Consider the following 57,671-nt stretch of genomic DNA (forward strand, 5'->3'; position numbering starts at 1 on the left):
AACAGCACGCCGCTGATCACGATCAGAATCAGTTGCCCTTCAACCGACGGTACAAAATACAGAATCGGCAGGCCGACCAGAATCCCGGCCAGCGTACCAACGATGCGTAATGCCAGGCGGCGGCGGGTAGCATTATAGTTGGGCTGGCAGACAAACAGGCTGGTGAGCAGGATCCAGTAGCCGTGCTGCATGCCGGTCAACTGGATAAACGCATAGCCGACGCACAGCACTACAGACATGCGGATTGCATGGCGGAACAGCGCCGACTGCGGGGTCAAGTGGCGACTGATGCGCAGGCGGATGTCACTCCAACCGGTAAGACGATCGTCTGACAGGCTGTTTTCTTCCGCCTGGCCATTGGCGAGTGCCTGTTCCGATTCGATATTGGCCAATTGGGCATCAATGGCGCGCAAATTGGTCAACAGATGCGACAGTGCTTTAGTCAGTTCGCGGTTCTCCGTGACGAGCGTCAGGTGCGAGAGGGCCTCTTCAATGCGGTGAAACGCCGGTTCGAAGCGATTATTGTGCTGATATTTCTGCCGTAGCAGGATCGACTGCGCCAGTTGCTGGCAGGCACGCGCCTGCATGCTGAGCAAACGTTGGAAGCGGAACAGAATATCGCTGTGGCGAAACTGCTTGCTCAGCGCCTGATATTGCACATGGGACGAGCTGGCGCGCTCGTGAATATCTTGCGCGACGAAGTAATAGTGCAGAGTACGGCGGGTACCACGCTGGCCGCGGTCGCCTTTCAGACGGGTAAGTAGAGAAACCTTGGTTTGATTCAGGGTGCTGACCAGTGCGCTGTTGGCCATCGCCACATCCATCCACGGCAGATCGGCGTCCTGTTCGGCGTCGGGGTCGAACAGATTGGCCTTGGCATCGAGATAATTCGCCAACTGTTGATAGCAACGCGCCAGGTTTTCCTGTAACGGGCGGATCGGGAACACCAGATGACCGATCAGCGTCAGCAGGTTGTACCATAGCGCGCCGAAAATCAGCAGCATGGGTTGTTGATACCAGGCTTCATACATCGAGGCGCCGAGCATGGTGTATACCGCAATCAGCAATGCGCCAAAGGCGATGGTGGCGTAGCGTTGCCCCAGAGCGCCCAGCAGAATGAATGCGCAGGTTGAGCTGGTCAGCCCAAGGGCGAACAGCCAGGGGTGGGGAAACAACAGTTCAATTGACGCCGAGGCGACGAAAAAACACACCAAGGTAATCAGCAAGTTGCGCAGCCTGCCGGCCAGCCGATCGTCCAGGTCGGTCAAGGCGGCGGCCACCACGCCGAGCGTCAGTGGAATGGTGAGTTTTTCCATGCCCAGCCACCATGGCACAGCCGCCGTGCCGGTGAGCGCAATCAATATGCGTAGGTTATAAAGCAGATTACTGTTATAGGCATAGCGGCGTATGGCCGGTGCAAAAGCGCGCACAAAAAATCCTCGGGCGTAGAGACAATTAGCGTTGCTGGTAGTGGCGACGCGCGTTTTCGCTGCGCGCCTGCTGCGCCATTTCGACCGACACAACGCGGCGCCCGACCGGCCACAGCGCGATGGCGGCGATTTTAAAGTTGGCGATGCCAACCGGAATGCCGATAATGGAAATGCACTGCGCGATGCCTGCGGCGATATGCGACAGACACAGCCACCAGCCGAACAGGATCAGCCAAACGATATTCAGCAGTGAACCGCCGGCGGAAATCAGCGCGTTGCTTTTCTCCGGGTACAGCTCGTTCACGTGGATAGCTTCATTGCCGTAGGGCAGAAACGACAGCTTGGTGATTTCCCAGCAGGAGCGGGTGAGCGGCAGGGTGAAAATCAGTACGATGCTGACCAGGGTGGCAAACAGCCAGGCGAGGGTGGTAAAAAAGCCCCCTAACACAAAATTAAGAATATTCAGTACAGTACGCATAGTCGTCAATCTGCTCTAATGATGGCCAAACCGCCAGGCGGTTGCGTTTGCTATCAAAACGCAGAATCTATTCTACCCTTTTTTTAGCGCTAGAGTGCCACTGCTTATCGCAGGTAAACTGGCAAACATCCAATCTCAACATAGTCATGGCGCGCCAATATGGAACTTAAAGCGACATCGCTGGGGAAACACCTGGCTCAGCATCCTTACAACCGTGTGCGGTTGTTGCATGCCGGGGTTGAGGTGAGCGGTGAAAAACACCAATACTTGATCCCTTTCAATCAGTTGATCGAAGTCAGATGCAAGCGTGGCATCGTCTGGGGTGAACTGGAGTTCGAACTGCCGGATGAGAAAGTGGTGCGTTTGCACGGTACCGAATGGCAGGAAACGCAGCGTTTCTATCACTATCTGCAGCAGGCCTGGCAAAGCTGGAGCGCTGAAATGAGCGACGTCAGCGCCGGTGTTTTGCAGCAGCAGGTGCAGAGTATTCAGCGCATCGAACAGCAGGACCACTGGTTCAAACGTTCGCAATTGGGCAAGCTGCAACAGCAGATCCGCCAGGCGTTTGAGGCATTGCCGATGCCGGTGGACCGACTGGAGGCCTTTGACAATTGCCGTGCCGACTACCATTTGTGCCTGCAATGGTTGCAACAGGGGGCGCGTAGCGTTGCCGAACGCAACCAAAACTGGACCGAGCGCATGCTGGAACAGCACGCGGATTTCTTCCAGACGGTGGAAAGCTCGCCGCTGAATGCATCGCAGAGCCGGGCGGTGGTCAACGGCGAAGACGCGGTACTGGTGCTGGCCGGCGCCGGCAGCGGCAAAACCTCGGTGCTGGTGGCCCGCGCTGGTTGGTTGTTGCGGCGTCAGGAGGCGGAACCCGGGCAGATTCTGTTACTGGCGTTTGGCCGGCAGGCGGCGCAAGAGATGAATCAGCGTATCAGCGAGCGGCTGGGGAACAGCGACATTCAGGCGAAGACGTTTCATGCGCTGGCGCTGCACATCATTCAGCAGGGGAGTCGCAAGGCGCCGGCGATCAGCAAACTCGAAACCGACAGTAAGGCGCGACGCGAACTGTTGGTGAAAACCTGGCAGCAGCAATGTGGCGAGAAAAAAGCGCAGGCCAAAGGCTGGCGACAATGGCTGATCGACGAATTGGCATGGGAAGTGCCAGACGGCGATTTTTGGCAGGACAAGCGGCTGGCGGAACGGCTGGCCGGTCGGCTTGAACGCTGGCTGGGACTGATGCGCATGCACGGAGGCAGTCAGGCGGAAATGATTGAACAAGCCAATGAGGAAGTGCGCGATCTGTTTTCCAAACGCATTCGCCTGATGGCTCCGCTGTTGAAAGCCTGGAAAAGTGCGCTGAAAGATGAGGGGGCGGTGGACTTCTCCGGGTTGATTCACCAGGCGGTGAACATTTTGGCCAAGGGGCGGTTTGTCAGCCCATGGAAACATATCCTGGTGGATGAGTTTCAGGATATCTCGCCACAGCGCGCGCAACTGTTGGCTGCATTGCGTAAACAGAATAAGCAGACCTGCCTGTTTGCGGTGGGCGACGACTGGCAGGCGATATACCGTTTTAGCGGTGCCGAAATGGCGCTGACCACCGCCTTTGCCGATAACTTTGGTGAAGGCGCGCAGTGTGCCCTGGACACCACTTACCGCTTTAATGAGCGCATTGGCGAAATCGCCAACCGTTTTGTGCAGCAGAACCCGCATCAGTTAAAGAAACCACTGAACAGCCTGAGCAAGGGCAATAAAAAATCGGTGGCGATCCTGCCGCAGGATCAGATCGAGTCCCTGCTGGACAAGCTCAGCGGCTACGCCAAGCCGGATGAGCGTATTCTGCTGTTGGCGCGTTACCATCATTTGAAACCGGAGGCGTTACAAAAAGCGGCTACCCGCTGGCCAAAGCTTAATCTGGAATTTATGACCATTCACGCCAGCAAGGGGCAGCAGGCTGAATATGTGATTATTGTCGGCCTGCATCAGGGACATGACGGTTTCCCGGCGCTGGCGCGTGAATCGATTGTGGAGGATGTGCTGTTGCCACAGCCGGAGGATTTTCCCGATGCCGAAGAGCGACGGCTGCTGTACGTTGCATTGACCCGGGCGAAGCACCAGGTTTGGCTATTGCAGGATCGTGAGCGCCCGTCGGTGTTTGTGGAGCAACTGCACGATCTTGGCGTGCCGATACAGAAGAAACCCTAGAGCAGGGCCTGATAACGTATCAGGCCGTCCGGCTTAGTTGAGGCGATCTTGCAGGTAACGCTGGTAGTCGGGAATGGCTATCTCCACTTCGCTGTCAAACAGCGAGGAGCCGATCAGGAAATCGGCGGTAGAACGGTTGGTGGCCACCGGGATGTTCCATACCGTCGCCAGGCGCAGCAAGGCCTTGACGTCCGGGTCGTGCGGTACCGCGTTGAGCGGATCCCAGAAGAAAATCATCATGTCTATCTTGCCTTCGGCGATCATGGCGCCAACCTGCTGGTCGCCGCCCATAGGCCCACTCATCATGCTTTGTACTGCAATGCCGCTGGCGCGCTGGATAAGATTGCCAGTAGTGCCGGTGGCATACAGCTGATGCTGCGCCAATAGCGTTTTATGAGTTTCTACCCATTGCAGCAGCGCCTGTTTACAGTGATCGTGTGCGACCAGGGCGATGTGCTTACGTTTCGCGATGGTGCGGGTGGTCATTTCCATGTTGAGATCCTTGATCTACGCAGAAGATGCGTAACAGATTACTGAAACTGTTTTTCACTGCCTAGCGTTTATCAACAAATTAGCCGTAAAGCTAATCGCGTCGGCAGTTCAGTTTGCATGTTGGTTGGCCCACTGCAAAAAGCGTCGCTGAGTTTCGCCGTCGGCCTGTTGGAACCAGTAGTGCAGCATGCGTTCCGAGACGTCTGACTCTTTAAGCGGGGCAAGTTGCTGCGGCACGCTCTGGGCGGCGGGGAGCGCCTGTTTACTGGTGCGTAAATGGACAAAGGCCGGCACCGATGCCGGACGACGCTGCGCGTTATAATCGGCGACGGTTTTTTCCAGCCGTTCATCGGAGATCTGCTCGTCGAGGCGCAATACATCCTTTCTTATCACCAAGGGTTTGCCGTTATTGTCGACCACCTGGTAGTTATGCAGCTTTTCGAAACGCTGTCCGTCACGCTGGTTGTCGATGCGTGGCAATTGAAATTCAACCGCGCTGACGTTTTGCGTACTGAACGCCACAATCAAGGGAGGAGAAGTGTAGAGCGCCTGGGGATGTGAACCATCGGTCAGCAGTCTGGTCACCTGGAACAGCAACTGATGCTGTCCGCCGTCCAGTTCCAGGCTGTCTGCGCCCTTCAGCAGTGAGCCGGTCATTTTTTTGCCGTCAACAACCAGCAGATCGATATCCGGAGAGAGTTTCAGGGTCGTAGCTACGGCGGACAGGCTCAGACAGGCGCTGAGTAGCCCCGTAACCATCAGACCAAATTTCATTGTTATCTCCTTATAATCAGTCATAGCTAATATTGTTGAGGAGCTGGCACAGTGTGTCAAAGTTTTTCCGTTCGGCGGCTGTATTTACATTTGGACATCTGTTTGCCGCTTTCGTCATGATCGGCGATTGCGTCGACAGGTGTTAAGACCACGATAATGCGGGTATCTTGCATTAACGCGCGTTTTGGCTGTTCGGTTACACTTGTCGTAGGGGTTTTATGGCGACTAACAGGAGGGTTTTATGCAAGATCGTGAAATAGCCGCGTTATTACAGCAGGTAAAAACCATCGCGTTGGTAGGCGCCAGCGACAAGCCGTCGCGGCCAAGCTACGGCGTAATGGCCTATTTGCTGTCGCAGGGGTATCAGGTTACGCCGGTCAGCCCAAAGCTGGCGGGACAAACCCTGCTGGGGCAGCCGGTGTACGCCAGTCTGGCGGATATTCCGCACGCTATCGATATGGTTGACGTGTTCCGCAATTCCGAGGCGGCCTATGGCGTCGCGCAGGAGGCCATTGCCATCGGCGCTAAAGCGCTGTGGTTGCAAATTGGCGTGATTAATCAGCAGGCGGCGGAGTTGGCGAACCAGGCCGGATTGACGGTGGTGATGGACCGTTGCCCGAAAATTGATATTCCACGCCTGGGGCTAGAAAAATAAAACAGGGCCTGGCGTAATATCAGGCCCTGATGCCGTTTCTCAGGTTTACTGTCAATTGCGCAGGCGAGGGGCCTGCAACTGATGGCGGATGGATTCCGCCAGCTCGTCCAACGAAGGTTGTTCAGGATGGGCGTCCTGCTCTTCGCCTGCCAGCTGTGCTTCCGCCAGATAGGTGTGAACCGGTTGTCCTTCTTCGTCCTCCATCACCACGTGATACCACGGAGCGAAGCGCAGCTCGTCATTCGCTGCTATCTCGTCGGCTTTAGGTTGTTCCAAAGAATATTCCGGGTCGATATCGATAACGACGCCCAAATACCCCAGCAGCTTATGACGAACCTGTTGCCCGATACCGAATTTGCTGGCAATCATGATGACCTCCTGAGAAACCGCGTTTTGCCCAATCTTTATCAAGATATGAGGGCAAAACCGCGTATTTCAAGTTACATCACCCGGCACGCAAACCCTTTCAGATACAGCCCCTCAGGGTAGGTGGCAATGACCGGATGATCGGCAGCCTGCCGGTACTGCTCTATAAATTGTACATCACAACCGGCGTCGACAGCGGCATCGGCCAGGATTTTCTGGAACAAATCGGTAGGCATCAGCCCCGAGCATGAGAAGCTCAGCAAGATGCCACCAGGGTTCAACAGCTGCAGTGCCAACATATTGATGTCTTTATAGCCACGGCAGGCGCTGGCCAACTGGTTTTTGTTTTCAACGAATTTCGGTGGATCCATTACGATCAGGTCGAATTTCTCGCCTTGCGCGCGGTAGTTGCGCAGCAGCTGGAATACGTCATCGCGGACAAATTCGGCTTTGCTGACGTCGAGCTTGTTCAGCTCCACGTTCTGTTTGGCAATATCCAGCGCTGCCTGCGAGGTATCCACACTGATAACCTGCTCGCAACCGCCCATCAGGGCCGCTACCGCAAAAGCACCGGTGTAGGAGAAGCAGTTGAGTACGCGGCGCCCGGCGGCAAAGTTGCGCGCGGCCAGGCGGCTGTCGCGCTGGTCAAGGTAAAAGCCGGTCTTGTGACCTTGCTGGATATCCACCAACAGTTGCATGCCATGTTCGCGGATCGGCAGCAGCGCCGGCGGCATATCGCCCAGCACCGGCCCTTGTGTCAGCGGCAGGCCCTCTTTTTTACGCACCGCTACATCCGAGCGATCGTAAATGGCGCATTGCGGGTAACACTGCTGCAGCGCAGAAAGCAGCGCCGCACGCTGGTATTCCGCACCGGCCGACAGCAATTGCAATACCAAAAAGTTCTGGAAACGGTCGATAGTAATACCCGGCATGCCATCGGACTCGCCGGCGATCAGGCGATAGCCATCCAATCCATCGCGTTTGGCGAGCCAGTCACGCCAGCGCTGTGCTTGCTGCAAGCGGCGCACAAAGAAGGCGATATCGATGTCTTCATCTTGCTGGAAGCTCCAGACGCGAGCGCGGATCTGCGATTCCGGTGAATAGGCACCGCGCGCCAACCATTTGCCCTGGCAGTCGTGAATGTCGATGGTTTCGCCAGAAAGCGGTTTTCCTTCAATGCGTTGAACAGCACCAGAAAAAACCCAGGGATGACGACGAAGCAAGGACTTTTCACGTCCTTTAGCGAGATATAAGCGCATGTTTACAGTACTTTCTATTCGAGAGGTTCAGGGGCCAGTGCGAGCATCAGCCGGAATAAGTGGCTCATGATAGCTGAATGTTGCCTCGTCCTCTACCGTTGATGATTGAGACCGCCGTTCGCCGCCGCTGCCAGGATGTTTTCAGGCTTTTCCGCATTGACAAAAAACCGCGTCTCGCCTGTTATTGAATACTTTATCAGAAAGTAAACTTTGTATTGGGATTGGGTTAAATGGCGAAAGCAAGAGATTTATCGTTCGATTTCCTGAAGGGAAGCTTGATACTTCTGGTTATTATTGGACACGTCTTGCCAGGGAGTGCTGACAGTGGGATCCGTGGAGCAATATATTTTTTCCATATGCCGTTATTTTTAGGTGTGACGGGGTATTTTGTTCGCCGCAAGTTTTTGGATGGCGGTTTGGTGAATATTTTAAAAAAGTATCAATGGCGTATGATTATGCCCTACCTGCTGGCATTTGCAGCATACAGTCTGTATGCGTTATTCACCGCTTGGCAGGGAGAAGGGGTAAGTATTAAAACGGTGCTTGGGTTGATTCTCTATCCCTATTATCACCTTTGGTATATTCCTGCCGTTATAATATTCGTCATTTATACGCTTATTGCCTATCGGAATAATACATTATTGACCCTGGTGCTGGTATTGTCGTCTTTGTTAGCCATTGGATGGTATTGCTATGCCGATCTGCTCGAAGCAAAGTATGGCATGCTGAAATTTATTGGCGATAAGCGATTCTACTATTATTACGCTTTCTTCCTGTTGGGTTATCTCATGGCTGACAGGAGTCTCTCGTTATCGGGGTGGCTAACGCTGCCGCTGGTGGTACTGGCCGGTGGTTTGAGCTATTACCTGGCCGACGCCACGCTCGCTGATGCCACTGCCTGGTTTGTCTTTAACGTGGCGTTGCTGTTCCTGCTGGTGGGCTGGTGTAAGCATATCAATATGCAATCAGAAAATCTGATAGTAAAAATGGGCCAGGTTTCGCTGCCAATTTATCTTTGGCACGTAATGCCTATTATTATCATGGGCATGGTATTTGATGCCAATTCTCCGCAGTTTTATATTGCCACTGTCACACTTATCGCTTTACTGATAGGGGTGTTTATCAAGCTACGCGGGAAAAGCCACTTTTTTGACTCTTATTTCTACGGAGAACGTCTTAACTGGAAAAGTAAGCTGCAATAAGACAATCTGCACTATTTACGGCTGAAGGGACTCGGCCGGTATTTATCTCCCCCGATGGTTTCCGTTGCCTCATTTCTATTATACTGTCCTTACCGTTAGCGGGTTAGGGAGAGTGTTATGACACAGGTTTGTATCGCCGCGTATGTCTATGGCGTAGTGCAGGGCGTGGGCTTCCGCTATAACACGCAGAGCAAGGCCAATGCGTTGGGGCTGACCGGCTATGCGCGCAATCTGGACGACGGTAGCGTCGAAGTGCTGGCCTGCGGTCAGCAGCAGCAAATTGATGCCCTGGTGGCTTGGTTGAAAGCCGGAGGCCCTCGTGGCGCGCGCGTTGAGCGCGTCCTGGTGGAGCCTCGAGGCGTTGAGGCATTTAACGGATTTGATATCCGTTATTAGCCTGTCAGATGCATTTTACCGGTTTGGGGAGACCGGCAATTTTGGTGGCCTGCTTGGCTGGCCCCTTGGGAAACAGTCGGTACAGATAGCGGCTGTTGCCTTTTTCTTCGCCGTATTTTTGCGCCATGGCCTTGACCAGCATACGGATCGCCGGTGAGGTATTAAATTCCTGATAAAAGGCACGCACAAAACGCACCACTTCCCAGTGGGCATCGGTCAGAACAATCTCTTCCTGTGCGGCCAACAGCGGCGCCAGGCTTTCATGCCAGTCGTCGCTGTTCTTCAAGTATCCTTGCGCGTCAGTGTCGATAACCTGACCTTCAAACTCCAACATACAGCCTCGATAATCGGTAATTCATCACGCTGCGCAGTTTAGCAAATTTTCGTCGCCATCAAAAACAAAGCCCCGCATAAGCGGGGCTGGAAAACGTTGTCGACTGAGGTTATCAGTTGCTGCGGGCGAAGCCCAGAATGCTCAACAGGCTGATGAACATATTGTACAGCGAAACATACAGGCCAACCGTTGCACGGATGTAGTTGGTTTCGCCGCCATGAATGATATTGCTGGTTTCCCACAAAATGGCGCTGGCAGAGAACAGGATAAACAGCGCGCTGATCGCCAGGTGCAGGGCAGGGATTTGCAGGAACAGGTTGGCTATCACTGCTACCAGCAGAACCACAAAGCCCGCCATCATCATGCCTGACAGGAACGACATGTCCTTACGCGTGGTCAGCACATAGGCAGAACAGCAGAAGAACACCAGGGCAGTACCACCCAACGCCAGCATGATCAGGTCACCGGCGCCGGCATTGAGGAACGAGCTAAGAATCGGTCCCAGGGTGTAACCCATAAAGCCGGTCAACGCAAACGCCGCCAGGATACCTGCCGGGCTGTTGGCCAGCTTGTGGGTCAGGAACATCAGGCCATAGAAGCCGACCAGCATCAACAGCAGACCCGGAGCCGGCAAGCCCAGCATGGTGCTGGCAGTGGCGGTCAACGCGGAGAAACCGAGCGTCAGCGACAGCAGGAAATAGGTATTGCGCAGCACTTTATGCGTGCTGAGCAACGAATCGCGCGAGGATGAGACGACAATGCGGTCCATAATGATCTCTCTTATCAGGTCATCACAAAATTAATCACGATGATAGGCAGCGCAAGCGTTTGATTAAAGTTTGTTTACCAATCTTTACCGTCAGTTATCATTGCTGCAACAACGCGCAAATTGCTGCTTTATTCAACGCCCGGCCGCCGCGTGCCGGTTTTTCGCGCGATCGCGTCGTGGCGGGCTTTACAAGCGAATCCACTGTGTTTATAGTGCGGCTCATTGCGGAGGGGTGGCCGAGTGGCTGAAGGCAACGGTCTTGAAAACCGTCGACGGGAAACCGTTCCAGAGTTCGAATCTCTGCTCCTCCGCCATAAAATTCAAACCCCGTGCTTCCTGGAAGCGCGGGGTTTTTCGTTTTTCTCACCCGCAGTCAGCGGGGGGTGACGATACGCTCTCCCTGCGCGTCGAGCAGGTGGGTCAATAACGCAGTGCCGTGCCGGTCGACGCGGAACTCGCCGTAGCGTGCCTTTGAGAAGCGTTCAGCCTGACCTTCCGGGAAGAAGTAACTCGAGGTGCCGATATGTACCGCGTTGGCGGCAAGGCGATATTGCATCAGTACTTGTCCGGGTTGCAGCGTCTGCTGTCGATAGAATGCGGCGTCTACGGCATGGTGCCTGGCATCCAGTCTCACCACGATCTTGCCACTGCTGGCGGGAGGTGGGCAGTTATCCTGCGCACGACAGGTTTGACGCTGCTGGCAGATCTGCTGTTGCAACTGACGGCTCAGCGCGTAGTCCAGCGCCATATAATCACCTTGCATCAATGAGCGCGGGTCTACCGGCGCCAGCGCCAGGATCACCACCGTGCCCTGTTTCAGCGTCTGTTGTCGTTGATAAATTGCCTGATTAACGCCGGCCAGACTCAGTAATACCACCCCCATAAACAGCCATTTCAGCCGCTTATTCATGTGCATGACAGCCTCCAGACGTCGGTGGTAACGTTTTACGCACCACCGCCAGCAGCGCCAACAGCACGAGTCCGCTGACGACCAGCAGCAGTGATTTTTGCAGCAAGCTGATGCCAAGAAAATAGTACCAGTCGATCAGATATAACAACAGGAAGGCCGCGGCAGCGACCAATGATACATGGCGTCCCTGATAACGAGCCAGCAATAGCAGCGCCAGCCCTAGGCCGATGCCCGGCGCAAAAACGGCGATCGAACCACAGATAACGGCGGCCGGCAGCAGAATCGGCGTAGCCGGCGCAGCGGTTTTTACCGCATACCGCCAGGCTGCCGCGATCAGGCCGATGGCGATGCCGATACCCAGCATCATCGGCAGGTTGGCCTTGCTGGCGTTGCGCCAGAAGATAACGTCGAACATGTCGGCGTGAACGCTGGCAAGGCACGACAGCGCCAGCCCTGCCGGGATGCCGTAGCCCAGCGCGCCGATCATGCCGTGGCCGGCAACTGCCGGATATCGTTGCTGTCGATGCAGCACGGACAGCCAGCCGAACGTGACCGTGGCGCTTATTGCCAGCATCAACGCCGCGCTGGCGCTGGATGACCAATGGTGCTCGGCAAGGTAGGCGCCTGGCAACAGCAGGATCAGCGTTGAGACAGCACTGGCCATAAACCGATAGCTGCGATCGGGCATCAGCCACGCCATTCCGCCCAGCACCGGCAGCAACCACAGCGCGCGGCTGATATCGGCCGGCAGCCAGCGTGTTTCATCCAACATGTAAATGCCGACAGATAAACCGCAGCTGGCGGCGATGGCCCACGCCAGGCCGATCTGCCGTGTGCCGATACCGGGTTTGCGTAACAGCACGGCGGCAGGAATGGCAATCAACAGCGAAAACAGCATCAGCGACCCGCCGTCCAGCGAATCCAGTAAGCCACTGACGTAAAGCAGCAGCGCCAATAGTAATAATATGATCATTGCCGCCAGCCAGCCGCTGATGGCCAGCGCGATATGCAGGTACCACGGTAGCCTGTCCGACGGATTGCAGCGCATCAGCTGTTCGCTTTGCGCCGTGGTCAGCCATTGCCGCTGACGTAACGGTGCCAGTAGCTCGTCCCACTGATGGTGCGTTACGCCCGATAGGGCGGATTGAGACAGCGCTCGTCGCCAACGTAGCAACAGCGCTCCGCAGGCCAGCAGCCACAGCGCCATCAGTGCGCACATCGCGAATAACGGCCCGACCTCCCATGCCCGAGCCACCAGACGATAAATCAACGCACAGCCGACCAGCATCAGGCTGGTTACGCCCAACGTCAGCATGCAGAGATCGGCCGCGCGCTGGCGATAATAGGCATATCCACCCAACAGTAGCAGCCCCCACAGCGCGGCCGTCAATGCGGCAGAGGCGACGAAGCGCCAGTCGGCAATCGCCTCAATCAACCGCAGCGTCAGGATCAGCAACACATATCCTGCCATCATCCACGACAGCCATCGGCGCGCTAGCCAGGAAGACGGCCGCGCACGAGCCGCCAACGCTTCACGCACGATCAGGCATAGCGATTGCACCAGCAGATAGCCGAGCAGCACGCTGTCGCCGTTGGCCCACCACGGGGGGGCCACGACATTTGCCGCCCAACTGGCGTAGTACAGTTGGAATGCCAGACTGGCTACCGCCCAGGCACACAGCCACAGGCCATTCTGGCGGCCAATCAGCGCCAGCGGCAACAACACGCACGCCCAGGTGAAGAACAGTTGCCAAGCGTCGGCGCCGGTTTGATAAACCTGGCCGTATAGCGCGAATAAACCACCGAAGCTTAATCCCACCGCCAGTAGCGCGCTGCGCGCGACGGCATCGTACCATCGTTGCCAAACTATCGTCGCCAGCGCCAGGATCAGCAGTTCAATCATCGCGAACCTGGCAAATACCGGCATGGCCTGCCAGTTGCTGGCGATAAAAAACACGCTGCCGGCTACCAGCGCCAGCAATCCCAATAGCGCCAGTGCCAGGGTGAGAAAGCTTCGCCAACCGGCGAGATCGGGCCGTACGTTACAGTACGCAAGGATGTGCTGATAGTTAGTGGGGGACAGCCGGGCGCTGGCCGGCGAGGTTGTCAGCAACGCCGGCAGGCTACGGCACAGCTGTTCCGCAGCCATGGTTGGCATGACTCGATGATGATGCGACGGGGGCATATTGACTTCCTTGCCGAGATGACGTTAAGCCTAGAGTAGCTCAGTGATACGTTTTATCGTAACACGGCATGGGCTAAATACGTCGGCGACGGCGTATCCTTACGCTGTCGATCGCGACCGTGGCGATACTGTTATTGATGCGGGATCGTTATGTCTGCGCTGATGCGTGCGCCATCGGCGTCAAATACCAGGCACTGTGCGGCGTCAAACCCGAGCTGCACTTTCTGGTACGGCAGAAAATGTGCATCGCCGGGCAACAGTATCTTGAAACCATCATGCCCGTGGCATTGCCCAAACAGATAGGTGTTATTACCGAGCCGCTCAACCACTTCGCAATGAAAATCCAGTCGCAACGGCGCATCGCCGGCGGTAGAGAGGTGTTCCGGGCGAATGCCGAGCGTTAGTGCATCGCCGGACTGCAACTGCCGGGTAGACAATGCCAGCGTCAGCGTGCTGCCGTGCTCAATGGCGACGGTCAGCGCTTCCGGCGACCAGTTGACCACCGTCACCGGCAAAAAATTCATCTTTGGCGAGCCGATAAAACCGGCGACGAAGCGGTTGATCGGGTTGTAGTACAACGCCATTGGCGTACCCATTTGTTCCACCTTACCGTAATTCATCACCACGATCTTATCGGCGAGGGTCATCGCTTCAACCTGATCGTGGGTGACATACACCATGGTAGTTTTCAATTCCTGATGCAGTTTGGCAATGTGCAGGCGCATATCGACGCGCAGCTCGGCATCCAGATTGGACAGGGGTTCATCGAACATAAAGACCTTGGGGTTGCGCACAATGGCGCGGCCGATGGCGGTGCGCTGACGCTGACCGCCGGAAAGCTGTTTAGGTTTACGATCCAGCAAATGCGACAGCTGCAGCGTTTTTGCCACCATTTCGACCTGATGGCGGATCTGCTCTTTTGGCATTCCGTTGACTTTCAGCCCGTAACCCATGTTTTCGGCGACCGTCATATGCGGGTATAGCGCATAGGATTGAAACACCATCGCCACGCCGCGATGGGCGGGCGCCACGTCGTTGACCCGCTGGTCACCAATCAGCACCTCGCCCTCGCTGATATCCTCCAAGCCGGCGATCATGCGCAGCAGGGTGGATTTGCCACAGCCCGATGGGCCAACAAACACGGCGAATTCGCCGCCTTCAATATCTAGGTTGATATTTTGCAGCGTCACCGCGTTGCCAAAGCGTTTGGTGACATTCCTCAGTCTTATGCTGGACATCTGTCGATCCTTAGAAAGTTATCAGTGAACGCGTCGCCGGCATCGGCCATTTTTTGTTTGTTGTATTACGTATAACAAAAAAATCAAACTCGGCGAAAAGGGCTCGAAAGGCTTGAAATGACTATAACTGCGCGTTATCCCATGCCCTATCCCGCTGTTTCATTTCTGCAATCACGATCACAGATTGGCGATATTTGTATCGTGTTATCCGTGACATAAGCGTAGCGTATAACATCGAGAAAGGACGAGGAGGTACTCTGTATTAGTGCAGATACAGCAAGGATCATATCCTGCTCGCACAAGGTTAAATCAAACGTAAAAATAAAAAATGTAATACCTTCACAAAGGGGCGTGGAATGAAAAGACATACCATGGGTGCACTGATTCTGCTGGCGCTGACCAGCCAATATGCCGGTTTTGCCGCAGCGGCCACCGGACAGCAACTGACGGTCTGGGAAGACATCAAGAAATCCGCCGGCATCAAGCAGGCGATCGGCGATTTTGAAAAACAGTACAACGTCAAAATCAATCTGCAGGAAATGCCCTATGCCCAGCAAATTGAAAAACTGCGGCTGGACGGGCCGGCTGGCATCGGACCTGATGTGCTGGTGATCCCCAACGATCAGTTGGGCGCCGCGGTGGTGCAGGGGCTGTTAACGCCGCTGAAGGTGGATCAGGCCAAGGTCGAAGCATTCACCAAGCCGGCAATCGCCGCCTTTACCATGGATAACACGCTGTACGGCTTGCCGAAGGCGGTGGAAACGCTAGTGCTGATTTACAACAAGGATCTACTGCCGCAGCCGTTGGCCACCCTGGACGACTACCATGATTTTTCCAAACGGCAACGGGCGGCGAACCAATACGGTCTGCTGGCCAAGTTTGACCAGATGTATTACAGCTGGGGCGTGATGGCTGCGATGGGCGGCTATATCTTTGGCCATAGCCAGAACGGCAGCGTGAATCCGCTCGACATTGGTCTCAATGCACCCGGCAGCATTGCCGCCGTCAATACGTTAAAAAAATTCTATGCCGATGGCCTGTTCCCAACCGGCATTATTGGCGATAGCGGCCTGAACGCCATTGACTCGTTATTTACCGAGCGCAAAGCCGCGGCAGTGATCAACGGTCCATGGGCGTTTCAGCCTTACGCCGATGCCGGTATCAACTATGGCGTAGCACCGCTGCCGAAGCTGGCCAACGGCAAGCCGATGAACGCCTTCCTGGGAGTGAAAGGTTACGTCATTTCCACCTGGAGCAAAGATCGCGCGTTAGCGCAGAAATTCATTGAATTTATCAACCAGCCTGAATATGTAAAAACCCGTTACCAGGCCACCAAAGAAATCCCGCCGCTGGTGGCGATGATTGACGATCCGCTGATTAAAAATGATGAACGGGCCAGTGCGGTGGCGATACAGGCCAGCGAAGCGACCGCCATGCCGGGGGTGCCGGAAATGCAGGAAGTCTGGGGGCCGGCCAATGCCGCGCTGGAGCTGAGCATGACCGGCAAGCAGCCGCCGGAAGCGGCGCTCAATGACGCGGTCAAGCAGATCAAAATGCAAATTGAGGCGATGCAGGCCAGCAATCAGTAACCATCTCATCTGGACGGGGGTACGTTCCCGTTAAATGAAGGAGCAGTGTGTGATTATCACTCCCAGCGAAAAACTAGCCGCAGACAAGGGCCGCAGCCACCATGCGCTGGCCGGCCTGCTGCTGGCCCTGATACCCGGTTTTGGTCAGTTCTATCACCGGCAGTGGGCGAAAGGGCTGATTTTCCTGATTTTGCTGAGCAGTTTTATTGGCGTATTTGATGATTTTCTTGCCGAAGGCTTATGGGGACTTTATACGTTAGGCGAACAGGTGCCGCGCGACAACTCGATATTCCTGCTGGCGGAAGGCATCATCAGCGTGTTGATCCTCGGCTTTGGGCTGGCGCTGTACCTGCTGTCGCTGCGTGACGCCTGGCTTAACGGCAAAAGGCGCGACGCAGGCCAGGCGCTTAACGGCGTGCGTCAGCAATACCGCATATTGCTGAGCGAAGGTTTCCCGTACCTGATGATTACCCCAGGGTTCATCCTGTTGGTGTTTGTGGTGATTTTCCCGATCCTGTTCGGTTTTTCGATCGCCTTCACCAATTACAACCTCTATCACACGCCGCCGGCCAAGCTGGTGGATTGGGTCGGGTTTAAAAACTTCGTCAATATTTTTACCCTGTCGATCTGGCGATCGACCTTCCTCGACGTGCTGCAATGGACGGTGGTCTGGACGCTGCTGGCCACCACGCTGCAATGCACCGTCGGCGTACTGTTGGCGATCCTGGTGAATCAGAAGGATTTACGCTTCAAACCGCTGATCCGCACCATTTTCATTCTGCCATGGGCGGTGCCGGGCTTTGTCACCATTCTGGTATTTGCCGGTATGTTCAATGATTCGTTTGGGGTGATTAACAATGCGATCCTGGCGTTCTTCGGCATTGCGCCAAAGGCGTGGATGACCGATCCGTTCTGGACCAAAACCGCGTTGATCCTGATGCAGACCTGGCTGGGGTTCCCGTTTGTGTTCGCCATGACCACCGGCGTGCTACAGGCGATCCCGGACGATCTGTACGAAGCGGCGACGATGGATGGTGCCAGCACCCTGACCAAGCTGCGCACCATTACGCTGCCGTTAGTGCTGTATTCGATAGCGCCGATCATCATCACCCAATACACCTTCAATTTTAACAATTTCAATATTATCTATCTGTTCAATAACGGCGGGCCGGCGGTAGCGGGTTCCAACGCCGGTGGAACCGATATTCTGGTGTCGTGGATCTACAAGCTGACGATGTCTTCCTCGCAGTATGCCATCGCCGCCACCATCACCATTCTGCTGTCGATTTTTGTGGTGGGGCTGGCACTGTGGCAGTTCCGCGCCACCAAATCGTTCAAAAACGACGACATGGCGTAAGGGGATCCTATGGCAACCTCAAAAAGCATCAAGCAAGAAAAATGGCTGCGGCTGTCGCTGTCCTGGTTGTTGATCGTCATGGTGTCGATCGTCATCATCTATCCGCTGATCTGGACCATTGGTGCATCGCTCAATGCCGGTAACAGCCTGCTTAGCAGCGCCATTATTCCGGAAAATCTGTCGTTCCAGCACTACGCCGATCTTTTCAACGGTAAGGTCAACTATCTGACCTGGTATTGGAATTCGATGAAGATCAGCTTTCTGACCATGGTATTGACGCTGATAAGCGTCAGCTTCACCGCCTACGCCTTTTCGCGCTTTCGCTTTAAAGGCCGTCAAAACGGCCTGATGCTGTTCCTGTTGCTGCAAATGATCCCGCAGTTTTCGGCGCTGATCGCCATTTTTGTGCTGTCGCAACTGCTGGGATTGATCAATAGCCACCTGGCGCTGGTGCTGATTTATGTGGCGGGCATGATCCCGATGAATACCTATCTGATGAAGGGCTATCTGGACGCCATTCCCAGGGATCTGGATGAGTCGGCGCGGATGGATGGTGCCGGCAATTTTCGCATTTTCATCGAAATCATCATGCCGCTCTCCAAACCGATTCTGGCGGTGGTGGCGCTGTTTTCGTTTACCGGCCCGCTGGGCGACTTCATTTTGTCGAGCACTATCTTGCGTACGCCGGATCAGTACACGCTGCCGATTGGCCTGTACAACCTGGTAGCGCAGAAGATGGGTGCCAGTTACACCACCTACGCGGCGGGCGCGGTGCTGATTGCGGTCCCGGTCGCCATCTTGTACCTGGCCCTGCAAAAGTACTTTGTCTCCGGCCTGACCTCGGGCAGCACCAAAGGATAATGCAATGCGAACCATCAAACCGTTGTTTTTAAGCATCAGTCTGGCGCTGGCGTTAGCCTCGCCAGGGGTATCAGCGGCGGATAGCGTCGTCATCAAGCCGTTGCTGAATGCGCCGTCTGACTTTATCAAGGGCGCTGATATTTCCACCCTGCAAGACGTGGAGCGGCATGGCGGCGTTTTTTATAACGAACACCATGTGCAGCAGGATCCCTTGGCGATTTTGAAGCATAACGGCGTCAATTACATACGTTTGCGTTTATGGGTTGATCCCAGTGATGGCGCCGGCCAGCGCTACGGCGGCGGCGATAACGATCTGGCCACCACGCTGGCACTGGCCAAGCGCGCCAAGGCACAGGGCATGAAAGTGCTACTGGATTTTCACTACAGCGATTTTTGGACCGATCCGGGCAAGCAGTTCAAGCCGAAAGCCTGGAATAGCATGACCTATACGCAGTTGACTACGGCGATCCACGACTACACGCGCGACACCATCGCCAGCTTTAAGCAGCAAGGTGTACTGCCGGACATGGTCCAGATCGGCAATGAAATCAACGGCGGCATACTGTGGCCGGAAGGAAAGAGCTGGGGGCAGAACGGCGGCGAATTTGATCGGTTGGCCGGTTTGCTGAACGCCGCCATCGCCGGGTTGCGGGAAAATCTCGATTCGCCGTCGCAGGTCAAAATCATGCTGCATCTGGCGGAAGGCACCAAGAATGACACCTTCCGCTGGTGGTTCGACGAGATAACCCGGCGCCAGGTACCGTTCGATGTGATTGGTCTGTCGATGTACACCTATTGGGATGGCCCGATCGCCACGCTGCAAAACAATATGAACGACATCAGCCAACGCTATGGCAAAGATGTGATCGTGGTGGAAGCCGCCTACGGTTATTCGTTGGAAAACTGTGATGATACCGAAAACAGCTTTTCTGCCAAGGAAGCCCAGGCGGGCGGTTATCCGGCAACGGTCCAGGGGCAGGCAGATTATATTCGCGATCTGATGCAAGGCGTTATTAACGTGCCCAACGGACGGGGGAAAGGCATATTTTATTGGGAACCTACCTGGATTGCAGTGCCTGGTGCCGGTTGGGCGACGCCGGTCGGTATGAAATATATCGGCGAATCAGGTAAGGACGGTAATGCCCGAGAGAATCAGGCGTTATTTGATTGCCAGGGTAAAGTTTTGCCTTCAATAAAAGCATTTAATTAATTGCGCGTATTTCGTTAATACCTTGGGTGGTTAATTTTAAGGAATCATGATGAACAAATTTCCTCCTTTGAATGCAAGGGCGCCCGGCCTATTGCATGGGGCAGACTATAACCCGGAGCAGTGGATTAATTATCCGGGAATGCTGGATAAAGACATTGAAATGATGAAGCAGGCACACTGCAACGTGATGTCGGTGGGTATTTTCAGCTGGGCGATGCTGGAGCCGGTAGAGGGAGAATATCAGTTCGCCTGGCTGGATGAGGTGATTGAACGGCTGTATGCACAGGGAATTTATGTTTATCTGGCGACGCCAAGCGGCGCGCGACCGGCGTGGCTGTCACAAAAATATCCGCAAGTGCTGCGCGTCGGGCGCGATCGGGTGCCAGCGCTGCACGGTGGCCGGCACAATCATTGCCTGTCCTCGCCGGTGTATCGCCGCAAAGTGAACGAAATCAACCGTCAACTGGCGCAGCGTTATGCCGACCATCCGGCGGTGATCGGCTGGCACATTTCCAACGAATACAGCGGTGACTGCCATTGCAACCGCTGCCAGAGCCAGTTCCGTGTCTGGCTGCAACAGCGCTACCAGACGCTGGAAAAGTTGAACCAGGCCTGGTGGAGCACCTTCTGGAGCCACACTTACAGCGATTGGTCACAGATTGAATCGCCGGCGCCGCAGGGAGAAGTGTCGATCCACGGATTGAACCTTGACTGGCGGCGCTTTTGCACCGCGCAGGCCACCGATTTTTGCGCGCAGGAGATCGTGCCGCTGAAGGCCGCCAACCCGTCACTGCCTGCCACCACCAATTTCATGGAATATTTCTACGACTACGATTATTGGCAGTTGGCGCAGGCGATCGACTTTATCTCCTGGGACAGTTACCCAATGTGGCATAACCAGGAGGACGAAAGCGATCTGGCCTGCTATACCGCCATGTACCACGATCTGATGCGCACGCTAAAACAGGGCAAACCATTTGTGCTGATGGAATCCACGCCCAGCGTCACCAACTGGCAGCCCACCAGCAAGCTGAAAAAACCGGGGATGCACATTCTGTCGTCATTGCAGGCGGTGGCGCACGGCGCGGACTCGATACAGTATTTCCAATGGCGGAAAAGCCGCGGCTCGGTGGAAAAATTCCACGGCGCGGTGATCGACCACTCTGGTCGACTGGATACCCGCGTGGGGCAGGAGGTTTGCGAGCTGGGCCGTCTGCTGGCCGCCATGGCGCCAGTCGCCGGCAGCCGCGTAGAAGCGCAGGTGGCGGTGATATTCGATTGGGAAAACCGCTGGGCGCTGGATGACGCGCAGGGGCCGCGCAACAGCGGCATGCATTATGAGCGCACGGTCGCCGAGCATTATCGGCCGTTTTGGGAACAGGGCATTGCGGTGGATATCATCAATGCCGACTGCGATCTGTCCAGTTATAAATTGGTGATTGCGCCCATGCTGTACATGGTGCGTGACGGCTTCGCCGAACGGGCGGAAGCCTTTGTCAGCCAAGGGGGACAACTGGTGGTCACCTATTGGAGCGGCGTGGTCAACGACAGCGACCTGTGTCACCTCGGCGGCTTCCCCGGACCGTTGCGTAACGTGCTCGGCATCTGGGCGGAGGAAATAGACTGCCTGACCGATGAGGAAACCAACAGCGTGCGCGGCGTACCGGGCAATGCGCTGGGGTTGCAAGGCAGCTATCAGGCTCGTCATTTGTGCGAGCTGATTACGCTGGAAGGCGCCAGCGCGCTGGCGGTGTACGGCAGCGATTTTTATGCCGGTCGCCCGGCGCTGACGGTCAACAGCTTTGGCAACGGCAAGGCGTGGTACGTCGCTTCACGCAACGATGCGGCATTCCAGCGCGATTTCTTTGGCAAGATCATCGCCGAACTGGCGCTGCCCCGTGCGCTGGAAACCGTGCTGCCGCAAGGGGTGACGGCGCATCGGCGCAGCGACGGCGAGAGTGAGTTCATCATCGTGCAAAACTACAGCGATCGCGCCAAGAGCGTAACGCTGCCGGCGATATACCAGGATATGTCGGACGGGGAAACGCTGCAGGGTGAGCTGCCGCTGGGGCCATGGGGCTGCCGCGTTATTACCCGTCGGTTGGATTAAGCGATTACCGCAGCGCCCGTTCATTTGAACGGGCGTTTTTTTATGTGTGTTTGCAGGAGATAACGATGGTCAGCTTGAAAGCCTTTATTCACTATTTCTCTCACCCGCCAAAACCGGCGGCAGTCAATAATGTTGATGACGACTATTTGGCGACGCTGATGCGCTGTCTTGGCGGTAGGGATAATATTGTTCACGTCGATGCCTGTATTACCCGTTTGCGGGTTAAGCTCAGGCAATTATCCGCGCTGGATAGCGAAGGGTTACAGCAGGCAGGAGCGCTGGGGGTGATTATTATCGGCCAGGAGGTACACGCTATTTTCGGCAAGCAGTCAGACAATCTGCGACAATTATTGGAACAGCGATTCGCGGTAAAGCATGCGAATTAAAAAAACGTGGATAACCGCCAATAACGGTTATCCACGGCTGACATTAACCGGAGAGCATCGTCAAAAATAGAGATGAGGGTAGGACTAAAACAGGTCATATCGTTTAACAGAAACGGCTTACCACCAGGCTTCAACCTGAACGCCGAAATTCCAGGTATCGCTTGCCGTACCATCCTGGAAGGATTTGCCCTGTTCGGAATCATTCATATAAGAAGCAAACACCCGCAGTTCCGGCCGCGACATGAAGTCCGGCCCATCCGCCAGTCCCAGCGCCACGGTGTATTTTTCACCCCCCTGTTTGTAGTGGCTACCGTCCTTGTTGTCATCTTTCTGATAAAAGCCGCCGACTTCGCCAATGGCGCGAACATAATCGGTGAACTGATACTGCGCGCGACCAACCAGCGAAATCAGGCGGCTTTTATCGATATATTCGCTGATGTCATTGGCTGAGCCCCAGGTCAGAACGTGATTGAGGGAGAACTTGTCGGTAATCGGGATCAGCCCGGTATTGATGACGCGATAGCCGGTGGCGTCGTCGGTTTTGTTCCAAACGTCATACCAGCCACCGCCCTGGGAAATCATGTTTTGCGCCAGTCCCTTGGTGGCGTACTGCAACACCGTTTTGTTGTAGCCGCCCAGCATGTCCTGGCTTATCTCGCCGGTCAGCATCACGCCGTTTTCCGCGTCGTACAGGCCGCCATACTGCTTTTGCTTGTTGGTCGGGTTCGGCATGGCGTAATCAATGCCAAACTCGGTCCAGGCACCGGCCCACGGTTTCCAGCCGGCATAGCGCAGATCGAGGTAATTGATGTTGAGATCGTTGTCGTTATCTACCCGATAGTCCACGTCGTTGCCATCGCCGCGGATCCAGGCGACGGAGACGGCACCTGGCCCGAAGCTGAGGTTTTCCACCCCGGCACCGGCGCCGGAAATGTTCCAGTATTTGGTATCGATGATGTGCAGGTCATGACGTTGGTAGTAACGTTTTCCGCCCCAGATCACCGCATTCGGATCGCCGGGGATCAGCCCCTTGATCTGCACGTTCAGCTGGCGTAGGCCAAATTCGGCATCGTCGTTCAACGTGCTTTCATTGTCATTGGAACCGTCGGAAACCATGCTGACCATGCTGTTGACATAAAAACTGACGTCGTTCTTTTTATACACTTCGGCGCCCAGCTCGATCTCGCCGTAGGTGTCAGATTCATTGCCAAGACGGCCAACCTTGTTCTTTTGCCACTCCTCCAGACCACCATCGCGAGAAACGCCAACCCCTGATCGTAAATAGCCATGAAAATCAATGGCAAAAACGGCAGGAGCGGTGAGTGCCATCGCCAACGCCACGGAAACGCTACGCAGTTTTGTGTTCATGTATGCCTCTTTATATTTTTGTAATACGTTCACATAATCGAGGCTATAAAATGACTAATTGTAAAAACGTACAATTGAATAATTAATTTATTGTGATTTAGTGCAAACAAAACAGCGGGATTTGTTACGATAAGTGAGTGCGATCACTGATTGCCATAATGTGAACGAATAACTTTCATGGTGTTTTTGTTGACTGTGACAGGGGTAACTGTGTCGAAGGTGAATAGCCTGTTACAATCATCGCAGAGCAACCGTAGGGAATTGATGATGAAGTCCAAAAGCACGACGTTAGAGGATGTCGCCCGCCATGCCGGCGTGTCTTACCAAACCGTTTCCAGGGTATTGAACAAGTCGGCCAACGTATCTGAAGCCACGCGCCGCAAGGTTGAGCATGCCATCGAAGCGTTGCGCTACGTCCCCAATCGGCTGGCGCAACAACTGGTCGGCAAGCAGAGCCGTACGCTAGGACTGGTGACCATTTCGCTGGCGTTGCACGCGCCTTCGCAGATTGCTGCGGCGGTCAAGCGTTACGCCAATGCCGAGGGCTACCAGGTGTTGATCTCGATGATCGATGAGAACGTCAATCATGAAGTGCAGGATGCGATCAACGAACTCAAGTCGCAGCGGGTTGAGAAGGTTATCATCAACGTGCCGCTGGAAACCGCAGCGGCAGAAAAGATCGCCGCTGATAACGATGACATCATTTGTCTGTTTCTTGACGTCGATCCTTACAGCTCGGTGTTTAACATCTCGTTCAATCCTGCCGACGGTACCCGCGCCAGCGTTAAATACCTGTATGAAATCGGCCATCGGGATATCGCGCTGCTGGCCGGGCCGCAGCACTCTATTTCCGCCAACCTGAGGTTGAAGAACTGGCTGGAGGCCTTACAGGATTACGCTCTGCAACCGGTCACTGTGCTGCATGGTAATTGGGACGCGCAGAGCGGTTACGCTGGCGCGCTGCAAATGATGCGCGAAACGCCGCAATTTTCAGCGGTATTGGTGGCCAACGATCAGATGGCGCTCGGGGTGCTAAGCGCTTTTCATCAGAACCAGCTGTCGATCCCAGGGCAAAAATCGGTGATTGGCTATGATGACGCCTATGAGAGCGCCTTCTTCCACCCGGCGTTGACCACGGTATCACTGGATCTGGATTTACAGGGCAGGGAGGCGGTGCGGCGGATCCTCAGCGCCAGCGACGACGAAATGCAGCGTTCTTCTTCCATTTTGCCGGCCAAACTGGTTATTCGCCAGTCCAGCGGGCCGAAGGAACGCTGTAAGCAAGACCTGCAGCAGATTGCCGACCAGTTGCGGCAGCTTGCCCACCAGCTTAGCCAGTGATTTTCGCTTGCCCCAGACCGAACGTCGGGGCAGCATTTCCCCGCAAATATCTCATCGCTAAACGGCAAAAACACGCCACTCTCACATAAATAGATACAACGATTCATTATAATCAAAACCTCGTTTTATAAAAATGGAGAGGTAGATCGTCGCCATCTTTCCGTCACTGCCACCCGGTGTGGCGTGCTGGCAAAAATGGCAAGGTTTTGCTGCGCTCATCTCCCTATTTTACCGGTAGGTTCCATAGCACCACGGGACGTTTCCCGTCATGTGGCCATGAGGATGACAGCAATGAATACTCGCCAGATAGGGCTGAAAAACTATCTTGCCTACGGCTCGGGGGATTTTCTGGGGGCGGGAACCACCGCGCTGACTGCGGCCTGGCTGCTGTACTTTTACACCACCTTTTGCGGGCTCAGTCCGATCGAAGCGACGTTTATTTTCGCCATGGCCAGAGTGCTGGATGCGCTGGTCAGCCCGTTGATGGGCTACCTGACCGACCATTTTGGCTCGACCTGGCTCGGCAGGCGCTTCGGCCGCCGCAAATTCTTCATTCTGCTCGGCATACCGCTGGTATTCAGTTATAGCCTGATGTGGGTTGGCGATATGAGCTATGGCTATTATCTGCTGACCTACCTGTTTTTTGACGTGGTATACACCTCGATTCTGGTGCCTTATGAAACGCTGGTGCCGGAAATGACCGATGATTTCAAACAAAAAACCAAGTTCTCTGGCGCGCGCATTGCGTTGGCGCAGCTTTCCGCCATCCTGGCCGCGTTCCTGCCGGGTATGCTGCTGAGCTATTTTGGTAAAGACAATCCGATCTCGTTCTTCTATGCCAGCCTGGTGTTTTCAGTGATCTGTGCGCTGGTATTGACGCTGGTCTACTGTTTCACCTGGGAGCGGCCGCCAGAGAAGAAATCTGCCGCAGCGCTGGAAGCCGAGCGGCAGAAACTGACGCTGTGGCAGAGTCTGCGTCGGCTGGGCATTGAACTGAGCTCCACCTTGCGCATTCGCATTTTTCGCCAGCATCTCGGCATGTATCTTGGCGGCTATATCGCACAGGACGTGTTCAACGCGGTGTTTACCTATTACGTGGTGTTCGTGCTGATGCAAAGCGCTTCGGTGGCCTCCAATCTGATGGGCACCATGGCCATCATGCAGTTTATTGCCGTCATTGCCATGATCCCTCTGTGCATTCGCTTTGGCCCGGCGCCCAGCTACCGCATGGTAGTGGTGCTGTTCGGCCTGAGCGCCATGTCGTATGCGCTGTTGTACTACGCCAATCTCAACGACGTGTTCTCGCTGTTGCTGCTGGTGTCGGCCCTCGCCGGTCTTGGGCGCGGCGGTATCAACTATGTACCATGGAATATTTACACCTACATCGCCGACGTTGACGAAGCGATCACCGGTCAACGCCGCGAGGGCATTTTTGCCGGCATTATGACGCTGTCGCGCAAAGCGTCCCAGGCCGGGGCGGTGATGCTGGTGGGTATCATGCTGCAATATTCCGGCTTTGTTTCCGGTCATAGCGTCCAGCGGCCGGAGGTGAGTCACACCATTTTAATGGTGCTGTGTTTTGGCACCGTGCTGGTGTTGAGCATCGGTTTCCTGATTTCCCTGCGCTTTAAACTGAATCTGGACACCCACCGGGTGTTACGCGAGGAAACGGTAAAAATGCGTGTTGCCGGCGACGTGGTACCGGAAAACATTAGCCCGCCGGCGCGCGAGATTATCGAGACGCTGGCGGGGATGCCTTACGAGTCGCTGTGGGGCAACAACAACATTGGCTATCTCAACCGCAACAAGCCGGCTGCCGCAGCGCTGCCGTCACGGCCCAGTGCGCGTGGCGTCGCCGGCTTGACTCACTACAAGTAATGATGATTTTGAGGATTACGTTATGTTGGTCTATCCCGTAAAACACAGTCCGTTATTGCGCCAGCCTGAGCGTTTCATCAGCCGTGATACGCTGCATGCGCTGATCGGTCGCCTGGTGGATAATCTGGTAAACATCACCGATGTGGACGGCGAATTCTTGCTGCGGCTGGATGATGGTCGGGTGATTGATACCAAAGGTTGGGCCGGGTGGGAGTGGACACACGGCGTTGGTCTCTACGGTATCCTCCAGTACTATCAACAGACCGGTGACGATAAAATGCGTGCCATTATTGACGACTGGTTCAGCGCACGCTTTGCCGAAGGGACGCCGACCAAAAACGTCAACACCGTCTGTCCGTTCCTGACCTTGGCCTACCGCTACGAAGAAACCGGTGATTCGCGCTGGTTACCGTATCTGGAGCGCTGGGCTGAATGGGCAATGTACGAAATGCCGCGCACCGAACGCGGCGGCATGCAGCATGTGACGCTGGCGGAGGAAAATCATCAGCAACTGTGGGACGACACGCTGATGATGACGGTGCTGCCGTTGGCTAAAATCGGTCGCTTGCTGAACCGCCCGGCGTATATCGAAGAAGCCAAGTATCAGTTTCTGATCCACACCCAGCATCTGATGGAGCGGGAAACCGGGCTGTGGTTCCATGGCTGGACCTTCGACGGCAAACACAACTTCGCCAAGGCGCGTTGGGCGCGCGGCAACAGCTGGCTGACCATCGTTATCCCCGAATTCCTCGACCTGCTGGATTTGCCGGAACATGACGCGACGCGTCGTTTCCTGCTGCAGGTGTTGCAGGATCAGGTGGCGGCGCTGGCCAGCTGTCAGCATGACAGCGGTTTATGGCATACGCTGCTTGACGATCCGCATTCATATCTGGAGGCCTCGGCCACCGCCGGCTTCGCGTTCGGCATGCTGAAGGCGGTACGTAAACGTTATATTGGCGAGCAGTATGCCGAGGTGGCGGCCAAGGCGGTAAAAGGCGTCATTGAACAGATCAATGGCGAAGGGGAGCTGTTGCAGGTGTCGTTCGGCACCGCAATGGGCAAGGATTTGGCGTACTATCGTCAGGTGCCGCTGACCTCGATGCCATACGGCCAGGCGATGGCGATCCTGTGCCTGAGTGAATATCTGCGCGTTTACCTGTAACCACCGCTGCTTGAACCACGTGCGCCGAACGGCGCGCGTGGGTTTATCCAACGCTTTCAATTCTGTGATCGTTCTCATCCGCATCTGCTGAATTCTGCCAGCGTCATATATCTCCCGGCACTCAACCGAAGGTCAGCGTTGACCAGACTTCCTAGACTCGCGTTTTATCTGCGGCCCTACGGTTCCGGGTTGCGCCGCGTGACAATAGACAAAGGAAGACAGGATGAATAACGCGATTTGGTTGGGAATACTCTGGCATCTGGTTGGCGCCGCCAGCGCCGCATGTTTTTACGCGCCGTTCAAACAGGTCAAACGCTGGTCCTGGGAAACCATGTGGTCGATCGGCGGACTGGTGTCCTGGCTGATCCTGCCGTGGAGCATCAGCTATTGGCTGCTGCCGGACTTTTGGCACTATTACGGCTCCTTCAGCGCGGCGACGCTGTTGCCGGTGTTTCTCTTTGGCGCCATGTGGGGCATCGGCAACGTCAATTACGGTCTGACGATGCGCTACCTCGGCATGTCGATGGGCATTGGTATCGCCATCGGTATTACGCTGATCGTCGGCACCTTGATGACGCCGCTATTGCAAGGGCGTTTCATGCTGCTGTTCGGTACGCCTGGCGGATTGCTGACGTTGCTGGGGGTGCTGGTGGCGTTGATTGGTGTCGGCGTGGTCAGTTATGCCGGTCTGTTGAAAGAACGGGCGCTCGGCATTCGCGCCGAAGAGTTCAACTTGAAGAAAGGCCTGGTGCTGGCGGTGATGTGCGGTATTTTCTCGGCCGGCATGTCGTTCGCCATGGACGCCGCCAAGCCGATGCATCATGCCGCGGCGGCGGTCGGCATCAGTCCGCTGTATGTAGCGTTGCCGAGCTACGTGGTGATCATGGGCGGCGGGGCGGTGATCAACCTCGGTTATTGCCTGGTGCGCCTGGCGTGCAAAAAAACGCTGTCGCTGCGGGCTGATTTCTCGTTGGCCAAACCGTTGCTGCTGGTCAACCTGCTGCTTTCTGCCCTGGGCGGCCTGATGTGGTATCTGCAATTCTTTTTCTACGCCTGGGGACATGCGCGCATTCCGGCGCAGTATGACTATATGAGCTGGATGCTGCATATGAGTTTCTATGTGCTGTGTGGCGGCATTGTCGGTCTGCTGCTGAAAGAGTGGCGCGCCGCCGGCAACAAACCGCTGCGGGTGCTGGTGCTGGGGGGATTGATCATCATTCTGGCTGCCAATATCGTCGGGTTGGGCATGGCGTACTGAAGCGAGCGCCGCCAGCGTGACGGGTTACCTTGGGCAGACGCCTGCGGCGATAAACTGCTGGCGATATTCCCTTGGAGTCATACCGGCTTCGCGGGCGAACACTACCGAAAAGTAATTGCTGTCTTCAAAACCGCAGCGCGCGGCGACTTCGCCGATCAGGTAGTCGCTGCGTCGCAGCAGGCGCTTGGCCTGACACAGCCGTAGCTGACGCAGATAGTGGCTGATGGTCATGCCGGTTTGCTGGCGGAACAGCAGCTTCAGCGCCCGCTCGGTCAACTGGTGGCGTGCGCAAAATGCCGCCAGGTCGAAATGATCCTCAATGCCATTTTGCAGCGCCGCCATCAGCAAATCCAGCTGCTCGCCATCCGGCAACAGATAGGCGTCGTCTACCGCGTAGCGATAACGCTTCAGGACGATGGCCAGTTGCAGCAACAGCGCTTCGGTGAGCTGAATCGATAGCGTATCGGTTTTGCGACTCTCCTGCGAAAGCTGGGCGACGATCGGCCGCGCCAGATTCATGCCCTGGGTGGTCAACCGCCAGTAGCGCGCATTTTGCGGGTCAAACGGCGGCAGCAGGTGGTCCCACTGTGCGCCGAAGCGCAGCCGTTCCGGACAATAGATAATGTTATCCAGCACCAGATCGTTCACCGATTCATAGCTGTGGCAGTCGCTGGCCTGAATGTAAAAGATGTCGCCGCAGGTAATGCGATAGGGATGATCGTTCAGCACGTGCAGGCCGTTGCCGCGCCAGACGATGACGATTTCATAGAACTGATGGGTGTGCGGCGCGAACCCTTGCTGCGGGTAACGTTCCGCCACCGCCACCGGCATTTGCGGCGATATCAGATAATCACGGCTTTCAAGCAGCAGGGGTCGCATGATTCAGCGTTCTCACCATCGAAAAGGGGGGAACATTATTACTTGAAATCGCAGGCATTAGGTTGATGAACGACGTATTTTTTAATTTTCACCGTTGACCGCGCAAGGTGCGGGGCGGGCAGGCAAATTCGCGTTTGAACAGGGTGGAAAAATGATTGCTGTCGCCAAACCCGCAGCAAAAGGCAATATCGGTGACGCTGGTGTCGCTATGGCATAACAGATGACGCGCCTGCAACAGGCGTAAATGCGTCAGGTAGCGCTGCGGCGTCATATTGGTGTGATTCTTGAGCTGGCGGTGCAGGGTGCGCAGCGGGATACCGAAGCGCTCCGCCAGTTCACTCCAGTCAATCGGCTCGGCGTAATGCGTCTGGAGCCAGTCGAGCAACTGGTGTAAACGCCCTTGTTGATCGTCGCCGCGTGCCGCCATACACCCTTGACGCAATTGCACCAGCAGTTGCATGAACAGACTTTCATGCAGGGCGATCTCTTCGTTGCACTCTTGCTGCGGGGCGACCATCAGACGGTTGATCAATGGTTTGATCTGTTGCAATACCTGTTGGCCGATACGCCAGTGTGCCGGGTAGACGCCGTTGCATTCCCGTGGCAGGAAATGTTCGACGCCGGACAAAAATCGAAAGGCGTCAGGCGCACGGAACAGTACGTTGGTCAGGAATAAACCGTTGGTCTGCTCAAACAGATGGCGGTCATGATCGCGGACAAAGCACACGCTGCCGCTGTTGAGCGTATAGGGATGTCCATTGAAAACGTGCACGCCGGCGCCTTGCTCAACGATGACGATTTCATAAAATTCATGGTGATGTTCTGGAAATGCCGGCTGAGGTGCCCGCGGTTCAATTGCCACCGGCTGATAGCCGGAAGGGAAAAAATCACGGCTGTGCAAAAGCGTCATCTTGCCCTCCTGAATAAAAACGTGCCGCACAATTGCCGCACGACATTACTCAGCGAGTGTATGAGATGGCTGGCACAGGAACCTTAAAGTTTTGACCGGAAACGGCGCTTAGGCGGTCGCTTTTTCAAGAATGTTACGAGAATGTTTAAAAATGTGTGCAAGGTCACAACCCTTCGGCACCCGAGCCGGGGAGTTGGGCGGGGAAACCAGATAAAAACGCGCCGGCTGGTGTTCCAATCTATTGTTATCAGTAATAACTCGTCGCATCCTCGTTCCAAATGGTACAAAATGTTTCCAACGTGATCGGGACTGTAGAATAAACTCATGCAGAAAAAAATGGTGGTGGCTTCGGCCTTGGTGTTACCGGTTATCTTGTCGACGTCAGCGCGCGCGGCGCAGAGTTCGCCAGAGCAGGAAAGTACGCTGGTGGTTTCAGCCAAGCGCGACGGGCTGTCCGAACTGAGTACGCCGGCTGCGGTCAGCGTGGTGAATGGCGAGCAGATGCGCGATGCACGGCCGCAAATCAACCTGTCGGAAAGCCTGGGCAGCGTGCCGGGCCTGCAGATACAAAATCGCCAGAATTACGCACAGGATCTGCAACTGTCGATACGCGGTTTCGGCGCCCGTTCGACCTATGGCGTGCGCGGCGTGCGGATCTATGTCGACGGTATTCCGGCCACCATGCCCGATGGCCAGGGGCAGACGTCGAACATCGATCTCAACTCGGTCGACAAGGTCGAAGTGCTGCGCGGGCCATTTTCCGCACTGTACGGCAACGCTTCCGGCGGCATGATGAACGTCGAAACGCAAACCGGCCGCCAGCCCAACCAGTTGGAAAGCGGCATGTACACCGGCAGCGACGGCACCTGGCGCTATGGCGTCAAGGCTACCGGTGCCACCGGCGACGGTAGCCAGAGCGGCGATGTAAATTACGCCGTTTCCGCCACCCGCTTTACGACCCAGGGCTATCGCGATCATAGCGGGGCACGCAAGAATCTCGGCAATGCCAAGCTGGGGGTGCGCATCGACGATGTCAGCACGTTGACGTTGCTGTTCAACAGCGTCGATCTCAAGGCCAACGATCCTGGCGGTCTTACCGCCGACGAATGGCATGAAAATCCACGGCAGGCGCCGCGCGCCGAACAGTACAATACGCGTAAAACCTTATCGCAGACGCAGGCCGGGTTGCACTATCAGCGGCAGATCGGCAGCGATGACGATCTCAGCGTGATGATGTATGCCGGCGAGCGCGAAACCACACAATATCAATCGATTCCGCTGGCGGTGCAGCAACGCAGCCCCCAGCACCCAGGCGGAGTGATCGAACTGGCACGGCATTATCAGGGGATCGACACGCGCTGGACGCATCGTGGCCAGATTTCCGCCGTGCCCTATACCCTGACCGGCGGCTTGAACTATGAAACCATGAGTGAAAACCGCAAAGGTTATGAAAACTTCACCATGGTCAATGGCGTAACCGAATTGGGGACCAAGGGGAATTTGCGGCGTGATGAACGCAACCTGATGTGGAATCTGGATCCGTATCTGCAAACCTCATGGCAGTTGACACCGCGCCTGACGCTGGACGCCGGCGTGCGTTTTAGCAGCGTCAATTTTGATTCCAACGACCATTATATTACCGCCGGCAATGGCGACGACAGCGGCAGCGCACGCTATCATCAGTGGTTGCCGGCCGGCTCGCTGCGTTACACGCTGGCGGATGGCTGGAATGCCTATCTTTCTGCCGGTCGTGGCTTTGAAACGCCAACCATCAATGAACTGTCTTATCGCCCGGATGGTGAGCCGGGGATGAATTTCGGCTTGAAACCGGCGACCAGCGACTCGATAGAGCTTGGCAGTAAAGCCCGCATTGGCAATGGCTTGCTGAGCGCAGCGCTGTTCCAGACCGACACCAAAAACGAAATAGTGGTGGCCGAAAGCCGTAATGGCCGCAGCAGCTATAAAAATGCCGGGCAGACGCGGCGCCGTGGGCTTGAGCTGGCGCTCGACCAGCAGTTTGGCGAAGCCTGGCAGTTAAAAATGGCCTGGACGCTGCTGGATGCGCGCTATCGTAACTCGATATGCGGCGATGCGCAGTGTTCCGGCGACAAAACCATTCCCGATGGCAACCGCATGCCGGGCATTGCACGCAACATGGGCTATGCGTCGCTGGGCTGGGCGCCGCCGGAAGGCTGGTACGCCGGGGCGGAAGTGCGCTACATGAGCGATATTCAGGTCAACGATCAAAACAGCGAGCAGGCACCGTCCTATACCACGGTTGGCGTGAATACCGGCTACCGTTATCCACTGGGCAACTGGATGTTTAACCTGTTTGGTCGGGTGGACAATCTGTTTGACCGTGAGTATGTCGGCTCGGTTATCGTTAATGAAGGTAATGGTCGTTATTATGAACCGGCGCCGGGTAGAAATTGGGGTGCTGGGCTTAGCGTTGCCTATAGCTTTGAATGACGACCATTGCCAACGCTGCCGGTGAGGTCAATTAAGCCAAGCGGGGTACCCCGCTTTTGGTTGCGCAGTTTTTAACCGATATATAAAAATGCAATCTTGCCTGATTTTAGCTAACCTTTTGAAATATATTAAAAAATAAATTTTTATGGTTGGCGCGGATTCGCGTGATATAGTGCAGTTGTGCCGTTGAGAAACAATGTAGATTAAAAATATTTACATTTTAGTAACGCGCTGAAGTTAAATGTCATTATACTGTAATTATCTGGCGGTAGTTTTACACGGTGCACAGCTGAAGCTGTAAATAACACTGCGGGGATCGCTAATGGTAAAGTCCTTGTTTGGGCGAATGATAAAAAATAATCTCACCTCCCTGATTTCTCGTTGTAACGAGGGTTCTCTCTCCGACTCTCAATTTCTCGCCGTTAGCTACCCTTTCCTGCAGAATTTTCGTTACTACGCCGTTTTGTCCGCAGCACATTTTATTCTCTCTCCGTCCGGTGAAGCTCGGCACAGCAATGTTGCCGTGCGTTCACTTCATTCATTGGCTTATATTGGCTCGAAGGAGGCCAAAACCTAATACGTGTGTGAAACATTAATCGCGCGGCAATAGCCGATGCGGTAGGTGAAACAAACTGTAAGGTGCCACTATGGGAAGACAGAAAGCAGTGATCAAAGCACGTCGTGAAGCGAAACGCGTAATTCGTCGTGACGCTCGTAGTCATCGCCAGCTTGAAGAAGAGTCCGTAACCTCGCTGGTACAAATGGGTGGTGTTGAGTCTATCGGCATGGCGCGAGACAAGCGCGATAGCTCCCCCATCGAGGCACGAACCGAAGCTCAGGGTCATTACTTATCAGCCATAGAAAATAAGCAGTTGATTTTTGCCACCGGTGAAGCCGGCTGCGGCAAGACCTTCATCAGCGCCGCGAAGGCGGCAGAAGCCCTTATTCATAAAGAAATCGATCGGATTATCGTTACACGTCCGGTGTTACAGGCGGATGAAGATCTCGGTTTCCTGCCGGGGGATATCTCTGAAAAATTCGCTCCGTATTTCCGGCCGGTATACGACATTCTGCTCCGTCGCTTAGGCTCTTCATTTATGCAATATTGTCTGCGGCCGGAAATCGGTAAAGTGGAAATTGCGCCGTTTGCCTATATGCGTGGACGCACCTTTGAAAATGCGGTGGTTATTCTGGACGAAGCGCAGAACGTGACCGCCAGTCAAATGAAGATGTTTTTGACCCGTCTGGGCGAAAACGTCACGGTTATCGTCAACGGTGACGTCACCCAGTGTGATTTGCCACGCGGGGTGAAATCTGGCCTTAGCGATGCGCTGGAGCGCTTCGAAGAGGATGAGATGATCGGTATTATCCGTTTTGATAAACAAGATTGCGTACGTTCTGCCCTGTGCCAACGTACGCTCCATGCCTACAGTTAACCTCCCTATCGCCTAATGAAAAGGTCGCTTCGGCGGCCTTTTTTATCGCTGGCGGTTATCGCCGTGTTGTTGAGCTATTGTGTAATATTTTGTGGTTTTTTGTGTAGAAAACAGGTTGCTTCTCCGTTAAATATTATCGACAGGGCGGATGCCGCTATCGGCATGCGGAATATTGGCTATGATTGTGCTGATGCAAAAATGAAATACATCATTCTGATTTTATTTATTTTATGCGTTGTTTATGTTCATTATCGCGGACGGGTACGCTATGGTTTTTGGCGCCAGCTTGCCGATCATTCAACCTTCACCGCGCCGCTGAACGTTTTTATGTATCTGTTTTCTCGCGCGCCAACCACGCCGTACCTGTCCGTGGCGCAGTTTCCCGAACTGGCGGTGTTGCAAGAGCATTGGCAGACTATTCGCGCAGAAGGGCAGCAACTATTGGCGATACAGCAGATCAAGGCGTCTGACCAGTATAACGATGCGGGTTTCAATTCGTTTTTCAAAACCGGCTGGAAACGTTTTTATCTGAAATGGTATGAAGATAGCCATCCGTCGGCGATGACGCTGTGCCCGCAGACCACCGCGTTGCTGCGTGGCCTGCCGTCGGTGAAGGCGGCGATGTTCGCCGAATTGCCGGACGGCAGTCGCTTGCCGCGTCACCGCGATCCCTATGCCGGTTCGTTGCGTTACCATCTGGGGCTGATTACCCCCAACGACGATCGCTGTTTTATTGAAGTCGATGGTGAGCGGTATAGCTGGCGCGACGGCGAAGGGGTGATGTTCGACGAAACCTATTTGCACTACGCGGAAAATACCAGCGGCCAAAACCGTCTGATACTGTTTTGTGATATTGAACGGCCAATGCGCTATCGCTGGACGCAGTGGGTTAACCATTGGTTGGGTCGTAACCTGATGAGTGCCGCCACGGCACCCAACGAACAGGGCGATCGCACCGGCGGCGTCAATAAGATATTTAAATACATTTACGCCATTCGCAAGGTTGGCAAACGTCTTAAAGCGTGGAACAAGACGCTGTATTACATCATTAAATGGCTATTGTTTGGTGGCATTGCTGCCGGGATCTTCTTCGCGTTGTGATAGCGGGGCGCAGCGCGTGCGCCCACACAGCCTCGGTTGAGCGTCAGGCGAAGATGGTCATCATATAGGCGGCGAACAGCGCCAGGTGCGCAGTGCCGTTCAGTACGTTGGTACGACCGGTGGAAAACGAAATCTGGCACAGGATCAGCACCGTCAGCATTACCACCATATGCGGCGGTTGCAGGCCGAAAATCAGCGTCTGGCCAGTCAGGGTGGCGATAATGGTCACCGCCGGTACGGTGAGGGAAATGGTTGCCAGCACCGAGCCAAAGAACAGATTCATGGCGCGTTGTACCTGGTTGTTGAGCACTGCGCGCAGGGCACCGAGACCTTCCGGCGACAGGATCAGCAACGCCACCAGGAAGCCGGTGAACTGCGTTGGCGCGTTCAGTTTGTTCAGCAGTCCTTCCAGCGGTCCGGCGTTGAATTTGGTCACTGCGATAACCGCCACCAGATGCACGATCAGCCAACTGGCATGCCACAGGCTGCTATGCGAAGAGGGTTTGCCGTGGTGCGGGTCGCCATCGTCGTCTTCATGCTCATAAACAAACAGACTCTGGTGCGTTTTGGTCTGAATCAGCAGGAAAACGCCGTACATGGCAGCTGAAATCATCGCCACCAGCAGCGATTGGCCAATGCTGAAATTGCCGCCAGGCAAGGCGCTCGGCAGTACCAGCACGATCACCGCCAGTGGGAAAATGGCCATCAGATACTGTTTGATACCGCCCAGATTGACGTATTGGGTCGCGAACTTTCTGCCACCCAGCAGCAGGGCAACGCCCACCAGGCCGGCGGTGACGATCATGATGATGGAATACAGCGTGTCGCGCATCAGCGCCGGTGCGGCGTCGCCGGTGGCCATCAGCGCGGAAATCAGGCTGACTTCAAGGATCACGACCGACAGACTGAGGATCAGCGAGCCGTAGGGTTCACCCAGCCGGTGGGCCAGCACGTCGGCATGGCGCACTACGCTGAATGCGCTGCTCAGGATACCGACCAGCGCCAGAACGTTGATGGCGACGATCAGCGGGAAATTGCTGGTGCTGCTCCACATGTTTAAAACGACCAGAGCGGCAATCGGGAACAGCAGGGAATATTCACTGTGGCGTGATTTTGAGCGGCCTGGGTCGTGTTGCGACTTCATTTTGGTATATCTCCTTTCTTTAACTGCAGGCTCCCGGCCGCGCCGATCGCCTGCACCGCCGGCGATGTTGCGTATCCAGAAAGTACTTCATAATAGAACACATCCGGCGGGCTGCGTGTTGTGGTGTTGTGAAATTCTGATTTTACTGGCTAAGCCGGTGCGGCTTTATGCGATCAGGGTAACAAAAAAACCGCCATTAAGGCGGTTTTATTTACTTACTTTTACGCAACTAATGAGTTTTATTTTATCTGTACGGTAAAAAGCATGGCAAACTCTGCATGCTATTGGTAGTTAAAGGAGATTATCTTGCTTAGTCATCAATGTTATCCATTATTTCATGGCGTTTTTCATGATATCCCTCTTCATTTAACCCTTCACGCCAGTAAGGAACCGCATACAGCTGATTACGCTCGCACTGGCGTTCGCGGCGCAGGTAGCGGCGCAGTTCGACCACCAGTCGGTCTTCGCCGGCCAGCCAGAAATGTGTCGCGCTCTCTGGCTGTGGCAGCGCGCAGAACTGGCTAATTAATTCGGCGGTTTTGTCGGTGCCGCCGATAATCCAGCTCAGTTCAACACCCGCCGGTTTTTTCAGATCGATCACATCAGCGCTACTGTCGACGCGGATAAACGCATGGCCTTGCGCGCGAGGTGCGAGGTTTTCCAGCAGGGCGGCAATCGCCGGCAGTGAGGAGGGGTCGCCCGCCAGGCAGTAAAAATCAGCCTCCGGCAGCATCGGCTTGGGCCCGCCGGGATTGCTGATACCGATTTTATCGCCGACTTTCGCGGCGCGAGCAAATTGCACCGCCGGGCCCTGGTGATCGTGCAGAGCGAATTCGATGTCTATTTCCTGTGATTCCGGGCGTACCGCGCGCACCGAATAGGTACGTACCAACGGACGGATGGCATCGTCAGCCCATTGTGGACCATTGGGCGTCAGGCGTGGCAAATCCGGCTGCGTTTGTCCCTGGCGTGGCAGGAACACCTTGATATGCGCAGCGGCGGCGTTGGCCGGATAGAACTGTAAATCCTCGGCATGAAAAGTGATGCGACGCAGATGCGGGGTGATGTCTTGCACGCCGGCGACGCTAATCAGATAAGGGGCTCGGTTGCGAGGGGCTTCAGTGGTCACGGTGTTCTCCTGTTGATCTTTTTGCCGCCAGTATATCACGTTGATTGATAATGAGAATCGTTTGCCAATGGAGGGCGCTGGCATGTTCAGCTAAACTTGCCTATTTAACCACCATGCAGGAGGAGAACCATGCCTTACAAAAGCAACAGCGACTTGCCTGACAATGTAAAGAATGTATTACCCGACCATGCGCAGGAAATTTATAAAGAGGCGTTTAATAGCGCATGGGATCAATATAAGGATAAAGATGATCGACGCGGCGATGACTCACGGGAAGAAACGGCGCATAAGGTCGCATGGTCGGCGGTCAAACAAAGTTATCGCAAAGGTGATGACGAGCATTGGCACAAAAAATAATGTGTGGGCGGCACAGGGAGTACCGCCAATAATCTGTCATTACGCCGGACATCAGCCCGCCTGCTACGCATTTTCATGCCGTACTTGTGCATAATTACTATTATTGCCCTCAGGGGAAAATACTTTTGCAGGATAAAGCGCGGGATAGACTTGCTTACTCTCAGAGAAAAGAATAATGTCTTTTCTATCGCGGGTTAAATATTGGACTAATAAAACTCCGTGGCAGAAAATGGTATTTTCAAAGATTCAGTGGCGTAAAGGGTGACTTAATCCGTCGCTCGGGAGGTTGCAGCAGGTGTTAACGCGAGATTTTCTGCGCAATGCAGATTGCAAAACCGCCTTCGGCACGATAGAGGAGTCGCTGTTACTGACACCGGAACAGCGTTTGGCTTCGCTGGAGTGTGCGCTGGCGCGACGTCCGGATAACAGTCCGGTATGGATTTTTGGCTATGGTTCGTTGATGTGGAACCCGGTGTTCGAATCCGAAGAGGTGCGGCCGGCCACGCTGCAAGGCTGGCATCGCGCTTTTTGCCTGCGGTTAACCGCCGGGCGCGGTACGCAATTGCAGCCGGGGCGAATGCTGGCACTGCAAGAGGGCGGGCAGACCACCGGTCTGGCATTCCGTCTGCCGGAAGACAAACTGCGTGAAGAGCTGGAATTATTATGGAAGCGCGAAATGCTCACCGGTTGCTATTTGCCTACCTGGTGCGAGTTGACGTTGGAGAATGGGCAGGTTGTTACCGCACTGGCATTTGTCATGGATCCGCAGCATCCGCTGTTCGAGCAAGACACCAATCATCAGGTGATTGCGCCGCTGATCGCCTGTGCCAGTGGCCCGCTGGGGTCCAACGCCCAGTATCTGTTTGCGCTCGACAACGAGCTGAAGAACCACGGCATGCAAGATGAGCGTATCGGCGAGCTGGTGAATACCGTACGTGAATGGTTGCAGCAAAATGCCACGGGTTCCCGCGGTAAAAGTGCATCAGCCTGACGCAGGCGGTGGCTGCTTGGCTAATCGCCGATTTTTAGTCGCCCACTGGCGCAAGATGTCCGCGCCAGGCGCAGCTGATGCATGATGAGATACATCGCTGCGTTCCACCCTGAATATGCTGCCGGCGAATGTGTTCGCCCGCCAGGCGTTATATCGCTTTATTCTATTTAATAACCGGTTAGTGTGAAACTAATTAACCACACGCCGTTGGTGGTTATTTATCTGTCTAATTTCCCCGCCTTTTAGCCAATGCTATCCAGCAAAGACCATTTTGCATCGCTTAAAAAAAGCCTTAGCATCAAAAAGCATAACTAACGGTAATTTCTTATTTGTGAGTGACCCGCAGTCTCCGTATCAATAGTAAAACGTTCGGGGCCAAAGGGGCAGTAGATGAACTTTCAACAATTAAAAATTATTCGCGAGTCGGCACGTCGCAATTACAACCTGACCGAGGTGGCCAACACGTTATTTACCTCGCAGTCGGGAGTCAGCCGACATATTCGCGAGTTGGAAGAGGAGTTGGGCATTGAAATATTCATTCGTCGCGGCAAACGCCTGTTGGGGATGACCGAGCCGGGCAAGGAATTGCTGGTGATGGCCGAGCGCATCCTTAATGATGCCAATAATATTCGTCGGCTGGCGGAGGTGTTCAGCAGCAACGATGCTGGACAATTGCATATTGCAACCACCCATACGCAGGCGCGTTACAGCTTGCCTGGCGTGATTAAGGAGTTTCGTGCGTTATATCCGCGCGTCAGGGTGGTACTGAATCAGGGCAGTCCGGAGGAGATCGTGTCGATGCTGGCGTCGGGGGAGGCCGATATCGGCATCGCCAGCGAACGGTTGATCAATGATGAATCGCTGGCGGCATTCCCCTATTACCGTTGGCACCACACCATACTGGTGCCGCAAGACCATCCCTTGACCCGCGAAGCCAACGTCACGCTGGAAATGCTCAGCACGCTGCCACTGATTACCTATCGCCAGGGCATTACCGGCCGATCGCGACTGGATGCCGCGTTCAAGGCCGCCGGTTTCACGCCGGACATTGCGCTCAGCGCCCAGGATTCCGACGTGATCAAGACCTATGTCGAACTGGGTTTGGGGGTGGGCATTCTGGCTGACATGTCGTACGAAAAAGAGCGTGACGGCGGGTTGGTCAGCCTGAATGCCGAACACCTTTTCGAACCGAACACCGTATGGCTGGGGTTGAAACGCAGTCAGTTACAGCGTAACTATGCCTGGCGATTTATCCAGCTGTGCAACCCGACATTAACCCTGACGGAAATCAAGGAACAGGTTTTTTCGGCACAATTGGATCCGGCGATCGATTATCAAATCTGACGGCGGTGGCGGGAATGCCTGGTCAAACCCGCCGCTGTTCATCGCATAATCAATTAGATATCTATATATAAAAAAAGAATAACTATAGTTATTATTATACCTTCTTCTGCGGATCCGTCTCACTTACACTCGCGAAATTATTATAAATTCCATCCGCTTGGAGAGTTTTTGATGAAAGCGTTCGCGCCCACTCTGATGTTTTTGGCTATGGCAGGCAGTTTCAATTTACAGGCGGCAACCCCGGCTAATACGCTGGTGATTGCCCAATCGATCGACGATGCGATCAGTTTTGATCCGGCGCAGGGATTTGAACTGACCACCGTACAGGCATTAAACAGCCTGTATCAGCGGTTGTTGCAGTCCGACCCGCGCAATCCTGTCGATCTCAAACCGACTCTGGCGGAAAAGTGGCAGGCGGGCAGCGATAACCGCAGCCTGACCTTTACCCTGCGGCCCGAGGCCAAATTTTCCAGCGGTAATCCGCTACGGCCAGAAGACGTGATTTTCTCGCTGTCGCGGGTGGTCAAGTTGAACCTGGAACCGTCGTTTATCCTGACCCAACTGGGCTGGAATGGGCAAAATGTTGATCAATTCCTGAGCAAGGTGGATGAGCGGACGGTAAAAATCAGTTGGCGTGCCGAGGTCAGCCCGGCCTTCGTGCTCAGCCTGTTGTCGGCGCCGGTATCGTCGATCGTCGACGCCAGACAGGTACAGGCGCATCAGCAAGGCAACGATCTGGGTAACCAGTGGCTGAGCAGCCACTCTGCGGGCAGCGGTCCATACCAGTTGCGCACCTACGTGCCGCATGAAGTGGTGGTGCTGGAAGCCAATCCGGGCTCGCCAGAAGGCGCCCCCAAACTGAAAACGGTGCTGATCAAGAACGTCCCGGATGCTGCCGCACGTCGCTTGCTGATCGAACAGGGTGACGCCGATATCGCCCGTAACCTGGGTGCCGACCAAATGGCGGCGCTGAAAGACAAGCCGGGCGTGAAACCGTTGGCGATCCCCTATGCGTCGCTGTATTTCCTGCAATTCAACGCCAAGGCTTCGCCGGCGCTGGGGAATCCGGCATTCTGGGAGGCGGCGCGTTGGCTGTTTGACTATCAGGGCATTGCCGACGATCTGCTGAAAGGCCAGTTCCAGAATCATCAGGCGTTCTTGCCGGACGGGTATCTTGGCGCTTTGCAACAGCGTCCCTACCGCTTTGATCCGCAGCGCGCCAAACAGATTTTAGCCAAGGCCGGGCTGAGCAACGTCAGTTTCAAACTGGACGTTAACAACCAGCCACCGTACCTCGATATTGCGCAGGCCTTGCAGGCCAGCTTTGCCCAGGGTGGGGTGAAGGTGGAACTGGTGCCCGGCATCAGTTCGCAAGTATCGACCAAGGTAAAGTCGCTTAACTATGACGCCACGCTGACCTCGTGGGGGCCAGACTATTTTGACCCGAACACCAACGCCGCCGCCTTCGCCTATAATCCGCAAGACGGCAGTAAAACTCTGGCCTGGCGCGCCAACTGGCACATCCCGGCGTTGAATGCGCTGACCCTGGCCGCAACGGCAGAAAACGATACCGCCAAACGGGTAGCGGATTATCAGCAACTGCAACGACAGGTACAGCAAAGTTCGCCGTTTGTCATTGGCCTGCAGGCGCGCAGCCTGATTGCAGTGCGCGATAATCTGAAAGGCTATGTGCAGGGCATCAATCCCGACATGGTGTTTTACAGCCAGGTCACCAAGTAATGATCGACAGTCAAACTCCTGCCGGGCTTGCCCGGCACGGCCGACGTTGGGGCGGGCGGTTGCTGGGCGGGGCGCTGTCGCTGGCGTTGACGCTGCTTGGCCTGCTGCTGTTCACGTTTATGCTTTCCCACCTGGCGCCGATCGACCCCACCTTGCAAATTGCCGGCGATCACGCCAGCGAGGCAACCTATGCCCAGGTTCGTCACGATCTGGGGCTGGATCAGCCGCTGCCGGTGCAGTTCTGGCGTTATCTACTGCACCTGGCGCACGGCGACATGGGTATTTCGCGCATCACCGCGCAGCCGGTATTGAGCGATTTGTTGCGCACTTTCCCGGCCACGGTGGAGCTGGCGACCTGTGCGATTATTCTCGGTGCGCTCGGGGGGATCTGTTTGGCGCTGCTGGCGGTATACAAACCGGGTAGCTGGTTGGACAATGCCGCCCGACTGGTCTCGCTGCTCGGCTATTCGGTGCCGATTTTCTGGCTTAGTCTACTCGGCCTGCTGCTGTTCTATGCCACACTGCACTGGTCGGCCGGGCCGGGCCGTCTTGACGACATCTATCTGTACACCATGGAGCCGTACAGCGGGTTTATTCTGATTGACAGCTGGCTGTCCGGCGATCGGCAGATGTTCTATAACGCGCTCGGCCATCTGTGGCTGCCGGTTGTGGCGCTGGCGCTGCTGTCTATGGCAGGCATTACCCGTCTGTTGCGCGCCGCAATGCTGGAAGAGTGTAATAAGGAGTACGTGACGCTGGCGCGCTCGAAGGGGGCGGGACGCTGGCGCATTCTGCTGCGCCATGTCTTCCCCAACGTCTTGGGCAGCCTGATCACCGTACTTTCGCTGTCTTATGCCAGTCTGCTGGAGGGGGCGGTACTGACGGAAACGGTCTTCGCCTGGCCGGGCGTCGGGCGTTACCTGACCAATGCGCTGTTTGCCGCCGATACGCCGGCGATCCTCGGCGCCACGCTATTGATCGGCAGCTGTTTTGTGCTGCTGAACGCGTTGGCGGATGCCTTAACCTACCTTGTGGACCCACGAACCCGATGAGCCACTCATTTTCCGATCCTGTATCGCCCGGCGCGGCGCTGGAGGGCGCTGTGTCACGCCGTAGCCTGACGACCCTGACGGTTGGCGCGCTGTTGGTGGCGGTACCGATCCTGGCGGCGCTGTTCGCTCCCTGGCTGGCGCCGTTCGATCCCAATATTCAGCACATGGAACTGCGTCTGTTGCCGCCGTCGTCGCAACACTGGCTAGGGACCGACGGCTTTGGCCGCGATTTGCTGTCGCGGGTCATTTACGGCGCCCGCCCGACCCTGCTGCTGGTGTCGCTGATCCTGTTGTTGACCATTCCGCTCGGCCTGCTGGTGGGGATCTGCGCCGGTTATCTCGGCGGGTGGGCGGAGCGCATTCTGATGCGCATCACCGATGTGTTCCTGTCGTTGCCGAGTCTGGTGATTGCGCTGGCATTGGTCGCCATGCTCGGACCGGGGCTGATGAACGGCGCGCTGGCGCTGGCATTGACCAGTTGGCCGCCGTTCGCACGGCAGGCGCGGGCGGAAACGCTGGCGTTGCGGCGTAGCGACTATCTGGCGGCGGCGCGCATGCAGGGCATTGGCGGGTTGCGGCTGATGGTCGGCCATATTTTACCGCTATGCCTGCCGAGCGCGGTGGTGCGCGCCGCGTTGAGTCTGGGCGGCATTATCCTTTCCGCCGCCGGCCTGGGGTTCCTGGGTATGGGCGTCGCGCCGCCGACCGCCGAGTGGGGATCGATGGTCGCCGAAGGGAGCAAAGTCATTTTCGATCAATGGTGGGTGGCCGCCGCGCCGGGCGGGGCGATCCTGTTTGCCAGCCTGGCGTTTAATCTGCTGGGCGATGGCCTGCGCGATAAAATGGATCCTCGAGATGGACACAAATAGCTTATTGACCGTAGACCGTTTGTCGATCGGTCTGCGAGCGCAGCCGCTGGAACTGGTTCACGATATCTCTTTTCGCGTCGGCCAGGAACGGTTGGCGCTGGTGGGCGAATCCGGTTCGGGCAAATCGCTGACCGCCCGTGCCTTGATGGGGTTGTTGCCGTCGTCATTGCAGCTGCGGGCGCAGCACCTGTCTCTGGACGATGACGATCTGACGCGTATCAGCGAGCGGCAATGGAGCCGGCTGCGCGGTAGCAAGATGGCGATGGTATTGCAGGATCCCAAGCATGCGCTGAATCCGACTCAGCCGATCGGCCGTCAGGTGGAAGAACCACTGCTGCTGCATAGCTCACTGCGACGCGCCGAACGACGCGAGAAAGTGTTGGATATGCTGGCGGCGGTCGGCTTGCCGGCGGTGAAGACGCTCAGCCAACGTTATCCGCATCAGCTTTCCGGCGGCATGGGGCAGCGGGTGATGCTGGCTATCGCGCTGATTAACGACCCACGGCTGTTGATCGCCGACGAGCCGACCTCGGCACTCGATCACCAGATGCGCGGCCAGGTATTGCAACTGATTGAACGTCTGGTGGAACAGCGCAATATGGGACTGATTCTGATCAGCCATGACCTGCAGCAGGTGGCACACTACTGTGAACGGGTGCTGGTGATGTATCAGGGGCGGATAGTCGATCGGCTGTCGGCCGACCAGTTGGCGCATGCCAGCCATCCTTATACCCAAACGCTGTGGTCGTGCCGCCCGAGCAAGGCGACGCGTGGGCAACCCTTGCCGGTGTTGGATCGACGTCTGCTGGAGGCGCTGAAATGAGCCTGATTGCATTGAATGGCCTGAGCGTCAGCCATCGTCAGGGCTATGAGCTGCGCACCGTAGTACACGACGTCGACCTGCGCATCGACGCGGGTGAATGTTTCGGTCTGGTCGGTCCGTCCGGCTGCGGCAAGTCATCGCTGCTCTGGGTATTGGCCGGCTTGAACGGCCAATGGCAGGGGGAGTTCAGCCTGTTTGGGCGACGCATCGAGCCGGGACAGGCCTTTACCGGCAACCTGCGTCGCGAAGTGCAGATGGTGTTTCAAGATCCCTACGCTTCGCTGCACCCTAAACACCGTTTGCTGCGTACGCTGGCGGAGCCGCTGCAACTGCTGGGGGAGAGGGGCATCGAACAGAAAGTTGCCGACGGTTTTCGCCAGGTGGGGCTGGATCCCCGCCTGCTGTCGCGCTACCCGCACCAGCTTTCCGGCGGCCAGCGCCAGCGCGTGGCGATCGTTCGCGCGCTGTTGCTCAAACCGAGGCTGCTGTTGCTGGATGAACCGACGTCGGCGCTGGACATGTCGGTACAGGCGGAAATTCTCAATCTGTTGAACGACCTCAAGCGCGCTGGCGATCTGACGCTGGTCCTGGTCAGCCACGATGCCGACGTTATCGACCATATGTGCGACCGCGCGGTGATGATGGACCAAGGGCGGCTCGTCGATTGGTCATTGACCGCCGGCCGCTGACCGTCCCCCTTACGCCGCTCCCTGCCACCCTCAGGGAGCGTTATTGCCCTGCGCGTTAACCCATCCAGTAAAGCGTGATCCGTTTCACATTCATCTTTGGCATTTTGCCAGTCAATAGCACGCGCTGGCAGTGATGAGAAGGCTGCCGCAGCGCCAACTTTCTACACTGCCTGCATCTTGTAACGACGGGCTTGTGTTATGACCACTCATCATATTGCCGCCATCGATCTTGGCGCCTCCAGCGGGCGAGTCATGCTGGCAAGCTATCATTCGGCATCGCAGCGTCTGACGCTGCGGGAGGTCAGCCGTTTCAGCAATGGCCTGCAACAGCGTAACGGTCAGCAGTGTTGGGATCTGGAGGCTCTGGAGCAGCATATTTGCCAGGCGCTGTGCGATCTGGATGGGGAGAATATCCGGCTTGACGGTATTGGCGTTGACACCTGGGGCGTTGATTTCGTACTGCTGGATGCGCACGGCGAACGCGTCGGTCAGGCAGTTTCGTACCGAGATGCCCGCACCCAGGGGGTGATGGCGCAGGCGCAGCGTGAGTTCGGCGCTGATGAAATCTACCGGCGCACCGGCATACAGTATCTGCCGTTCAATACGTTGTACCAGTTGCGGGCGCTGAGCCAGCAACACCCCGAGCTGGTGGAGCGCGTCGCGCACCTGCTGCTGATCCCCGACTATCTACACTATCGTCTCACCGGTCAGCTTAATTGGGAATATACCAACGCCAGCACCACGCAACTGCTGAATATCGCCAGTGACGGCTGGGACGCCGAGCTGCTGGCCTGGGCCGGGGTGCCCGTCGAGTGGTTTGGCAAGCCGACGCCGCCGGGCAACCGCGTCGGTGACTGGCGTAGCCCAAGCGGTCGCCAGGTGCCGGTGATTGCCGTCGCCACCCATGACACCGCCAGCGCAGTATTGGCCACCCCGTTGCAGGATGCCGATGCCGCTTATTTGAGCTCTGGCACCTGGTCGTTGATGGGCATTGAAAGCCCATTGGCGATGGTGAATGACGCGGCGCTGGCGGCGAATATTACCAATGAAGGCGGCGCGACCGGCTACCGGGTGCTGAAAAACATCATGGGGCTGTGGTTGCTGCAACGTATTACCCGTGAACTGCCGCTGGACGATTTGCCGACGCTTATCGCGCAGGCGGCGCAGCAACCAGCGTGCCGTTGGCTGGTCAACCCCAACGATCCCCGCTTTATCAACCCGGTCAGCATGCGGCAAACCATTCAGGACAGTTGCCGTGAACGGGGCATGCCGGTGCCGGAAACGCCGGCACAGCTGGTGCGCTGCATTTTCGACAGCCTGGCGATGCTTTATCGACAGGTGGCGCAACAGTTGGCCGATCTGCATGGGCGACCGTTAAGCCGACTGCATATCGTCGGCGGCGGCAGCCAGAACGCGTTGCTGAACCAGCTTTGCGCCGATGCCACCGGTTTGGCGGTCAGCGCAGGTCCGATTGAAGCCTCCACGCTCGGCAACGTTGGCGCACAACTGATGGCACTGGGGGCCGTGGATGATATTGAGCATTTCCGCCAGGTGGTGGCCGCCAATTTTCCGTTGCAACATTTTACTCCTCACGACAACCCGGATTTTGCCGCCCACTGGCCGCAATTTCAGTCGCTGAGCCAATCCTCTAAGGAATTTTGCGTATGACGAGCCCGATTGAACAGGCCTGGGAACTGGCCAAACGACGCTTTGCCGACATTGGCGTGGATGTTGACGCCGCCCTGGACACGCTGGACCGGCTGCCGGTATCGATACACTGCTGGCAGGGCGATGACGTCGCCGGTTTTGAAAACCCGCAGGGGCTGTTAACCGGCGGTATCCAGGCCACCGGCAATTATCCTGGCAAAGCGCGCAACGCCGCAGAGCTGCGTGCCGATCTGGAGCAGGCGCTGGCGCTGATCCCCGGCCCGAATCGGCTGAATCTGCATGCCATTTATCTGGAGTCGGACACCCCGGTCCCACGCAATGAAATTGAGCCGCGCCATTTTACGCACTGGGTTGACTGGGCCAAACGGCACAATCTGGGGCTGGATTTCAATCCGTCCTGTTTCTCGCATCCGCTGAGCGCCAGCGGCTTTACGCTGTCCAGCGCCGATCCGCAGGTTCGCCGTTTCTGGATTGAACACTGCCAGGCCAGCCGCAGGGTTTCCGCCTATTTTGGCCAGCAGTTAGGCAGCGCATCGGTGATGAATATCTGGGTCCCGGACGGCATGAAAGACACGCCGGTCGATCGTCTGGCCCCGCGTCAGCGTCTGGTCAGCGCCCTGGATGAGGTGCTGGCGGAAAAGCTCGATCCGGCGCACCACATTGACGCCGTGGAAAGCAAGCTGTTTGGCATTGGCGCAGAAAGTTACACCGTCGGTTCCAATGAATTCTATCTCGGTTATGCCGCCAGTCGCCAAACCGCGCTATGCCTGGATGCGGGGCATTTCCATCCCACAGAGGTGATTTCCGACAAGATTTCCAGCGCCATGCTGTACGTGCCGCGACTGCTGCTGCACGTCAGCCGCCCGGTGCGCTGGGACAGCGATCATGTGGTGCTGCTGGATGATGAAACGCAGGCCATCGCCAGTGAGATCGTGCGTCATCAGTTGGCTGACCGGGTGCATATCGGGCTGGATTTCTTTGATGCCTCGATCAACCGTATCGCCGCCTGGGTGATTGGCACCCGCAATATGAAAAAAGCGCTGCTGCGGGCTCTGCTGGAGCCGACCGAAATGCTGCGCCAACGGGAACAGCAGGGGGATTACACCGCGCGTCTGGCATTGCTGGAAGAGCAAAAATCCCTGCCGTGGCAAGCGGTGTGGGAAACCTATTGCCAGCGACACGATGTACCGGCCGATGCCCGCTGGCTTGACACGGTGCGTGATTATGAACAACAGATTCTCAGCCAACGTTAAGGACTAGCGCAATGCAACGCATACTTTCTTCCTGGTTCGTCCAGGGTATGATTAAGGCCACCGGCGACATGTGGCTAAAAGGTTGGGATGAACGCAACGGCGGCAATATCAGCCTGCGCCTGACCGATGACGATGTGGCGCCGTACTGTGCCGATTTTGTCGCTGAACCGCGCTGTGAAGAGCTCAGCCAACCGGCGGCTGAACTGGCCGACTGCTGGTTCCTGGTGACCGGCTCCGGCAAGTTCTTCCGCAACGTGCCGTTGGCGCCGGAGGAAAGCCTGGTGCTGCTGCAGGTCAACCATAACGGCACGGCCTATCATATTCACTGGGGACTTTCGCAGGGCGGCTTGCCGACCTCTGAACTGGCGTCGCACTTTCAGTCGCACATTGTGCGTATGCAGCTCAGCAACGGTCAGGATCGGGTGATTATGCATTGTCATGCCACCAACCTGATCGCGCTCAGCTTTGTCGAAAAACTGGAAAGCGCCAGCTTTACCCGCCTGCTATGGGAGGGGAGCACCGAATGCCTGGTGGTGTTCCCGGACGGTATTGGCATAGTGCCATGGATGGTGCCGGGCACCGACGGCATTGGCGTGAAAACCGCCGAACAGATGCGCCATCACAGCCTGGTCTTGTGGCCGTTCCATGGCATTTTCGGCTGCGGGCCGACGCTGGATGAGGCGTTTGGCCTGATCGACACTGCCGAGAAGTCCGCCGAAATCATGGTGAAAGTGATTGCGATGGGGGGGAAGCGGCAAACCATCTCCACCGAGCAGTTTATCGCGCTGGCCGCGCGTTTTGGCGTTACGCCAATGAGCGCCGCGTTGGAGGTGCAATAATGCCGGCGCGTGGCCAGAGTGTGGTGCCGCAGTTCGCCCGGCGTCAGTGCGGAGGAAACGGACAATGATACGCAAGGCTTTTGTCATGCAGGTAAACCCCGGGGCGCATGCCGAATATCAGCGGCGGCATGACCCGATCTGGCCGGAGTTGGCGCAGGTGCTGAAGGCCCATGGCGCGCACCATTATTCTATTTTTCTCGATGAAACGCGGCATTTGCTGTTTGGCGTGGTGGACATAGAATCGCAGGCGCAGTGGGATGCGGTGGCACAAACCGAGATTTGTCAGCGCTGGTGGCGATATATGAGCGAGCTGATGCCCAGCAACGTCGATTTCAGCCCGGTGACTACTTCGTTACGCGAGGTGTTTTATCTGAAGTAATCAGCAGGGGCGCGGTTGTCGCCCCTGCTGGCCTCATGTCGAGCTTAGCGCTGGCAGCCCATCAGTTCGGGCAGTACGCCGGGTTTTTGTTTCAGCGAGGCTTGCACGTCATCAGGCAGGCCGGCCCACAGGATCAGACCACTGCGTTTTTCAACCTCGTCAACCGTCACGCGAAACTGGCAGAAGTCAGCGCCGCGCGGCGTATTCTGGTCGAAGATAAACGCGGCGTAATGATTAACCTCCGGGCTGTTATTGATGAAAATCACTTTCCAGTAGCCGCTGGGGATGGTGTGGCTCTTGGTGGTTCCCGGCAGTTTTCCCATATCACGTTCGTACAGCGGCCCGGTCACGGTATAGACCGAGCTGATGTCGGCGCGTGCGATCAACTTGCGCTCCTGATCTTCCAGCGCGGCCCAGGAGCCCTGGTTAAGATCGGATTTTTGCGGCGTAATGTTGGACAGATAGTTCAGCGACTCCCAGTCCGACACGTTGGCCAGTGAGGCCAGCGGCGCCTGATGTCCCCGGTCCACCTGCAGCGCGGCGTTGGCGCCAGTGTAGTCGGCAGGTGCCAGCGTCTGTGCCGGATCCAGCGCCGGGTCGGTGCGCCAGGTGCGTGATTTGCCACTGGCCAGCGTATCTTTGGTGATGTGGTAGGCAACCCAATTGGCAAACTTGGTGTCGCCGTTGTTATTCAGCGTGTAGGCGTGGCGAACAATTGACAGGTTAGAATCGCCGCCGGTCGGGCAACCGACCGCACAATTGTCGATGGATTCCAGCGTGGCGGCACCGGCCTGGGTTGCCAGCAGCAAGGCGGAAAGGGCAATAATTCTGGACAAGCGCATAGTGATATCCTCAATAAGTTGGCAAAATACTGTACGTATATACAGTCATTTGAACTTATCGCAGTGATGCGGATACAACAATGCAGCGCCCTGGTTTCTTGAATGTGTCAGGGTTGATACATAGATAAATAAAATATCTAAAACAAAAACCGCCCCAGACGGGGCGGTGAGAATAAGGGGAATCCGGCGTTGCCTATCGAATGGGCCACTCGGTCACCCTGTGACAGTTAGCGCACCAGATGCAAGAAGTGCAGGTGTTTCTCGTACTGATCGAGGATATCGTGAATGATCTGCTCCTGTGTCCAGCCCATCACGTCGTAATCCTGGCCGCCTTCCTTCAGATGAACTTCGCCGCGGTAGTACTTATGCTCCTCGTCACGTTGTTCATCGTTCAACCCGGCCAGGGCAAAGGCCGGTTGAATGTAGGCACGCAGGCGCACTTCATAGACAAAGTTCAGATCCTCGCCCAGATCCACTTCAAAACGGATACGGTCGTCTTGCGAGTCGTCAATCGAGGAAACGGTACTCTGCTTGGCCAGTTCCGCTTCTACCAACGTCATTGCCGGTTGCACTACTTCACTGACAAAGCGTTTCACCTGAGAGCGTTTCGGGAAATAGGCAATATTGCGCAAACGACGCTGCCACGAGATCGGATTGCGGGCGGCGGTAGGCGCAATGGTGGTCATCATCTGACTGTCACGCTTGTAGGCGTCGACTCGCAGCGCCTTCAGCAGACCGTAAATAGACACCAGCAGAATGATTGAAAACGGCAGGGCGCTGGCGATGGTCACGGTTTGCAACGCGCTCAGGCCGCCGGCAAGCAGCAGGGCTATAGCCACCACGCCCATCAACCCGGCCCAGAAGATACGCTGCCAGATTGGCGTTTGGTCATTGCCGCCGGAGGCCAGCGTATCGACCACCATCGCACCCGAGTCGGCAGAGGTAACAAAGAACACCACCACCATCGCCATGGCGATAAACGACAGGATATTGGAGAACGGGAAGTGCTCGAGGAAGTTGAACAGCGCCAGCGAAACGTCGTTCTGCACCGTGCTGGCCAGATCGCGAGCGCCTTCATCCATAATCAGATGAATGGCGCTGTTACCGAAGAAGGTCATCCACAGCAGCGTGAAGCCGGCAGGAACAAACAGCACGCCGGTGACGAATTCGCGGATGGTGCGGCCGCGGGAAACGCGCGCGATAAACATGCCGACGAATGGCGACCACGACAGCCACCAGCCCCAGTACAGCAGCGTCCAGCCCCCCAGCCAGTTGCTGGATTTAGGCTCATAGGCGTATAGGTTGAAGGTTTTGCTGACGATTTCAGACAGATAACCGCCGGTGTTTTCCACAAAGGATTTCAGCAGCAGCACCGTTGGACCGAGCACCCCGACCATCACCAGCAGCAGCACCGCCAGACCAAGGTTCAGTTCGGACAGAATGCGAATGCCTTTGTCCAGCCCGGATACCACCGACAGCGTGGCCAACGCGGTGATCACCACGATCAGTACCACCTGCACCGTTTCGTTTATCGGCAAGCCGAACAGGTGATTCAGCCCGGCATTAACCTGCAAGACGCCATAGCCCAGCGAGGTCGCGACGCCAAACACGGTACCGATAACCGCAAAGATGTCGACCGCATGGCCAATCGGCCCATAGATGCGATCGCCGATAATCGGATATAGCGCCGAACGCAGCGTCAGCGGCAGGCCGTGACGGTAACTGAAGAACGCCAGGATCAGTGCCACGATGGCATAAATCGCCCAGGCATGCAGGCCCCAGTGGAAGAAGGTCAGGCGCATGGCCTGTTTAGCCGCTTCCACTGTTTCCGGCGTGCCGACCGGCGGCGAAAGATAGTGCATCACCGGCTCGGCGACGCCAAAGAACATCAGGCCGATGCCCATGCCGGCAGAAAACAGCATCGCAAACCACGACACGTAGCTGAAGTCAGGTTGGGCGTGATCCGGCCCGAGTTTGATATTGCCGTAACGTGACAAACCTAAAAAGGTGACGCTCAGCAGAATCAGCGCCACCGCCAAAATATAGAACCAACTGGCATTGGTGAAAATACCCTGTTGCAACGCTTTGAATTTGCGATCTGCCAATTCGGGATAAAAGGCCGCAAACGCCACCAGGACAAAAATCAAGATGGCGGAAATATAAAATACCGGAGGATTGATATGGCTACGACGTGCCACGTTTTCAGTGTCGTTTTGGCTCATAGAATACCTTTTAGCTAGTCCGTTAGGGAGTTAGGCTAATCGTTTTAACAACTCCATAAAAACGGGCGCAGCAACGCCCGAAACAGTGTGCGAGGCAGTATACCTTAAAAGGGCGCCATTTTTCAGGCTTCTGGTTAAAACGGCTATTATTGCTAATGCCTTTAGAACTTTTGACTATATGAAAAGCACGCTGCCAGACGGCACGATAACGCCGGTGCTCTCGGTGACACCGGCGTCAGCAGCCACGTATTAAGCGTAGCAGGAAAGTGGTTTAGAAGCGCCAAAAGGCGCGCGAACACAAAATCAGGATTGGGTAAATTTCCAGACGGCCAAACAGCATGGCGGCACACATCAGCCACTTGGCCGAATCGCTCAGGGTGCCAAAACCGGCGGCGGTCTCACCAAAGCCCAACCCCATGTTGTTGATGCAGGCGGCGACGGTAGCGAACGACGTCATGATGTCGTATCCCATCAGGTTCAGCGCCCAAATAAAGAAGCAACTGAATAAGACGTACAGGAAAAAGAAGCTCCACACCGAGCGTAGCACCCGATCGTGGATCGGGGCGTTACCCACTTTGATGGTGAAGATGGCGTTCGGGTGCACCAGTTGATTGACTTCGTGGCGGCTCTGCTTGTACATGATCAAAAAGCGCAACGCCTTGATGCCGCCGCAGGTTGAGCCGACGCAGCCGCCAAAGAAGCTGGCTGCCAGCAATAGCATGATGGTATGCGAGGGCATCTGTGCGTAGTCGGCGGTGGCCAGGCCGTTATCGGTCATCATTGAACTGGTGAGGAAGAAACCGTGAACAAAGGCGTCTTTCGCGCCGTACATGTCAGCACGGTAAAGCTCAACCACTACAATTGCGACGACGATCGACAGGATCAGCAAAAAGAAGCGCAGTTCGGGGTTGCGATAGAGCGGTTTGAAGCTGCGCCTGCCGACGGCAACGAAATACAGCGTAAAGTTGACCGCCGCCAGGATGGAAAAAATACCGCCGACCATTTCCACCGCCGAACTGTCGAAATAGCCGAGGCTTTCATTGCGGGTCGAAAAACCGCCGAGCGAAACGGTGGAGAGCCCGTGACACAGCGCGTCAAACCACGGCATGCCGGCCACGCGAAACGCCACGGTGCATAGCAGGCCCAACGCCAGATAAATCAGCCACAGGTTTTTGGAGGTATCGGCCAGGCGCGGCGTCAGCCGCTCTTCCTTGAACGGGCCGGGCATTTCCGACTGGTACAGTTTGGCGCCACCGATACCCAGCAGCGGCAGCACCGCCACCGCCAGTACGATAACCCCCAAACCACCGATAAAATTAAGCTGGGAACGGTAATAGAGCACCGATTTAGGCACGCCGGAAACGTCGTTCAACACCGATGCGCCAGTGGTTGTGATACCTGAAACGCCCTCGAACACCGCGTCGACCAGGCTGATATTGAGGCTATCATCCAGCCATAACGGCATGGCGCTGATTAAAGAAAATAGGAACCAAAACAAAACGATAATTAGAAAACCGTCCTGGGTGCGCAGCTGTACCCTGGACTGCCGGCTACTGAACCAGCCCAGTCCTCCGAGCGCACCAACGATCACCAGCGTGTAAAAGAAGGAAAAAACGCTTTTTTCCTTGTACAGCAGTGCCATCAGCAACGGTGGAATCATGGAAAGACTGTAGAGAACAACCAAAAAACTACACAGGTGGACAACGATAAGAATTTGTTTTGTTTTAACCATGCTTGCGCCCAAGCCGCCGTTGGCAATACGTCCAGTTAGTCAGACAATGCGTAAAGAATAAAGCGGGCAATATAAAAATTTCGTAAAAATTGATCATGCCCGCCAGCATTGGCCCGTTTTTTGACGCTTATTCCAGCAAGGCATTCACCGTATGGCGTACATAGTGCGTCATTTGCGCCAGGTCGTCGGCCGAAACCGGGCCGCCACCGGCTTTAACCACCTGCTGTTCTATTTGGCAAATTTCCTGCTCAACCTTGTTGGCGATCTGAACCTTGACGATTTTATCCACCGATGACAGCAAAACCTTGAGCACCATTTTCAACGCCATGGTTTCGCAAAATGAATCATAGTGATGGGCCGCAGGGGGTGCGACCGGCGGCACATCCGCACGCGGGGCCATAGCCTTTAAATTGTCTACATTTTCAATAATAAGATCCATGTCTCTTATTAGTTCATCAAAATCTTTAGACACTGACTTATTTCCCTTTGCAATGCGCAAAATAGACAACGCCTGCCGCAGGGCGCGAAGCCGAGCGGAAAAGCAGGACGAATTTCGACCGTGACGTTCAGCGAATGAATGGCAGGGTGGCCGCATTTTAGCGCCGGTGTGACGCCGCAACAAGATCGGGCCGGTGGCTGTCCGGCCCCAGGAAAGAGTAGTACGGTGAATGTTCAGCTTTTCAGCTTGGCGGTCAGACTGGCGACGTATTCACCCTGATAGCGCGCGATGTTGAGTTCTTCTTGGCTGGGCTGGCGCGAGCCATCGGCACCGGCAATGGTGGTGGCGCCATAGGGCGTGCCGCCACGGGTTTTTGAAACGTCAAACAGCTCCGGCGTTTTGTAACCGATAGGTACGATGATCATGCCGTGGTGCGCCAGCGTGGTCCAGGTCGACGAAATGGTGTGCTCCTGACCGCCGCCGGTGCCGGTGGAGGAAAATACGCTGGCAATTTTGCCGTGCAGTGCACCGGACGCCCACAGCCCGCCGGTCTGATCGAAGAAGGTGCGCATCTGGCCGGACATATTGCCAAAGCGGGTTGGCGTGCCGATGATGATCGCATCGTACTCTGCCAGCTCTTGCGGGCTGGCAACCGGCGCCGGCTGATCGGTTTTGCCGCCGGCGTTGGCAAAGGCCTCGGCCGGCATGGTTTCCGCTACCCGTTTCACGCTAACCTCAATGCCGCTGACTTTGCCGGCTCCCTCGGCAACAGCCTGTGCCAGCGTTTCAATATGCCCGTACATCGAGTAGTAAAGCACCAATAGTTTCGCCATCTTGCTTCTCCTGCGTTGCTGAATAAAACCCCATCGCTAAGCATAGAAGCTAACCGGCAAGTTGGCGCGTGCGGCGTTAACGGATACCGGCCAGCGCCAGCAATCCGCCAAAGGCAATCAACAGACTGCCGAACAGCCGGTCGATGCCGCTGCGCAAACGCAGGAACTGCGCATTGATACGCGGCGTTGAAAACAGCAGCGCGACCAAACTGAACCAGATGATATGCGCAATGGCAATAAACAGACCGTAGGCGATCTGAATACCGAGCGAGGTATGCGGGTTGACCACCTGCATAAACAGACTGACGATAAAGATGGTGGTTTTGGGATTCAGCAGATTGGTCAGAAAACCTGTTTTAAGTGCGTTAAAATCACCGATGGCGTTAGCGGCGCGCTCGGCATTCGCCGACGGGGCAGCGGCCTGTCGCAGCATGCCTACGCCCAGATAGATCAGATAGGCAGCGCCGATGATTTTCAGCAGGTTAAACAACCACAGCGACTGCTGTATCAGCACCCCAACGCCAATCAGCGTATAGCCGACATGGATCAACACACCGGAACCGATGCCAATGGCGGTAAGGATCCCACTGCGCCGGGAGTTCAACAAACTGTTGCGCGATACCATGGCGAAGTCCGGTCCCGGACTGATGACGGCGAGTAAGGTAATGGTGACGACGGCGATAAATTCGGTCATAGTTGCCCTGCTTGATGAAGCGTAAGAGAAGGCGGATTGTGGCGGAAAGGGAGTCGCGGGACAAACGATGAAAACTGACGATATCAGTGAGAAAATATCACCTAAAATCGGCCGGCAGATTTCGTTGGGCGGGCTACGCTGTTTTGCGGCCGCCGCCCGGCTGGAAAGTTTTACCCAGGCGGCGAGCTCGCTGAATCTGACGCATGGCGCAGTCAGCCGGGCAGTGCGCGCATTGGAGGATGAGCTGGGGCTGGCGTTATTTGAACGGCGTCATCGGCGGGTATATCTCACCGCCGCCGGTAGCACGTTGCTCCACGCCACTCAGCAGGCGTTTGGCATTCTTGAGCACGCGGTGCAGGGGCTCTATCGCCAGGCGCAGCAGGCTCCGATCGTACTGTCCTGCGAGCCGACCCTGTTAATGCGCTGGTTGATCCCACGTCTGCCGTCGTTCCAGCAGGCGCACCCGGAAATCAACGTGCAACTGGTAGCGGGTGGCGGGCCGGTGGTGTTTCACGATGGCATTACGCTGGCGATTCGCCGCAATGACTTTGCCTGGGAGCGCCATATTTACAGTTGCGTGCTGTTTGCCGAGAAGGTCGGCCCGGTCTGTAAACC

General features: G+C 55.9%; 52 protein-coding genes and 1 tRNA gene (2 of these 53 cut by a window edge). 31 read left to right on the plus strand and 22 right to left on the minus strand.

Features of this window, described 5'->3' with window-relative positions; all coding sequences use genetic code 11:
* Both yccS and AC2AXP_RS04035 read right to left on the minus strand, forming a co-directional pair.
* A protein-coding gene (gene yccS, locus AC2AXP_RS04030) for a YccS family putative transporter (protein WP_004964678.1) crosses the window boundary here: on the minus strand, positions 1–1,430 show its 5' portion. The gene continues 706 nt to the left of window position 1, outside the view; 1,430 of the gene's 2,136 nt are visible here — the first part of the coding sequence; the start codon lies at positions 1,428–1,430; the stop codon falls past the left edge of the window.
* Between the two features lie 25 nt (positions 1,431–1,455).
* Positions 1,456–1,908: a YccF domain-containing protein gene (locus AC2AXP_RS04035; protein ID WP_004964675.1), complete on the minus strand. Its 453-nt coding sequence runs from the start codon at positions 1,906–1,908 to the stop codon at positions 1,456–1,458.
* Positions 1,909–2,067: 159 nt separating this feature from the next.
* Here AC2AXP_RS04035 and helD point away from each other — a divergent pair, with 159 nt between their 5' ends.
* A complete protein-coding gene (helD, locus tag AC2AXP_RS04040) occupies positions 2,068–4,122 on the plus strand; it encodes a DNA helicase IV (protein WP_273867442.1) in 2,055 nt (684 codons plus the stop codon).
* A 33-nt stretch (positions 4,123–4,155) separates the two neighbouring features.
* Here the strand turns inward: helD and AC2AXP_RS04045 are convergent, their stop codons facing one another.
* Together AC2AXP_RS04045 and AC2AXP_RS04050 are read right to left on the minus strand one after the other, a co-directional pair.
* The gene (locus AC2AXP_RS04045) at positions 4,156–4,614 is read right to left on the minus strand and encodes a methylglyoxal synthase (RefSeq protein ID WP_004964668.1); all 459 of its coding nucleotides are present in this window, start codon (positions 4,612–4,614) and stop codon (positions 4,156–4,158) included.
* Positions 4,615–4,722: 108 nt separating this feature from the next.
* Positions 4,723–5,388, minus strand: a complete 666-nt coding sequence (locus tag AC2AXP_RS04050; protein ID WP_039992240.1) for a DUF2057 family protein — start codon at positions 5,386–5,388, stop codon at positions 4,723–4,725.
* 241 nt (positions 5,389–5,629) lie between these two features.
* Between AC2AXP_RS04050 and AC2AXP_RS04055 the strand changes: the two genes are divergently transcribed.
* Positions 5,630–6,043: a CoA-binding protein gene (locus AC2AXP_RS04055; RefSeq protein ID WP_088499660.1), complete on the plus strand. Its 414-nt coding sequence runs from the start codon at positions 5,630–5,632 to the stop codon at positions 6,041–6,043.
* 51 nt (positions 6,044–6,094) lie between these two features.
* Here the strand turns inward: AC2AXP_RS04055 and hspQ are convergent, their stop codons facing one another.
* Together hspQ and rlmI are read right to left on the minus strand one after the other, a co-directional pair.
* Positions 6,095–6,412 carry a heat shock protein HspQ gene (gene hspQ / locus AC2AXP_RS04060; RefSeq protein ID WP_039992239.1) on the minus strand — a complete coding sequence of 106 codons (318 nt, stop codon included), beginning with the start codon at positions 6,410–6,412 and terminating at the stop codon, positions 6,095–6,097.
* A 71-nt stretch (positions 6,413–6,483) separates the two neighbouring features.
* Positions 6,484–7,668 carry a 23S rRNA (cytosine(1962)-C(5))-methyltransferase RlmI gene (rlmI, locus tag AC2AXP_RS04065; RefSeq protein ID WP_004964650.1) on the minus strand — a complete coding sequence of 395 codons (1,185 nt, stop codon included), beginning with the start codon at positions 7,666–7,668 and terminating at the stop codon, positions 6,484–6,486.
* Between the two features lie 230 nt (positions 7,669–7,898).
* On the opposite strand from rlmI, the gene AC2AXP_RS04070 reads away from it, so the two are divergent.
* Together AC2AXP_RS04070 and yccX are read left to right on the plus strand one after the other, a co-directional pair.
* Entirely contained in the window at positions 7,899–8,870 is a 972-nt protein-coding gene (locus AC2AXP_RS04070) for an acyltransferase family protein (RefSeq protein ID WP_004964647.1), read from the plus strand.
* 117 nt (positions 8,871–8,987) lie between these two features.
* Complete coding sequence (yccX, locus tag AC2AXP_RS04075; RefSeq protein ID WP_449145148.1) at positions 8,988–9,266, plus strand: acylphosphatase; 279 nt, start codon at positions 8,988–8,990, stop codon at positions 9,264–9,266.
* Positions 9,267–9,270: 4 nt separating this feature from the next.
* On the opposite strand, the gene tusE is transcribed toward yccX, so the two are convergent.
* Positions 9,271–9,600 carry a sulfurtransferase TusE gene (gene tusE, locus AC2AXP_RS04080; RefSeq protein WP_004964640.1) on the minus strand — a complete coding sequence of 110 codons (330 nt, stop codon included), beginning with the start codon at positions 9,598–9,600 and terminating at the stop codon, positions 9,271–9,273.
* Between the two features lie 112 nt (positions 9,601–9,712).
* Entirely contained in the window at positions 9,713–10,369 is a 657-nt protein-coding gene (yccA, locus tag AC2AXP_RS04085; protein WP_484381427.1) for an FtsH protease modulator YccA, read from the minus strand.
* Between the two features lie 226 nt (positions 10,370–10,595).
* Between yccA and AC2AXP_RS04090 the strand changes: the two genes are divergently transcribed.
* Positions 10,596–10,683, plus strand: a tRNA-Ser gene (locus tag AC2AXP_RS04090).
* A gap of 59 nt (positions 10,684–10,742) precedes the next feature.
* On the opposite strand, the gene AC2AXP_RS04095 is transcribed toward AC2AXP_RS04090, so the two are convergent.
* From AC2AXP_RS04095 to AC2AXP_RS04105, 3 genes are all read right to left on the minus strand, one after another.
* On the minus strand, positions 10,743–11,285 hold the full coding sequence (locus tag AC2AXP_RS04095) for a GDYXXLXY domain-containing protein (RefSeq protein WP_484381428.1): 543 nt from the start codon (positions 11,283–11,285) through the stop codon (positions 10,743–10,745).
* Positions 11,272–13,464: a DUF4401 domain-containing protein gene (locus AC2AXP_RS04100; protein WP_484381429.1), complete on the minus strand. Its 2,193-nt coding sequence runs from the start codon at positions 13,462–13,464 to the stop codon at positions 11,272–11,274. The genes AC2AXP_RS04095 and AC2AXP_RS04100 overlap by 14 nt, the downstream gene beginning before the upstream one ends.
* A gap of 131 nt (positions 13,465–13,595) precedes the next feature.
* Positions 13,596–14,702, minus strand: coding sequence for an ABC transporter ATP-binding protein (locus AC2AXP_RS04105; protein ID WP_198772730.1), 1,107 nt, complete (start codon positions 14,700–14,702; stop codon positions 13,596–13,598).
* Between the two features lie 356 nt (positions 14,703–15,058).
* On the opposite strand from AC2AXP_RS04105, the gene AC2AXP_RS04110 reads away from it, so the two are divergent.
* From AC2AXP_RS04110 to AC2AXP_RS04135, 6 genes are all read left to right on the plus strand, one after another.
* Positions 15,059–16,291 (plus strand): extracellular solute-binding protein, encoded by a 1,233-nt coding sequence (locus AC2AXP_RS04110; protein WP_039992237.1) that lies wholly within the window; start codon positions 15,059–15,061, stop codon positions 16,289–16,291.
* A 49-nt stretch (positions 16,292–16,340) separates the two neighbouring features.
* Complete coding sequence (locus AC2AXP_RS04115) at positions 16,341–17,648, plus strand: carbohydrate ABC transporter permease (RefSeq protein WP_039992235.1); 1,308 nt, start codon at positions 16,341–16,343, stop codon at positions 17,646–17,648.
* 9 nt (positions 17,649–17,657) lie between these two features.
* On the plus strand, positions 17,658–18,509 hold the full coding sequence (locus AC2AXP_RS04120) for a sugar ABC transporter permease (protein ID WP_004964618.1): 852 nt from the start codon (positions 17,658–17,660) through the stop codon (positions 18,507–18,509).
* Positions 18,510–18,513: 4 nt separating this feature from the next.
* A complete protein-coding gene (locus AC2AXP_RS04125; RefSeq protein ID WP_004964615.1) occupies positions 18,514–19,719 on the plus strand; it encodes a glycoside hydrolase family 53 protein in 1,206 nt (401 codons plus the stop codon).
* A 49-nt stretch (positions 19,720–19,768) separates the two neighbouring features.
* Positions 19,769–21,829 (plus strand): beta-galactosidase, encoded by a 2,061-nt coding sequence (locus tag AC2AXP_RS04130; protein WP_039992234.1) that lies wholly within the window; start codon positions 19,769–19,771, stop codon positions 21,827–21,829.
* A 65-nt stretch (positions 21,830–21,894) separates the two neighbouring features.
* Entirely contained in the window at positions 21,895–22,215 is a 321-nt protein-coding gene (locus AC2AXP_RS04135) for a PTS sugar transporter subunit IIB (RefSeq protein WP_449145152.1), read from the plus strand.
* A gap of 117 nt (positions 22,216–22,332) precedes the next feature.
* On the opposite strand, the gene AC2AXP_RS04140 is transcribed toward AC2AXP_RS04135, so the two are convergent.
* Complete coding sequence (locus AC2AXP_RS04140; RefSeq protein WP_004964608.1) at positions 22,333–23,583, minus strand: maltoporin; 1,251 nt, start codon at positions 23,581–23,583, stop codon at positions 22,333–22,335.
* 267 nt (positions 23,584–23,850) lie between these two features.
* On the opposite strand from AC2AXP_RS04140, the gene AC2AXP_RS04145 reads away from it, so the two are divergent.
* The 4 genes from AC2AXP_RS04145 (at position 23,851) to rhaT (ending at position 29,222) form a co-directional block, all read left to right on the plus strand.
* Positions 23,851–24,924 (plus strand): LacI family DNA-binding transcriptional regulator, encoded by a 1,074-nt coding sequence (locus AC2AXP_RS04145; protein ID WP_449145161.1) that lies wholly within the window; start codon positions 23,851–23,853, stop codon positions 24,922–24,924.
* Positions 24,925–25,215: 291 nt separating this feature from the next.
* The gene (locus AC2AXP_RS04150; protein WP_039992232.1) at positions 25,216–26,802 is read left to right on the plus strand and encodes an MFS transporter; all 1,587 of its coding nucleotides are present in this window, start codon (positions 25,216–25,218) and stop codon (positions 26,800–26,802) included.
* 22 nt (positions 26,803–26,824) lie between these two features.
* A complete protein-coding gene (bglB, locus tag AC2AXP_RS04155) occupies positions 26,825–27,964 on the plus strand; it encodes a beta-galactosidase BglB (RefSeq protein ID WP_004964597.1) in 1,140 nt (379 codons plus the stop codon).
* A gap of 223 nt (positions 27,965–28,187) precedes the next feature.
* On the plus strand, positions 28,188–29,222 hold the full coding sequence (rhaT, locus tag AC2AXP_RS04160; protein ID WP_198772724.1) for an L-rhamnose/proton symporter RhaT: 1,035 nt from the start codon (positions 28,188–28,190) through the stop codon (positions 29,220–29,222).
* Positions 29,223–29,246: 24 nt separating this feature from the next.
* Here rhaT and rhaR read toward each other — a convergent pair whose 3' ends face one another.
* Both rhaR and rhaS read right to left on the minus strand, forming a co-directional pair.
* Positions 29,247–30,104, minus strand: coding sequence for an HTH-type transcriptional activator RhaR (rhaR, locus tag AC2AXP_RS04165; protein WP_039992231.1), 858 nt, complete (start codon positions 30,102–30,104; stop codon positions 29,247–29,249).
* Positions 30,105–30,189: 85 nt separating this feature from the next.
* On the minus strand, positions 30,190–31,011 hold the full coding sequence (rhaS, locus tag AC2AXP_RS04170) for an HTH-type transcriptional activator RhaS (protein ID WP_039992230.1): 822 nt from the start codon (positions 31,009–31,011) through the stop codon (positions 30,190–30,192).
* Positions 31,012–31,335: 324 nt separating this feature from the next.
* Here rhaS and pqqU point away from each other — a divergent pair, with 324 nt between their 5' ends.
* From pqqU to lpxO, 3 genes are all read left to right on the plus strand, one after another.
* A complete protein-coding gene (gene pqqU / locus AC2AXP_RS04175) occupies positions 31,336–33,480 on the plus strand; it encodes a TonB-dependent receptor PqqU (protein ID WP_198772723.1) in 2,145 nt (714 codons plus the stop codon).
* A gap of 647 nt (positions 33,481–34,127) precedes the next feature.
* Positions 34,128–34,916, plus strand: a complete 789-nt coding sequence (gene phoH / locus AC2AXP_RS04180; RefSeq protein WP_004964582.1) for a phosphate starvation-inducible protein PhoH — start codon at positions 34,128–34,130, stop codon at positions 34,914–34,916.
* A 198-nt stretch (positions 34,917–35,114) separates the two neighbouring features.
* Positions 35,115–36,017 (plus strand): lipid A hydroxylase LpxO, encoded by a 903-nt coding sequence (gene lpxO / locus AC2AXP_RS04185; RefSeq protein WP_039992229.1) that lies wholly within the window; start codon positions 35,115–35,117, stop codon positions 36,015–36,017.
* A gap of 43 nt (positions 36,018–36,060) precedes the next feature.
* Here the strand turns inward: lpxO and chaA are convergent, their stop codons facing one another.
* Both chaA and AC2AXP_RS04195 read right to left on the minus strand, forming a co-directional pair.
* Entirely contained in the window at positions 36,061–37,161 is a 1,101-nt protein-coding gene (chaA, locus tag AC2AXP_RS04190; protein ID WP_004964577.1) for a sodium-potassium/proton antiporter ChaA, read from the minus strand.
* Positions 37,162–37,471: 310 nt separating this feature from the next.
* Positions 37,472–38,290 (minus strand): siderophore-interacting protein, encoded by an 819-nt coding sequence (locus AC2AXP_RS04195; protein WP_039992786.1) that lies wholly within the window; start codon positions 38,288–38,290, stop codon positions 37,472–37,474.
* A 129-nt stretch (positions 38,291–38,419) separates the two neighbouring features.
* Between AC2AXP_RS04195 and chaB the strand changes: the two genes are divergently transcribed.
* The 12 genes from chaB to rhaM all read left to right on the plus strand — a co-directional run bounded on the left by chaB (position 38,420) and on the right by rhaM (position 50,294).
* Positions 38,420–38,647 carry a putative cation transport regulator ChaB gene (gene chaB / locus AC2AXP_RS04200; protein WP_004964566.1) on the plus strand — a complete coding sequence of 76 codons (228 nt, stop codon included), beginning with the start codon at positions 38,420–38,422 and terminating at the stop codon, positions 38,645–38,647.
* A gap of 295 nt (positions 38,648–38,942) precedes the next feature.
* A complete protein-coding gene (locus AC2AXP_RS04205) occupies positions 38,943–39,638 on the plus strand; it encodes a gamma-glutamylcyclotransferase (RefSeq protein WP_484381430.1) in 696 nt (231 codons plus the stop codon).
* Positions 39,639–40,028: 390 nt separating this feature from the next.
* Positions 40,029–40,982 (plus strand): HTH-type transcriptional regulator Cbl, encoded by a 954-nt coding sequence (cbl, locus tag AC2AXP_RS04210; protein WP_004964559.1) that lies wholly within the window; start codon positions 40,029–40,031, stop codon positions 40,980–40,982.
* A 171-nt stretch (positions 40,983–41,153) separates the two neighbouring features.
* The gene (locus AC2AXP_RS04215) at positions 41,154–42,722 is read left to right on the plus strand and encodes an ABC transporter substrate-binding protein (protein WP_484381431.1); all 1,569 of its coding nucleotides are present in this window, start codon (positions 41,154–41,156) and stop codon (positions 42,720–42,722) included.
* Complete coding sequence (locus tag AC2AXP_RS04220) at positions 42,722–43,774, plus strand: ABC transporter permease (RefSeq protein ID WP_484381432.1); 1,053 nt, start codon at positions 42,722–42,724, stop codon at positions 43,772–43,774. Before AC2AXP_RS04215 ends, AC2AXP_RS04220 begins: the two co-directional genes overlap by 1 nt.
* Positions 43,771–44,643, plus strand: a complete 873-nt coding sequence (locus AC2AXP_RS04225) for an ABC transporter permease (protein WP_273867485.1) — start codon at positions 43,771–43,773, stop codon at positions 44,641–44,643. Before AC2AXP_RS04220 ends, AC2AXP_RS04225 begins: the two co-directional genes overlap by 4 nt.
* Positions 44,630–45,466, plus strand: coding sequence for an ABC transporter ATP-binding protein (locus AC2AXP_RS04230; RefSeq protein WP_273867487.1), 837 nt, complete (start codon positions 44,630–44,632; stop codon positions 45,464–45,466). Before AC2AXP_RS04225 ends, AC2AXP_RS04230 begins: the two co-directional genes overlap by 14 nt.
* Positions 45,463–46,155 carry an ABC transporter ATP-binding protein gene (locus tag AC2AXP_RS04235; RefSeq protein WP_273867490.1) on the plus strand — a complete coding sequence of 231 codons (693 nt, stop codon included), beginning with the start codon at positions 45,463–45,465 and terminating at the stop codon, positions 46,153–46,155. Before AC2AXP_RS04230 ends, AC2AXP_RS04235 begins: the two co-directional genes overlap by 4 nt.
* A 198-nt stretch (positions 46,156–46,353) precedes the next feature.
* Positions 46,354–47,823: a rhamnulokinase gene (rhaB, locus tag AC2AXP_RS04240; protein WP_484381433.1), complete on the plus strand. Its 1,470-nt coding sequence runs from the start codon at positions 46,354–46,356 to the stop codon at positions 47,821–47,823.
* The gene (locus AC2AXP_RS04245) at positions 47,820–49,076 is read left to right on the plus strand and encodes an L-rhamnose isomerase (RefSeq protein WP_004964539.1); all 1,257 of its coding nucleotides are present in this window, start codon (positions 47,820–47,822) and stop codon (positions 49,074–49,076) included. Before rhaB ends, AC2AXP_RS04245 begins: the two co-directional genes overlap by 4 nt.
* Positions 49,077–49,087: 11 nt before the next feature.
* Positions 49,088–49,915 (plus strand): rhamnulose-1-phosphate aldolase, encoded by an 828-nt coding sequence (gene rhaD / locus AC2AXP_RS04250; RefSeq protein WP_484381434.1) that lies wholly within the window; start codon positions 49,088–49,090, stop codon positions 49,913–49,915.
* Positions 49,916–49,979: 64 nt separating this feature from the next.
* Positions 49,980–50,294 (plus strand): L-rhamnose mutarotase, encoded by a 315-nt coding sequence (gene rhaM / locus AC2AXP_RS04255; RefSeq protein WP_273867498.1) that lies wholly within the window; start codon positions 49,980–49,982, stop codon positions 50,292–50,294.
* 44 nt (positions 50,295–50,338) lie between these two features.
* On the opposite strand, the gene AC2AXP_RS04260 is transcribed toward rhaM, so the two are convergent.
* From AC2AXP_RS04260 to AC2AXP_RS04285, 6 genes are all read right to left on the minus strand, one after another.
* Positions 50,339–51,136: a DNA/RNA non-specific endonuclease gene (locus tag AC2AXP_RS04260; protein ID WP_273867501.1), complete on the minus strand. Its 798-nt coding sequence runs from the start codon at positions 51,134–51,136 to the stop codon at positions 50,339–50,341.
* Positions 51,137–51,363: 227 nt separating this feature from the next.
* Positions 51,364–53,358: a BCCT family transporter gene (locus tag AC2AXP_RS04265; protein WP_004964527.1), complete on the minus strand. Its 1,995-nt coding sequence runs from the start codon at positions 53,356–53,358 to the stop codon at positions 51,364–51,366.
* Positions 53,359–53,629: 271 nt separating this feature from the next.
* Positions 53,630–55,090, minus strand: a complete 1,461-nt coding sequence (locus tag AC2AXP_RS04270) for a TrkH family potassium uptake protein (protein WP_004964524.1) — start codon at positions 55,088–55,090, stop codon at positions 53,630–53,632.
* Between the two features lie 127 nt (positions 55,091–55,217).
* Positions 55,218–55,529 carry a hypothetical protein gene (locus AC2AXP_RS04275; protein ID WP_004964522.1) on the minus strand — a complete coding sequence of 104 codons (312 nt, stop codon included), beginning with the start codon at positions 55,527–55,529 and terminating at the stop codon, positions 55,218–55,220.
* Between the two features lie 233 nt (positions 55,530–55,762).
* Positions 55,763–56,362, minus strand: coding sequence for an NAD(P)H:quinone oxidoreductase (wrbA, locus tag AC2AXP_RS04280; protein ID WP_004964519.1), 600 nt, complete (start codon positions 56,360–56,362; stop codon positions 55,763–55,765).
* A 76-nt stretch (positions 56,363–56,438) separates the two neighbouring features.
* A complete protein-coding gene (locus tag AC2AXP_RS04285; protein ID WP_198772716.1) occupies positions 56,439–57,056 on the minus strand; it encodes a LysE family transporter in 618 nt (205 codons plus the stop codon).
* 67 nt (positions 57,057–57,123) lie between these two features.
* On the opposite strand from AC2AXP_RS04285, the gene AC2AXP_RS04290 reads away from it, so the two are divergent.
* Positions 57,124–57,671, plus strand: partial view of a LysR family transcriptional regulator gene (locus AC2AXP_RS04290; protein WP_371901504.1) — the 5' portion only. The gene runs 367 nt beyond the window's last position; only the first 548 of its 915 coding nucleotides appear in the window; the start codon lies at positions 57,124–57,126; its stop codon lies beyond the right edge, outside the window.

The organism is Serratia sp. Sp408, assembly GCF_057180665.1.

Excerpts from the sequence above, each read along its gene's own strand:
- AC2AXP_RS04035 (WP_004964675.1), bottom strand. The coding sequence starts at position 1,908 with ATGCGTACTGTACTGAATATTCTTAATTTTGTGTTAGGGGGCTTTTTT.
- helD (WP_273867442.1), top strand. The coding sequence starts at position 2,068 with ATGGAACTTAAAGCGACATCGCTGGGGAAACACCTGGCTCAGCATCCT.
- AC2AXP_RS04045 (WP_004964668.1), bottom strand. The coding sequence starts at position 4,614 with ATGGAAATGACCACCCGCACCATCGCGAAACGTAAGCACATCGCCCTG.
- AC2AXP_RS04050 (WP_039992240.1), bottom strand. The coding sequence starts at position 5,388 with ATGAAATTTGGTCTGATGGTTACGGGGCTACTCAGCGCCTGTCTGAGC.
- AC2AXP_RS04055 (WP_088499660.1), top strand. The coding sequence starts at position 5,630 with ATGCAAGATCGTGAAATAGCCGCGTTATTACAGCAGGTAAAAACCATC.
- hspQ (WP_039992239.1), bottom strand. The coding sequence starts at position 6,412 with ATGATTGCCAGCAAATTCGGTATCGGGCAACAGGTTCGTCATAAGCTG.
- rlmI (WP_004964650.1), bottom strand. The coding sequence starts at position 7,668 with ATGCGCTTATATCTCGCTAAAGGACGTGAAAAGTCCTTGCTTCGTCGT.
- AC2AXP_RS04070 (WP_004964647.1), top strand. The coding sequence starts at position 7,899 with ATGGCGAAAGCAAGAGATTTATCGTTCGATTTCCTGAAGGGAAGCTTG.
- yccX (WP_449145148.1), top strand. The coding sequence starts at position 8,988 with ATGACACAGGTTTGTATCGCCGCGTATGTCTATGGCGTAGTGCAGGGC.
- tusE (WP_004964640.1), bottom strand. The coding sequence starts at position 9,600 with ATGTTGGAGTTTGAAGGTCAGGTTATCGACACTGACGCGCAAGGATAC.
- yccA (WP_484381427.1), bottom strand. The coding sequence starts at position 10,369 with ATGGACCGCATTGTCGTCTCATCCTCGCGCGATTCGTTGCTCAGCACG.
- AC2AXP_RS04095 (WP_484381428.1), bottom strand. The coding sequence starts at position 11,285 with ATGCACATGAATAAGCGGCTGAAATGGCTGTTTATGGGGGTGGTATTA.
- AC2AXP_RS04100 (WP_484381429.1), bottom strand. The coding sequence starts at position 13,464 with ATGCCCCCGTCGCATCATCATCGAGTCATGCCAACCATGGCTGCGGAA.
- AC2AXP_RS04105 (WP_198772730.1), bottom strand. The coding sequence starts at position 14,702 with ATGTCCAGCATAAGACTGAGGAATGTCACCAAACGCTTTGGCAACGCG.
- AC2AXP_RS04110 (WP_039992237.1), top strand. The coding sequence starts at position 15,059 with ATGAAAAGACATACCATGGGTGCACTGATTCTGCTGGCGCTGACCAGC.
- AC2AXP_RS04120 (WP_004964618.1), top strand. The coding sequence starts at position 17,658 with ATGGCAACCTCAAAAAGCATCAAGCAAGAAAAATGGCTGCGGCTGTCG.
- AC2AXP_RS04125 (WP_004964615.1), top strand. The coding sequence starts at position 18,514 with ATGCGAACCATCAAACCGTTGTTTTTAAGCATCAGTCTGGCGCTGGCG.
- AC2AXP_RS04130 (WP_039992234.1), top strand. The coding sequence starts at position 19,769 with ATGAACAAATTTCCTCCTTTGAATGCAAGGGCGCCCGGCCTATTGCAT.
- AC2AXP_RS04135 (WP_449145152.1), top strand. The coding sequence starts at position 21,895 with ATGGTCAGCTTGAAAGCCTTTATTCACTATTTCTCTCACCCGCCAAAA.
- AC2AXP_RS04140 (WP_004964608.1), bottom strand. The coding sequence starts at position 23,583 with ATGAACACAAAACTGCGTAGCGTTTCCGTGGCGTTGGCGATGGCACTC.
- AC2AXP_RS04145 (WP_449145161.1), top strand. The coding sequence starts at position 23,851 with ATGAAGTCCAAAAGCACGACGTTAGAGGATGTCGCCCGCCATGCCGGC.
- AC2AXP_RS04150 (WP_039992232.1), top strand. The coding sequence starts at position 25,216 with ATGAATACTCGCCAGATAGGGCTGAAAAACTATCTTGCCTACGGCTCG.
- bglB (WP_004964597.1), top strand. The coding sequence starts at position 26,825 with ATGTTGGTCTATCCCGTAAAACACAGTCCGTTATTGCGCCAGCCTGAG.
- rhaT (WP_198772724.1), top strand. The coding sequence starts at position 28,188 with ATGAATAACGCGATTTGGTTGGGAATACTCTGGCATCTGGTTGGCGCC.
- rhaS (WP_039992230.1), bottom strand. The coding sequence starts at position 31,011 with ATGACGCTTTTGCACAGCCGTGATTTTTTCCCTTCCGGCTATCAGCCG.
- pqqU (WP_198772723.1), top strand. The coding sequence starts at position 31,336 with ATGCAGAAAAAAATGGTGGTGGCTTCGGCCTTGGTGTTACCGGTTATC.
- phoH (WP_004964582.1), top strand. The coding sequence starts at position 34,128 with ATGGGAAGACAGAAAGCAGTGATCAAAGCACGTCGTGAAGCGAAACGC.
- lpxO (WP_039992229.1), top strand. The coding sequence starts at position 35,115 with ATGAAATACATCATTCTGATTTTATTTATTTTATGCGTTGTTTATGTT.
- chaA (WP_004964577.1), bottom strand. The coding sequence starts at position 37,161 with ATGAAGTCGCAACACGACCCAGGCCGCTCAAAATCACGCCACAGTGAA.
- chaB (WP_004964566.1), top strand. The coding sequence starts at position 38,420 with ATGCCTTACAAAAGCAACAGCGACTTGCCTGACAATGTAAAGAATGTA.
- cbl (WP_004964559.1), top strand. The coding sequence starts at position 40,029 with ATGAACTTTCAACAATTAAAAATTATTCGCGAGTCGGCACGTCGCAAT.
- AC2AXP_RS04215 (WP_484381431.1), top strand. The coding sequence starts at position 41,154 with ATGAAAGCGTTCGCGCCCACTCTGATGTTTTTGGCTATGGCAGGCAGT.
- AC2AXP_RS04220 (WP_484381432.1), top strand. The coding sequence starts at position 42,722 with ATGATCGACAGTCAAACTCCTGCCGGGCTTGCCCGGCACGGCCGACGT.
- AC2AXP_RS04225 (WP_273867485.1), top strand. The coding sequence starts at position 43,771 with ATGAGCCACTCATTTTCCGATCCTGTATCGCCCGGCGCGGCGCTGGAG.
- AC2AXP_RS04230 (WP_273867487.1), top strand. The coding sequence starts at position 44,630 with ATGGACACAAATAGCTTATTGACCGTAGACCGTTTGTCGATCGGTCTG.
- AC2AXP_RS04235 (WP_273867490.1), top strand. The coding sequence starts at position 45,463 with ATGAGCCTGATTGCATTGAATGGCCTGAGCGTCAGCCATCGTCAGGGC.
- rhaB (WP_484381433.1), top strand. The coding sequence starts at position 46,354 with ATGACCACTCATCATATTGCCGCCATCGATCTTGGCGCCTCCAGCGGG.
- AC2AXP_RS04245 (WP_004964539.1), top strand. The coding sequence starts at position 47,820 with ATGACGAGCCCGATTGAACAGGCCTGGGAACTGGCCAAACGACGCTTT.
- rhaD (WP_484381434.1), top strand. The coding sequence starts at position 49,088 with ATGCAACGCATACTTTCTTCCTGGTTCGTCCAGGGTATGATTAAGGCC.
- rhaM (WP_273867498.1), top strand. The coding sequence starts at position 49,980 with ATGATACGCAAGGCTTTTGTCATGCAGGTAAACCCCGGGGCGCATGCC.
- AC2AXP_RS04260 (WP_273867501.1), bottom strand. The coding sequence starts at position 51,136 with ATGCGCTTGTCCAGAATTATTGCCCTTTCCGCCTTGCTGCTGGCAACC.
- AC2AXP_RS04265 (WP_004964527.1), bottom strand. The coding sequence starts at position 53,358 with ATGAGCCAAAACGACACTGAAAACGTGGCACGTCGTAGCCATATCAAT.
- AC2AXP_RS04270 (WP_004964524.1), bottom strand. The coding sequence starts at position 55,090 with ATGGTTAAAACAAAACAAATTCTTATCGTTGTCCACCTGTGTAGTTTT.
- AC2AXP_RS04275 (WP_004964522.1), bottom strand. The coding sequence starts at position 55,529 with ATGGATCTTATTATTGAAAATGTAGACAATTTAAAGGCTATGGCCCCG.
- wrbA (WP_004964519.1), bottom strand. The coding sequence starts at position 56,362 with ATGGCGAAACTATTGGTGCTTTACTACTCGATGTACGGGCATATTGAA.
- AC2AXP_RS04285 (WP_198772716.1), bottom strand. The coding sequence starts at position 57,056 with ATGACCGAATTTATCGCCGTCGTCACCATTACCTTACTCGCCGTCATC.